The sequence below is a fragment of the Microbulbifer sp. JSM ZJ756 genome (genome assembly GCF_044383805.1).
Lineage (GTDB): Bacteria > Pseudomonadota > Gammaproteobacteria > Pseudomonadales > Cellvibrionaceae > Microbulbifer > Microbulbifer zhoushanensis.
This window is the reverse complement of the sequence record NZ_JBISER010000003.1, coordinates 342093-398372: the sequence shown is the minus strand read 5'-3', so window position 1 is coordinate 398372 and position 56280 is coordinate 342093. Positions and strand designations below refer to the sequence as shown.

General features: G+C 61.5%; 55 protein-coding genes and 1 pseudogene (2 of these 56 running past the window's edge). 29 read left to right on the top strand and 27 right to left on the bottom strand.

Going from position 1 to position 56280, the window contains the following annotated elements; genetic code table 11:
- The 8 genes from ACH6CX_RS08030 to rsd form a co-directional block, all read left to right on the top strand.
- Positions 1-685: the 3' portion of a malic enzyme-like NAD(P)-binding protein gene (locus tag ACH6CX_RS08030; protein ID WP_232940169.1), read on the top strand. Its footprint begins 578 nt before the window's first position; the window shows 685 of its 1263 coding nt (coding positions 579-1263); the start codon falls outside the window, past its left edge; its stop codon occupies positions 683-685.
- A 141-nt stretch (positions 686-826) separates the two neighbouring features.
- Positions 827-1237 (top strand): hypothetical protein, encoded by a 411-nt coding sequence (locus ACH6CX_RS08025; protein ID WP_232940170.1) that lies wholly within the window; start codon positions 827-829, stop codon positions 1235-1237.
- 138 nt (positions 1238-1375) lie between these two features.
- The gene (gene gshA / locus ACH6CX_RS08020) at positions 1376-2956 is read left to right on the top strand and encodes a glutamate--cysteine ligase (RefSeq protein WP_232940171.1); all 1581 of its coding nucleotides are present in this window, start codon (positions 1376-1378) and stop codon (positions 2954-2956) included.
- A 94-nt stretch (positions 2957-3050) separates the two neighbouring features.
- A complete protein-coding gene (locus ACH6CX_RS08015) occupies positions 3051-3653 on the top strand; it encodes an ACP phosphodiesterase (RefSeq protein WP_232940173.1) in 603 nt (200 codons plus the stop codon).
- On the top strand, positions 3650-4141 hold the full coding sequence (locus ACH6CX_RS08010) for a disulfide bond formation protein B (protein ID WP_232940175.1): 492 nt from the start codon (positions 3650-3652) through the stop codon (positions 4139-4141). Before ACH6CX_RS08015 ends, ACH6CX_RS08010 begins: the two co-directional genes overlap by 4 nt.
- Before the next feature lie 38 nt (positions 4142-4179).
- On the top strand, positions 4180-4569 hold the full coding sequence (locus ACH6CX_RS08005) for a CidA/LrgA family protein (protein ID WP_232940177.1): 390 nt from the start codon (positions 4180-4182) through the stop codon (positions 4567-4569).
- Entirely contained in the window at positions 4562-5260 is a 699-nt protein-coding gene (locus ACH6CX_RS08000; protein WP_232940179.1) for an LrgB family protein, read from the top strand. Before ACH6CX_RS08005 ends, ACH6CX_RS08000 begins: the two co-directional genes overlap by 8 nt.
- A 125-nt stretch (positions 5261-5385) precedes the next feature.
- Positions 5386-5853, top strand: a complete 468-nt coding sequence (gene rsd, locus ACH6CX_RS07995; RefSeq protein ID WP_232940181.1) for a sigma D regulator — start codon at positions 5386-5388, stop codon at positions 5851-5853.
- Between the two features lie 146 nt (positions 5854-5999).
- Here rsd and ACH6CX_RS07990 read toward each other — a convergent pair whose 3' ends face one another.
- On the bottom strand, positions 6000-6836 hold the full coding sequence (locus tag ACH6CX_RS07990) for an FKBP-type peptidyl-prolyl cis-trans isomerase (protein WP_232940183.1): 837 nt from the start codon (positions 6834-6836) through the stop codon (positions 6000-6002).
- Positions 6837-7320: 484 nt separating this feature from the next.
- On the opposite strand from ACH6CX_RS07990, the gene ACH6CX_RS07985 reads away from it, so the two are divergent.
- Positions 7321-8304 carry a histidine kinase gene (locus tag ACH6CX_RS07985; protein WP_396675266.1) on the top strand — a complete coding sequence of 328 codons (984 nt, stop codon included), beginning with the start codon at positions 7321-7323 and terminating at the stop codon, positions 8302-8304.
- Positions 8305-8307: 3 nt separating this feature from the next.
- On the opposite strand, the gene ACH6CX_RS07980 is transcribed toward ACH6CX_RS07985, so the two are convergent.
- On the bottom strand, positions 8308-8796 hold the full coding sequence (locus ACH6CX_RS07980; protein ID WP_237062121.1) for a TIGR02444 family protein: 489 nt from the start codon (positions 8794-8796) through the stop codon (positions 8308-8310).
- A 97-nt stretch (positions 8797-8893) separates the two neighbouring features.
- On the opposite strand from ACH6CX_RS07980, the gene ACH6CX_RS07975 reads away from it, so the two are divergent.
- On the top strand, positions 8894-10810 hold the full coding sequence (locus ACH6CX_RS07975; protein ID WP_232940188.1) for an ATP-binding cassette domain-containing protein: 1917 nt from the start codon (positions 8894-8896) through the stop codon (positions 10808-10810).
- Here the strand turns inward: ACH6CX_RS07975 and ACH6CX_RS07970 are convergent, their stop codons facing one another.
- The 7 genes from ACH6CX_RS07970 to ftsY all read right to left on the bottom strand — a co-directional run bounded on the left by ACH6CX_RS07970 (position 10811) and on the right by ftsY (position 17201).
- Positions 10811-11683 (bottom strand): porin family protein, encoded by an 873-nt coding sequence (locus ACH6CX_RS07970; protein ID WP_396675265.1) that lies wholly within the window; start codon positions 11681-11683, stop codon positions 10811-10813.
- A 98-nt stretch (positions 11684-11781) separates the two neighbouring features.
- The gene (gene trmB / locus ACH6CX_RS07965) at positions 11782-12498 is read right to left on the bottom strand and encodes a tRNA (guanosine(46)-N7)-methyltransferase TrmB (protein ID WP_237062127.1); all 717 of its coding nucleotides are present in this window, start codon (positions 12496-12498) and stop codon (positions 11782-11784) included.
- A gap of 75 nt (positions 12499-12573) precedes the next feature.
- Positions 12574-12951, bottom strand: coding sequence for a DUF423 domain-containing protein (locus tag ACH6CX_RS07960; protein WP_232940191.1), 378 nt, complete (start codon positions 12949-12951; stop codon positions 12574-12576).
- Positions 12952-13107: 156 nt separating this feature from the next.
- Positions 13108-13962 (bottom strand): RNA polymerase sigma factor RpoH, encoded by an 855-nt coding sequence (gene rpoH, locus ACH6CX_RS07955; protein ID WP_232940192.1) that lies wholly within the window; start codon positions 13960-13962, stop codon positions 13108-13110.
- 219 nt (positions 13963-14181) lie between these two features.
- Positions 14182-15207 carry a permease-like cell division protein FtsX gene (gene ftsX, locus ACH6CX_RS07950; protein WP_237062129.1) on the bottom strand — a complete coding sequence of 342 codons (1026 nt, stop codon included), beginning with the start codon at positions 15205-15207 and terminating at the stop codon, positions 14182-14184.
- Complete coding sequence (gene ftsE / locus ACH6CX_RS07945) at positions 15188-15874, bottom strand: cell division ATP-binding protein FtsE (RefSeq protein WP_237062131.1); 687 nt, start codon at positions 15872-15874, stop codon at positions 15188-15190. Before ftsE ends, ftsX begins: the two co-directional genes overlap by 20 nt.
- A gap of 112 nt (positions 15875-15986) precedes the next feature.
- Positions 15987-17201: a signal recognition particle-docking protein FtsY gene (ftsY, locus tag ACH6CX_RS07940; RefSeq protein WP_237062134.1), complete on the bottom strand. Its 1215-nt coding sequence runs from the start codon at positions 17199-17201 to the stop codon at positions 15987-15989.
- A gap of 81 nt (positions 17202-17282) precedes the next feature.
- Between ftsY and rsmD the strand changes: the two genes are divergently transcribed.
- The 5 genes from rsmD to sugE all read left to right on the top strand — a co-directional run bounded on the left by rsmD (position 17283) and on the right by sugE (position 21231).
- On the top strand, positions 17283-17861 hold the full coding sequence (rsmD, locus tag ACH6CX_RS07935; protein ID WP_237062136.1) for a 16S rRNA (guanine(966)-N(2))-methyltransferase RsmD: 579 nt from the start codon (positions 17283-17285) through the stop codon (positions 17859-17861).
- Positions 17862-18014: 153 nt separating this feature from the next.
- Positions 18015-18494: a pantetheine-phosphate adenylyltransferase gene (gene coaD, locus ACH6CX_RS07930; protein ID WP_255701105.1), complete on the top strand. Its 480-nt coding sequence runs from the start codon at positions 18015-18017 to the stop codon at positions 18492-18494.
- Between the two features lie 161 nt (positions 18495-18655).
- Positions 18656-20428, top strand: a complete 1773-nt coding sequence (gene ggt / locus ACH6CX_RS07925) for a gamma-glutamyltransferase (protein ID WP_237062138.1) — start codon at positions 18656-18658, stop codon at positions 20426-20428.
- 52 nt (positions 20429-20480) lie between these two features.
- Positions 20481-20882 carry a DoxX family membrane protein gene (locus tag ACH6CX_RS07920; protein WP_232940199.1) on the top strand — a complete coding sequence of 134 codons (402 nt, stop codon included), beginning with the start codon at positions 20481-20483 and terminating at the stop codon, positions 20880-20882.
- A gap of 22 nt (positions 20883-20904) precedes the next feature.
- Positions 20905-21231, top strand: coding sequence for a quaternary ammonium compound efflux SMR transporter SugE (sugE, locus tag ACH6CX_RS07915; RefSeq protein ID WP_232940201.1), 327 nt, complete (start codon positions 20905-20907; stop codon positions 21229-21231).
- Between the two features lie 21 nt (positions 21232-21252).
- On the opposite strand, the gene ACH6CX_RS07910 is transcribed toward sugE, so the two are convergent.
- From ACH6CX_RS07910 to radC, 7 genes are all read right to left on the bottom strand, one after another.
- Entirely contained in the window at positions 21253-23052 is a 1800-nt protein-coding gene (locus ACH6CX_RS07910) for an amidohydrolase (RefSeq protein ID WP_237062140.1), read from the bottom strand.
- Between the two features lie 120 nt (positions 23053-23172).
- Complete coding sequence (locus tag ACH6CX_RS07905; protein ID WP_232940204.1) at positions 23173-23733, bottom strand: disulfide bond formation protein B; 561 nt, start codon at positions 23731-23733, stop codon at positions 23173-23175.
- A gap of 7 nt (positions 23734-23740) precedes the next feature.
- The gene (locus ACH6CX_RS07900; RefSeq protein WP_232940205.1) at positions 23741-23899 is read right to left on the bottom strand and encodes a DUF5993 family protein; all 159 of its coding nucleotides are present in this window, start codon (positions 23897-23899) and stop codon (positions 23741-23743) included.
- A 70-nt stretch (positions 23900-23969) separates the two neighbouring features.
- Positions 23970-24785, bottom strand: coding sequence for a bifunctional DNA-formamidopyrimidine glycosylase/DNA-(apurinic or apyrimidinic site) lyase (mutM, locus tag ACH6CX_RS07895; protein ID WP_232940206.1), 816 nt, complete (start codon positions 24783-24785; stop codon positions 23970-23972).
- Between the two features lie 154 nt (positions 24786-24939).
- Positions 24940-25095, bottom strand: a complete 156-nt coding sequence (gene rpmG / locus ACH6CX_RS07890; protein ID WP_020413983.1) for a 50S ribosomal protein L33 — start codon at positions 25093-25095, stop codon at positions 24940-24942.
- Positions 25096-25129: 34 nt separating this feature from the next.
- On the bottom strand, positions 25130-25366 hold the full coding sequence (rpmB, locus tag ACH6CX_RS07885; protein ID WP_091513718.1) for a 50S ribosomal protein L28: 237 nt from the start codon (positions 25364-25366) through the stop codon (positions 25130-25132).
- 276 nt (positions 25367-25642) lie between these two features.
- Positions 25643-26317, bottom strand: a complete 675-nt coding sequence (gene radC / locus ACH6CX_RS07880) for a DNA repair protein RadC (RefSeq protein ID WP_232940207.1) — start codon at positions 26315-26317, stop codon at positions 25643-25645.
- A gap of 120 nt (positions 26318-26437) precedes the next feature.
- Between radC and coaBC the strand changes: the two genes are divergently transcribed.
- The 4 genes from coaBC to slmA all read left to right on the top strand — a co-directional run bounded on the left by coaBC (position 26438) and on the right by slmA (position 31695).
- Entirely contained in the window at positions 26438-27649 is a 1212-nt protein-coding gene (gene coaBC, locus ACH6CX_RS07875) for a bifunctional phosphopantothenoylcysteine decarboxylase/phosphopantothenate--cysteine ligase CoaBC (protein WP_237062142.1), read from the top strand.
- Between the two features lie 40 nt (positions 27650-27689).
- Positions 27690-29987 (top strand): phosphomannomutase/phosphoglucomutase, encoded by a 2298-nt coding sequence (locus ACH6CX_RS07870; RefSeq protein ID WP_237062144.1) that lies wholly within the window; start codon positions 27690-27692, stop codon positions 29985-29987.
- Between the two features lie 45 nt (positions 29988-30032).
- Positions 30033-30941: an acetylglutamate kinase gene (gene argB / locus ACH6CX_RS07865; protein WP_232940210.1), complete on the top strand. Its 909-nt coding sequence runs from the start codon at positions 30033-30035 to the stop codon at positions 30939-30941.
- A gap of 142 nt (positions 30942-31083) precedes the next feature.
- On the top strand, positions 31084-31695 hold the full coding sequence (slmA, locus tag ACH6CX_RS07860) for a nucleoid occlusion factor SlmA (RefSeq protein WP_396675264.1): 612 nt from the start codon (positions 31084-31086) through the stop codon (positions 31693-31695).
- Between the two features lie 114 nt (positions 31696-31809).
- On the opposite strand, the gene ACH6CX_RS07855 is transcribed toward slmA, so the two are convergent.
- Positions 31810-32400 carry a hypothetical protein gene (locus tag ACH6CX_RS07855; protein WP_232940213.1) on the bottom strand — a complete coding sequence of 197 codons (591 nt, stop codon included), beginning with the start codon at positions 32398-32400 and terminating at the stop codon, positions 31810-31812.
- A gap of 41 nt (positions 32401-32441) precedes the next feature.
- On the bottom strand, positions 32442-33092 hold the full coding sequence (gene pyrE / locus ACH6CX_RS07850) for an orotate phosphoribosyltransferase (protein ID WP_232940215.1): 651 nt from the start codon (positions 33090-33092) through the stop codon (positions 32442-32444).
- A 215-nt stretch (positions 33093-33307) separates the two neighbouring features.
- On the opposite strand from pyrE, the gene ACH6CX_RS07845 reads away from it, so the two are divergent.
- Positions 33308-34081 (top strand): exodeoxyribonuclease III, encoded by a 774-nt coding sequence (locus ACH6CX_RS07845; protein ID WP_232940217.1) that lies wholly within the window; start codon positions 33308-33310, stop codon positions 34079-34081.
- Between the two features lie 36 nt (positions 34082-34117).
- On the opposite strand, the gene rph is transcribed toward ACH6CX_RS07845, so the two are convergent.
- Positions 34118-34837 carry a ribonuclease PH gene (rph, locus tag ACH6CX_RS07840; RefSeq protein ID WP_232940219.1) on the bottom strand — a complete coding sequence of 240 codons (720 nt, stop codon included), beginning with the start codon at positions 34835-34837 and terminating at the stop codon, positions 34118-34120.
- Positions 34838-34964: 127 nt separating this feature from the next.
- Here rph and ACH6CX_RS07835 point away from each other — a divergent pair, with 127 nt between their 5' ends.
- The 5 genes from ACH6CX_RS07835 to ACH6CX_RS07815 all read left to right on the top strand — a co-directional run bounded on the left by ACH6CX_RS07835 (position 34965) and on the right by ACH6CX_RS07815 (position 40167).
- Positions 34965-35840, top strand: coding sequence for a YicC/YloC family endoribonuclease (locus ACH6CX_RS07835; protein ID WP_232940221.1), 876 nt, complete (start codon positions 34965-34967; stop codon positions 35838-35840).
- Between the two features lie 203 nt (positions 35841-36043).
- Positions 36044-37282: a tyrosine-type recombinase/integrase gene (locus ACH6CX_RS07830; RefSeq protein ID WP_396675263.1), complete on the top strand. Its 1239-nt coding sequence runs from the start codon at positions 36044-36046 to the stop codon at positions 37280-37282.
- The gene (locus ACH6CX_RS07825) at positions 37279-38148 is read left to right on the top strand and encodes a hypothetical protein (protein WP_396675262.1); all 870 of its coding nucleotides are present in this window, start codon (positions 37279-37281) and stop codon (positions 38146-38148) included. Before ACH6CX_RS07830 ends, ACH6CX_RS07825 begins: the two co-directional genes overlap by 4 nt.
- Before the next feature lie 583 nt (positions 38149-38731).
- Positions 38732-39448, top strand: coding sequence for a hypothetical protein (locus tag ACH6CX_RS07820; protein WP_396675261.1), 717 nt, complete (start codon positions 38732-38734; stop codon positions 39446-39448).
- Positions 39445-40167, top strand: a complete 723-nt coding sequence (locus ACH6CX_RS07815; RefSeq protein WP_396675260.1) for a hypothetical protein — start codon at positions 39445-39447, stop codon at positions 40165-40167. The genes ACH6CX_RS07820 and ACH6CX_RS07815 overlap by 4 nt, the downstream gene beginning before the upstream one ends.
- A 179-nt stretch (positions 40168-40346) precedes the next feature.
- Here ACH6CX_RS07815 and istB read toward each other — a convergent pair whose 3' ends face one another.
- The 6 genes and pseudogenes from istB to ACH6CX_RS07785 form a co-directional block, all read right to left on the bottom strand.
- Entirely contained in the window at positions 40347-41087 is a 741-nt protein-coding gene (gene istB, locus ACH6CX_RS07810; protein ID WP_396675259.1) for an IS21-like element helper ATPase IstB, read from the bottom strand.
- A pseudogene (gene istA, locus ACH6CX_RS07805) lies at positions 41074-42599 on the bottom strand (IS21 family transposase). The gene istB and the pseudogene istA overlap by 14 nt, the downstream one beginning before the upstream one ends.
- A 300-nt stretch (positions 42600-42899) precedes the next feature.
- A complete protein-coding gene (locus ACH6CX_RS07800) occupies positions 42900-44246 on the bottom strand; it encodes an outer membrane beta-barrel protein (protein ID WP_396675258.1) in 1347 nt (448 codons plus the stop codon).
- 82 nt (positions 44247-44328) lie between these two features.
- Entirely contained in the window at positions 44329-44811 is a 483-nt protein-coding gene (locus tag ACH6CX_RS07795) for a hypothetical protein (RefSeq protein WP_396675257.1), read from the bottom strand.
- A 49-nt stretch (positions 44812-44860) separates the two neighbouring features.
- Positions 44861-45481 carry an anti-sigma factor family protein gene (locus tag ACH6CX_RS07790; RefSeq protein WP_396675256.1) on the bottom strand — a complete coding sequence of 207 codons (621 nt, stop codon included), beginning with the start codon at positions 45479-45481 and terminating at the stop codon, positions 44861-44863.
- Positions 45471-46067 carry an RNA polymerase sigma factor gene (locus ACH6CX_RS07785; protein WP_396675255.1) on the bottom strand — a complete coding sequence of 199 codons (597 nt, stop codon included), beginning with the start codon at positions 46065-46067 and terminating at the stop codon, positions 45471-45473. Before ACH6CX_RS07785 ends, ACH6CX_RS07790 begins: the two co-directional genes overlap by 11 nt.
- 980 nt (positions 46068-47047) lie before the next feature.
- Between ACH6CX_RS07785 and ACH6CX_RS07780 the strand changes: the two genes are divergently transcribed.
- The 3 genes from ACH6CX_RS07780 to ACH6CX_RS07770 all read left to right on the top strand — a co-directional run bounded on the left by ACH6CX_RS07780 (position 47048) and on the right by ACH6CX_RS07770 (position 53865).
- Positions 47048-48547 carry a PKD domain-containing protein gene (locus tag ACH6CX_RS07780; protein ID WP_396675254.1) on the top strand — a complete coding sequence of 500 codons (1500 nt, stop codon included), beginning with the start codon at positions 47048-47050 and terminating at the stop codon, positions 48545-48547.
- A 455-nt stretch (positions 48548-49002) separates the two neighbouring features.
- On the top strand, positions 49003-51075 hold the full coding sequence (locus ACH6CX_RS07775) for a S8 family peptidase (RefSeq protein ID WP_396675253.1): 2073 nt from the start codon (positions 49003-49005) through the stop codon (positions 51073-51075).
- A 615-nt stretch (positions 51076-51690) separates the two neighbouring features.
- Positions 51691-53865 (top strand): S8 family peptidase, encoded by a 2175-nt coding sequence (locus tag ACH6CX_RS07770; protein WP_305080573.1) that lies wholly within the window; start codon positions 51691-51693, stop codon positions 53863-53865.
- A gap of 72 nt (positions 53866-53937) precedes the next feature.
- Here ACH6CX_RS07770 and ACH6CX_RS07765 read toward each other — a convergent pair whose 3' ends face one another.
- The gene (locus ACH6CX_RS07765; RefSeq protein ID WP_232940225.1) at positions 53938-54945 is read right to left on the bottom strand and encodes an NAD(P)-dependent alcohol dehydrogenase; all 1008 of its coding nucleotides are present in this window, start codon (positions 54943-54945) and stop codon (positions 53938-53940) included.
- Between the two features lie 120 nt (positions 54946-55065).
- On the bottom strand, positions 55066-55608 hold the full coding sequence (locus ACH6CX_RS07760) for a carboxymuconolactone decarboxylase family protein (RefSeq protein ID WP_232940227.1): 543 nt from the start codon (positions 55606-55608) through the stop codon (positions 55066-55068).
- A gap of 156 nt (positions 55609-55764) precedes the next feature.
- Here ACH6CX_RS07760 and ACH6CX_RS07755 point away from each other — a divergent pair, with 156 nt between their 5' ends.
- Positions 55765-56280, top strand: the 5' portion of a protein-coding gene (locus ACH6CX_RS07755; protein WP_232940228.1) for a TetR/AcrR family transcriptional regulator. Its footprint extends 75 nt past the window's final position; 516 of the gene's 591 nt are visible here — the first part of the coding sequence; it begins with the start codon at positions 55765-55767; the stop codon falls past the right edge of the window.

Genomic DNA, 56280 nt, shown 5'->3' with positions numbered 1-56280 from the left:
GGTGTGCCTGGGTGCCGGCGCAGCCGCCACCGCCTGCTGCAAGCTGATGCTGGCCGCCGGGGCCAAGAAAGAACAGATCACCATGCTCGACAGCCGCGGCGTGATCCACTCGGGGCGCACCGACATCAACGCCTACAAAGGCGAGTGGGCACGGGATACCGAGATGCGCACCCTGGACGATGCCATCGAGGGCGCCGACGTATTCCTGGGCGTATCCGGCCCGGACCTGCTGTCCGCCGAGCAGCTCAAGCGCATGGCCCCGCGCCCGGTGGTTTTTGCCTGCTCCAACCCCAACCCGGAGATCTCGCCGGAACTGGCCCACAGCGTGCGCGACGACCTGATCATGGCCACCGGTCGTTCGGACTACCCGAACCAGGTCAACAATGTGCTCTGCTTCCCGTTCATCTTCCGCGGCGCCCTCGATGTACGCGCCGTGCGTGTCAACGAGGAGATGAAGCTGGCGGCCATCGAGGCCATCCGCAAGATCGCCCACCTGCCGGTGCCGGACGCGGTGCGCGAGGGCTACGGCGGTATCGAGCTGGGCCTGGGCCCGGCCTATATCCTGCCCAAGCCCACCGATCCCCGCCTGCTGCCGGAAGTGGCGGCGGCGGTGGCACGCGCAGCGGTGGACAGCGGCGCGGCCCGGCTGCCGTACCCGGAGCACTACCCCCTGGAGGCGATCTGAACCATCGCCACCGTTGGCGCCCCGCATCCATTTCCGCGCCGGCCCAGCCCGGCCGGGACGGGTGCGGGCCGCCGGGTTCTTGACCCCGTTCCCTCCATCGCTACACTGCCCGTCTGTACATAAGCAAAGTTGTCCTTCCGCATGAGCCATGTGTACGTGCTGACGAACCAGCACCAGCGATTCCTGAGCAAGAGTAACGAGTGGATCGACGGCCGCGACGCCGGCAAGCTGTTCCGCAGCGAGCACAAGGACGTCGCCATCAACCAGATGTTTGAGGCCAACACCCGCGATGTCAGCCTGCGCATCGAACTGCTGCAGTGCGACCTGAACCCCAAGGGACAGCCCCAGGTGCCCGAGGAGGCGCTGGGCGACCCGGAAATCGAGCCGGGCTCACCGCCGGAAACCCCGCCGGAGCAGAACCCGGAAATCATTCCCGAGCCCACCCCGGAGATTGAACCGGGCGAGCCGCCGGAGATCACGCCGGAAGAGCCACCCGAGATCGAACCGGACCAGCCCGGCGAAGACGCGCAGCGATCCGGTTCGGCCGTCTGATTCCGCGGCCGCCAATCCTATCCTTGAGAAAACCGGCGCCGGTCCCCATATCGGCCGGAGTGCCGGCGGCCGCCGTACCGGTCGGCGGTTTCCCAACGGCAGTCCAGAGGCACAGCCAGCCTCAGTAAGGAGATACGAGTGCCCCATTACCTGGCCGCCCTGGCCCAGCCGCAAACGCTGCAACTGCTGAAGGGCATTCGCCGCGGTGTCGAGAAAGAGAGCCTGCGGGTCAATCCCGATGGCACCCTGGCCCGCACCCCGCACCCGGCAGCACTGGGCTCGGCGCTGACCCACGACCTGATCACCACGGATTTCTCCGAGGCCCTGCTGGAGTTCATCACCCCGCCGGTGGCGACACCGGAAGAGGTCCTGGAGACCCTCGACCAGATCCATCGCTACACCTACGGCGAGATCGGTGACGAGCGGCTGTGGGTCAACAGCATGCCGTGCGTGCTGGGCGAGGACGAGGATATCCCGGTGGCGCTCTATGGCAGCTCCCACAGCGGTTCCATGAAAACCGTCTATCGCCTGGGGCTGGGCCTGCGCTACGGCCGCGCCATGCAGACCATCGCCGGTATCCACTACAACTTCTCCCTGCCGGAGTCTTTCTGGCAATGGCTGCACGAGCGTGAGGGCAGCAGCGAGGAGCTGGGCGAATTCAAGACCCGCCGCTACTTCGACCTGATCCGCAATTTCCGCCGCCATTACTGGCTGTTGATCCACCTGTTCGGTGCCGCACCGGCTGTGTGCGCCTCTTTTGTCGAGGGGCGCGATCACTCCCTGGAGCCATTCGACGGCAACCCCAGGAGCCTGCACACACCCTACGCCACCTCCCTGCGCATGGGCGACCTGGGTTACAACAGCGACGCCCAGCAGTCACTGATCGTCTGCTACAACGACCTGCCCAGCTACCTATCCACCCTGTGTGCGGCAATCAGCAAACCCTATCCGCCGTACCACGAGCTGGGTGTGAAGGACGCCGGGGGCAATTACCAGCAGCTGTCCACCGGCCTGCTGCAGATCGAGAACGAATTTTACTCGCCGATCCGGCCGAAGAACCCGGCCCGCATGGGTGAGACCGCGCTGTCCGCACTGGACAACCGCGGAGTGGAATACATCGAGGTGCGCTGCCTGGACCTGAACCCGTTCGAGCCACTGGGCATGGACGCGCAGCAGATGCGCTTCCTCGACTGTTTCCTGCTGCACTGCCTGCTGGAAGACAGCCCCAAGACCGACGACGCGGATTACCGGGCCACGCAGGAAAACCAGAACCGCATTGTCTACCGCGGCCGCGACCCGCAACTGAAGCTGGTCCACAACGGCGGCGAGCGCCCGCTGGTGGACTGGGCGGAGGAGCTGCTGGGCCAGATGCAACCGCTGGCGGAACTGCTCGACCGCGCCTGGGAAGGTGACGACTTCGCCCGCGCGCTGGCAGCACAGCAGCAAAAAGTCCGTGGTGAGGTCGCCACTCCCGCGGCGAGAATGCTGGCGGAGATGCGTGAACGCGGCCAGAGCTTCTTCGAGTGGGCCCAGGACAAGGCCGAACAGCACCACCGGTACTTCCGCGAACGCCCCCTGGACGACAGCACCCGCGAGGAATTTGCCCGTGGCGCAAGGGAATCCCTGGAGCGCCAGCGCGAAGTGGAAGCCGCCGATACGGGCACTTTCGAGGATTTCCTCGGTCAGTACTATGCGCAGTATACGTTCTGCCAGCGATAGCGCTGGCCCAGCCCGAACCGGCTCCCGGCCCGCCTGAGCTCGCACCGGCGGGCCGGGGTTGTCCCCCACCAGTAATCGCCAGGCCCAAAGCCCCATGAACTATCTCGCCCACCTGCTGTTATCCGGCCCCGACCCGGACTGGCGCCTGGGCGGCCTGCTGGGGGATTTCGTCAAGGGCCCCCTGCGGGGAGAGTTCCCCCCCGCCATCGAGGCCGGCATCCGCCTGCACCGCCGCATCGACGCGCGCTCCGATGCCCACCCCGCCTATGTGGATGCCCTGCAACGGCTGGGCCCGGAGTGGCGACGCTACGGGGGTATCGTGCTGGATATCTGGTTCGACCACCTGCTCAGCCGCCAGTGGGACGACTGGCACCCGTATTCCCTCGACAATTTCTGTGACCAATGCTGGCGAGACTTCCACGCCCGCAGGCGGTATATTCCGCCCGGCGCCCGGCGCTTTATGCAGCGGGCCGAGCAATTTAGACTGCTGCAGAGCTATCCCGACCGCGATGTCATTGCCCGCACCCTGGAGCGCGTCGGCCAGCGCCTGCGACGCCCGGTGGCACTGCAGGCCGCACTGCCCGCAGTGACCGCCGCCGGGGAAGCCCTGGAGCGCGACTTCGATCTGTTGTTCAGTGACTTGATGCTCGATGCCCGGCGGTTTCGAGAGGATTTTTCAGGATTCGATAACAAATGAGCCTTCCCAACCCGCGTATTACGTTTTTGCTGGTTTTTCTCGCCGTCATTTTTCTGCTCGGCAGTGCCTTTTACCTCGAGTATGTCCGGGGACTGGAGCCCTGCCCGCTGTGCATTACCCAGCGCGTAATGCTGCTGGGCGTGGGGCTGGTGTCCCTGCTCGCATTTGTGCACAACCCGGGCGTTATCGGTCGACGTTTATACGGCATGCTGGTGTCACTGTGGGCGCTGGGCGGCCTGTACTTCTCTGCCCGCCAGCTGTGGCTGCAGAGCCTGCCCGAGGACCAGGTCCCGGCCTGCGGTCCCGGCATCTCCTACATGATCGATGCCTTTCCTTTCCTGGATGTGGTCAAGGTACTGCTCACCGGTGACGGCAACTGCGCCGAGGTGCAGTGGACCATGCTGGGCCTGAGTATTCCCGCCTGGGCCGCCGTGGGCTTTGTGGGCCTGGTGGTATTCGGCCTCTGGCAGGCCTTCCGGCGCCAGTAAACACCCCCTGCCTGATGCCCGGCCACCCGAAAAGCAGCGTGCGGATCAGCGGCCGCGCTGGCGGCTGGCTGGCCGGTGCGGCCCTGCTGGTAGCGGCTAACCTGGCCGGTAACTGGTTACAGGCCAGCCTGGCGCTGCCGGTACCCGGTTCGGTTCTCGGCATGCTGCTGTTGCTGCTGGGCCTGCTGGTTTACGGCAGCGTACCGCAGGGCCTGGCGGAAGTGAGCGGAGCGTTGCTGCGCCTGCTGGCGCTGCTGTTCCTGCCCGCCGCCACTGGCCTGTTCTTTCTCCGCGACCTCTCCCCCGCAGACTGGCTGGGCCTGTTGGCAGCCACGGTGCTGGGCACCCTGGCCAGTATCGCGCTCTGTGCCCTGCTGCTGAAAAAACTGCTGCGACGTTACGGCAGCGGGGCCGGCCCCCATGCCTGATTCACTGCCGGCACTGCTGGGCCACCCGCTGTTTATCCTGCCACTCAATGTCGCCGGTTTCCTGGGCGGCCTGTGGCTGTACCGGCGCAGCGGCACCACGCTGCTGCACCCGATCGTCGGCGCCAGCCTGCTGGTGGCGGGCAGTCTCTATGCGCTGGGAATCGAGTACCGGGACTACCAAAGCGCCAGCGGCGCCCTGTATGCGCTGCTGGGGCCGGCAGTGGTGGCGCTGGCAGTGCCGCTGAGACAGAACCTGGCGATCATCCGCCGCGCCGCCATGCCGCTGACAGTGACCCTGTGTGTGGGCGCGGTACTGGCACCGCTGATTGGCGTCGGTCTGGCACTCTTGCTGGGCGCCTCCGGCCCGGTGCTGGCCGCACTTTCCGGCAAGGCGGTAACCACACCGATTGCGCTGGCCATTGCCGGCAAGGTAGGTGCCGCCGAGAGCCTGACCGTGGGGATCGTCGTGTTCAGCGGCGTTGTGGGCGCCGTCCTGGGGCCGTCGCTGATGCGGCGACTGGGTGCCGGCGACCCGCGCATTGTCGGCTTTGTGCTGGGCATCAACGCCCATGCCATCGGTACCGCGCGGGCCCTGGAAATCAGCGCCCTGTGCGGGGCCTTCGCGGCGCTGGCGATGGGGCTGTGCGGCGCCCTGACCGCGGTATTCCTGCCACTGCTGGCAGGTGCCTGACAGCGCCGGCTTCTGGCGCCGATTGCCGCTTTCGCCTTGCCCGCGATACCCGAATCTCCTATCTTGCATAAAAGCCCGCTGAGCATGATTGTGGTGGGGCAGAGCGAGATAAAAGGAAGCCTGAAATGCTGGAAAACTGTAAGTCGGCGCGTGAACGTTGGGGCGGGGTCAGCGACATAATCGATCGCTGGCTGCATGCCCGCCAGGCGCTCCTGGTGCGCTTCTGCAGCCTGTCGGAAAACCGGGAAGTGCGCGACGGCGATGCCCGCACTGAAGAAGCAGTGCGCGAGCTCTGCCAGCTGCTGATGGACTATGTGTCGGCGGGCCACTTCGAGGTGTACGAGCAGCTGATACTGGAAGGCAAGGCATTCAATGACGAAGCCGGGCTGGAAAAATCCCGCGAGCTCTACACCAAAATTGATGCCACCACGGATATCGCCGTGGACTTCAACGACAAATACCTGGAAACCGACGATTTGGACAGCCTGCCGAAGGACCTGTCACTGCTGGGCGAGGCGCTGGAATCCCGCTTCCGTTCCGAGGACGAGATGATTTCGGTCCTGCACACGGCGCACAAGAACCAGCTTGCCTGACTCCCCGCCGCTGTTTCCCGTCGCCGGCCTGCAGGGCCACGAGCGGTTGCTGCAGGCAATGAGCGCCAGGGGGACAGGGACTTAAAAGGAGACAAAAAAAGGGCCGCTGGATAGCGGCCCTTTTTCTTGTCGGTGCAGGAAGTAGCTTACTCCTGCTCCTCCTGCGGCGCCTCTTCACTACCGCTCTCATCGGTCGCCTCGCCTTCACCGGCGGCAGGTTCTGCATCGCTACCCGCGCCTGCCTCTCCTTCAGCAACGTTCGCCTTGTGCAGTTCCACTTCGAAAATCAGGGTGGCATTGGGGCCGATCAGGCCGCCCGCACCGCCGGGACCGTAGGCCAGGTCGGAGGGGATATACAGTTCCCATTTAGCCCCTTCCTTCATCAGCTGCAGCGCCTCGGTCCAGCCCTTGATCACCCCGCCGACCGGGAACTGTACCGGCTCACCGCGGGCATAGGAGCTGTCGAACTCGGTACCATCAATCAGGGTACCCTTGTAATCCACCTCGACGGTGCTGTCGGCAGACGGGGTATCACCACTGCCTGCGCGAATCACTTTGTATTGCAGGCCGGAGTCAGTGGTAACCACGCCTTCCTTCTGGGCGTTTTCTTCCAGGAACGCCTTGCCTTCGGCCATGTTTGATTCTGCCTTGGCCTTGAATTCCTGCTCCTGCTTGGCCAGCATCTCCTGCTGCTTGGCCTGCATGTTTTCCTGGAATACGGCGATTACCTGCTGCTTGTCCTCATCGCTGAGGCGCGACTCACGGCCGGCAGCGACATCTTCGAGAGCCATGACAACAACCTTGGAATCCAGTGCGACACCCTGCGAGTCGAGCCGGCGGGCCATGTCCTCGGCAATGATGTAGCTTACTTTCTGCTCCTGGGTTTCCAGTGCGATTTCTTCGGCCTGGCCGGAATCTTGCTTGTTACAGCCTGCCAGCATGACGCCCAGGGCAACCGCCGCAGCCAGTGGATATTTGTTCATATGGGTTGTCTCTTAAGTCTCTGGATGTATTTATTCGTAGGGTTCCTTCAGACCCGGCCGGGCTGGCCGGGTCCGGGATGCGGCCCAGTAGCCGTGACAACTCCGCCATCGGGTTGGCGATCCAGTTCACGACCGCCGCATGACGGCGTGTCAGCCGATGCCCAGCAAGTCTAACGCAAGGTGACTACCGGTGCACACCGATGCCGTTCACATGTTCGAACACTGCCACATTCGCGCAGTTCCCTCCGCCTGTGGAATTTTACCGGCACTTTCGGGCGCTTTTCCGTGGTTGCGGCATACAATTTTGAAAAAAACAGCGCTATTATCGTGGGCACCTGCGGTTGCTTTGGATTGCTAAAAGGTTTTGCTCCCTGGGCAACGCGCCAGTGCAAGTAACTGTGAATGCGGCACCATCCGCAAAAGTGCCGGGCACCCACACTGCCCGGATGCGTTGAATCGATAATAAACCTCAGGATATTGACTCATGGCTGCCAAAAAGAAAGCTGTCAATCCAGTCGCAGAGCTGGAAGCGCAAATTGCCAAGCTCACCACCAAACTCGACAAGGCACGTACCAAGCAGGTAACCGATGCCAGCAAGGCGGTGCAGAAATCCAACAAGGCCCTGGCCGCTGCCAAGGACAAGCTGGCCAAGGCCAAGTCCAAGCTGGCAGATGCCCGTACTGCCGCCAGCAAGCGCAAGACCGCTGCCACCAAGAAGCGGGTGGACACGGCGAAGGCCAACGTGGAAAAGCTGACCGCCGCAATGGCCGATGCCCGCGAAGCTGCCGCCGAGGCAAAACAGGCCGAAGCCGCAGCCAAATCCGAACTGAAGCTGGCGGAACAGGTAAGTAAGGTTGTCGCCAAGGCAGAGAAGGAAGTTGCCAAGGCAAAGAAAAAGAAAGGGGCCGCCAAGGCCAAGACGGCGCGCAAGGCTGCCAGCGGCAAATCCACAGCCAGGAAAGCGGCCACAGCCAAGAAGCCGGCGGCCAAGAAGGCTACCTCCACCAAGAAGCCCGCCGCCAAGAAGTCTGCAGCCAAAAAGGCAACAGCCGGCAAAACTGCGGCGAAAAAAGCCGCACCCAAGAAGGCTGCAGCCAAGAAAGCCCCGACCAAGAAAGCGACAACCAAGAAAGCCCCCGCCAAGAAGGCAGCTACAACTGCAGCTGCAGGGGCTAAATCAGCGGCGAAGAAACCCGCAGTGAAGAAAGCGCCGGTCAAGAAGGCACCCGCCAAGAAGGCTGAGGCCAGTGAGCCGGCCCCGCAGAAATCACCCGCCCCCAGTGCGGTAAAACCGACTCCGGCGGAGACCGCCAGGCCGGCAGAACCCAAGCCGGCGGAAGCGAAACCGGCTGAAAGCACACCGGCCCCCGCCAGCAAGCCGGCCGAGGCCCCCAAGCCGACACCGAGCATCACTCCGGTGACGCCCTTTAACAGCCTGTTTTCCAGCGAGCGCTCGGACGACCAGTAACGTTCAGGTGCCACCGCTACAGTAGCTGTCGATCAGGCCCGCCCAGCGGGCCTGTTCTTTTTGCGGCAGGCCATATTGCTGGCCCGCCAGTGCCAGCGCGCAGCGATCCTCCGGCCAGGTCTCCTGCTGCAGTTTCCACAGTGCCGCCAGCTGTAGCTGTTCCAGTTTCAACTCATAGTTTTTGCAGCGCTTATACAGTGACTGGGTCCGCGGGCGCATACGCCCGAGCCAGCGTCGCAGGTTGCGCACGCTGGCGATCATACGCCGGCGCGGGGCAAGCCCGCGATCCGCCACCCGCCAGCTCTCCTCGCTCAGCTGCCGCCCGGAGGCCGACACATAGGACGCCCACAGCATCAGGCAGACATCCGCACCCCGGTCGTCCTGGCAGGCCAGCAGGAATGCCTGCACTTCTTCATGGCGATAGAAGTCGAGGCTGAACTCCCACAGGGGATTGTCCAGGGCGGAAGAGGATGGAGGGGAGCGTTTCGTCACGTTAGAATCCCGGCTTTCTTATCGGGTGTGCCGCGCGGCTGTAATGTCGTTAGCCTAGCACCATGGCGCGCCGGGGTAACTCCGGAAGAGGTTTTTCTTGATCAATCTGCAAGGCGTCTCGCTGCAACTGGGCGGGCGCGAACTGCTGCACAATGCTGACTGCCGCATTTTTCCCGGCCACAAGGTGGGGATTATCGGTGCCAATGGCTGCGGCAAATCCACCCTGTTCAAGCTGCTGCTGCGGAAGCTGGATACCGATAGCGGTAGTGTCGAGCTGCCTGCCGGCTGGCGCATCGCACACATGGCACAGGAGGTGGCAGCGGGCGACCAGACGGCCCTGGACTACGTGCTGGATGGCGACGCCGAGCTGCGCCGACTGCAGCGGGAACTGGAAACACTCGAGGCCGCGGCCTCACCGGACGGGCGGCGACTGGGGGAACTCCATGAGCGCATGGCGGCGATCGACGGCTACAGCGGCCCGGCCCGCGCTGCCCAGCTGCTCGACGGCCTGGGGTTTTCCCACGCCCACCAGCAGCGGCCGGTAAAGAGTTTTTCCGGCGGCTGGCGTATCCGCCTGAACCTGGCACGCACGCTCATGTGCCCCGCCGACCTGATGCTGCTGGACGAACCCACCAACCACCTGGACCTGGATGCCACCCTGTGGCTGGAACAGTGGCTGCAGAAGTTCCCCGGCACACTGCTGATCATCTCCCACGACCGGGATTTCCTCGACGCGGTGGTGGACAGTGTGGTCAGTTTCGAGCACCGCCAGCTGGTCCAGTACAGCGGCAACTACAGCGCCTTCGAACGCACCCGCGCCGAGCGCCTGGCCCAACAGCAGGCGCAATTTGAGAAGCAGCAGGCCCAGCGCGCGCATATGGAGGACTTTGTCCGCCGTTTTCGCGCCAAGGCCACCAAGGCCCGCCAGGCCCAGAGTCGCCTCAAGGCGCTCGACCGCATGGCGCAAATTGCGCCCGCGCACGTGGATTCCCCCTTTCGCTTTTCCCTGCCATCGGCGGACAAGGTCTCCAACCCGCTGATCGACCTGCGCGACGCGGAACTGGGCTATGGCGACAAGGCGGTGGTACACAAGGTGCAGCTGGGCATCCACCCGGGCCGGCGCATTGGCCTGCTGGGCCCCAATGGCGCGGGCAAGTCCACCCTGATCAAGACCCTGGCCGGCGAGCTGGCGCCTATCCATGGCGAGCGCCAGTGCGGTGAGCACCTGGCCATCGGCTACTTTGCCCAGCACCAGCTGGAGGCGCTCGACAGCGCCGCCTCGCCGATGCTGCACCTGCAGCGCCTGTCACCGGAAGCCAGCGAGCAGTCACTCAGGGATTTTCTCGGTGGTTACGGCTTCACCGGCGACCGTGTGTTCGAACAGGTGGGCGGTTTTTCCGGCGGCGAGAAGGCGCGCCTGGCACTGGCGATCCTGGCCTGGCAGAAACCCAACCTGCTGCTTCTGGACGAGCCCACCAACCACCTGGACCTGGAGATGCGCCACGCGCTGGCGCTGGCGCTGGCGGAGTTTCCCGGCGCCGTGGTGCTGGTTTCTCACGATCGCTACCTGCTGGCCAATACCGCCGATGAATTCCTGCTGGTGGCCGACGGCAGGGTGCGGGCGTTCGACGGCGACCTGGAGGATTACCGCCAGTGGCTGCTGGAGTTCCGCCGCAACGAGCGCGCCGGGGAGAAGGCCGCCGTGCGCCAGGACGACCAGCCCACGGAAGGTAAAGAAGACAGGAAATCCCAGCGCAGGGCTGCCGCGGCATTGCGCGAGCAACTGAAACCCCTGACCAACCGGCTCAAGCGCGTGGAGCGGGACATGGCGCAGGTCGAGGAGCAACTGGCCGGGCTCGACGCCCGGCTCGCCGACGAGAGTCTCTACAGCGGCGGCCAGCAGGAGGAGATAGCCAGGCTCAACCGCGCCCAGGCCGAGGAGCGGGAAAAGCTCGAGTCGCTGGAGATGGAGTGGCTGGAAATCAGCGAGCAGCTCGACGCGGCGCGAGGCTGATCACTTGACCGGGAATTCGCCCTGCGGCGGGGTCTCCGGGCAACCCTCTTCGTCCACGGCCGTCGCGTAGGGCGTGCCGGGGCACAGGTCGAGGTAATCCGGCACACCGTCGGAGTCCGTGTCGATCGGGCAGCCGGTGTTATCCACCGCCACTCCGGGCGGGGTCTGCGGGCACATATCCACGTCGTCAATAAAGCCGTCGCCATCGGTATCCCGCACCACCGGCGGAAACTCCATCCACTGGTAGCCGATGGTAAAGCTCAGTGCCGTATCCATACCCCCGCGCTCGACTCCGTAAAAGGCACGCGCATCGGCGCGGGCCTGCCAGCGCGGTCCCAGCCGGTATTTCACCCCGACCCCGAAATTGGCCATGGTCTGGCGATCGTGGTCCTCCCTGCTGCGATCGAAGAACACCGGGCCGTCGTAGTCCGCCGGGATTACCGGCAATGGCTCGAGCAGGCGGTCATACTCGATCCGGACCTCGCCGACACCGAAGGCCAGGTAGGGTTGCCAGCAGAAGTCGCCACAGAACTGCCCGGCAAATTGCCAGAACAGGTCCATGTGGTAGTTGTACACGTCGACTTTTTCGTCCAGCCCATCGATGTCCGCCGAGAAAGCGTCCACCACACCCTCGAGTGCCCAGCGGTCGGTGATATTGAAGCCAAGGCCGATACCGCCGCCAGTACTGTCATCCAGCTCGAACTCCTCGAACGGGGTGCCGTCCAGCCGCTCGCTGTTAAACCACTGGCGGGTTCCCTTGAGGTAGAGGTTGAGGGTGCCCTCTTCGTCGGCGAGGGCGGGCATGCAGGGCAGGGCGAGAAACAGCAGCGCAACGGCGACGGTGCGCGCGGGCCGAAGACTCTTATCAGTCATTGTGGGCTCCGGAGTGTCCTTTTACCGGCGGGTCGTCTGACTTATGAAGATAGCAGACCCGCCGGCAGCCCGTAGGTACGTCTTTTACCCCGCTGCAATCAGGTGCGGCGGTAGAGCAGGTCCCAGACTCCGTGGCCCAGTCGCTGGCCGCGCTGCTCGAACTTGGTCTGCGGACGGAACTCCGGGCGCGGGGCATACTGTCCGGCGCCGGCGGTGTTCTCCAGTGCCGGCTCCGCCTCCAGGACCTCGAGCATATGCTCGGCGTAATTCTCCCAGTCGGTGGCCATGTGCATCAGCCCGCCGGGCCTGAGCTTGGTGCACAGCAGCCGCACGAATTCCGGCTGCACGATGCGCCGCTTGTGATGTTTTTTCTTGTGCCACGGATCCGGGAAATACAGCTGGAACCGGTCCAGCGAGGCGTCGGCGATGCAGTCATTGAGCACATCCACCGCGTCGGCCATATACACCCGCAGGTTTTTCACCCCGGCCTTGCCGGCGTTGTTGATCAGGCGGCCGACACCGGGCGGGTGCACCTCGATGCCAATAAAATCCTTGTCCGGCTCGGCCTCCGCCATCGCCAGCAGCGAGTCGCCCATGCCAAAGCCGATCTCCAGTACCAGCGGCGCCTGGCGACCGAACTCCTGTGCCGGGTCCAGCGGGCCGGCGAACAGCGACAGGCCGTACTGCCCCCAGTAGTTATCGAAAGCCCGGCGCTGCCCCTCGGTCATGCGACCGGCGCGGATGACATAACTGCGGATGGACTTTTTCTTGTACTCGGTGCGGTAGGGAAAATCTTCCGCGGACTCTTCTTGCATGCTTTGCGACCTCGGATGCAAATTCGTAATCAAGTCATTGTAGGAGCGGCCGCTCCCAGGGGAAACGACGGGCGCTCAGCGCGGCAGGTTCAGCGCCGCCACAAACAGGGCTATCCAGCCGGCAATCATCAGGCTGCCGCCCAGGGGGGTGACGGGCCCCAGCCAGCGCGGCCCGCCAAGGGCCAGCCCATAGAGACTGCCGCTGAACAGCAGCACGCCGACTGCGAACAGGGCGCCGCAGGTCACCAGTGCGGTGCGCGAGCCCCACTGCTGGATCATCAGCGCCACCAGCAACAACACCAGGGCATGCACCAGCTGGTAGTGCACACCGGTCTTGAAGGCTTCCAGCAGGTTTTCGGCCACTCGGCCGCGCAGGCCGTGGGCACCGAAGGCGCCAAGCATGACGCCGGTGGCGCCGAGAAAAGCGGCGATCAGCAGGTAGAGTTTGGTCATGGTGATTCCGGTCCAGGCCCCCGGGGCCGTGTTTCCCTTCGTTGTCCGTTTATGTTGGCAGGCAAGGCCCCTGGCCGCGGTTCGCCGCAGGTTTGTCACAGTGCAAAAAAAAAAACCGCGCGGTTGCGCGGTTTTCTTCAGGGCCCGGTGGCGCGATCAGGCTTCCATCGCCACGCGTACCTTTTTCATCGCGTTCTTTTCCAGCTGGCGGATACGCTCGGCAGAGACGCCGTATTTATCAGCCAGCTCGTGCAGGGTCGCCTTGTTCTCGCTCAGCCAGCGTGCCCGGATGATATCGCGGCTGCGATCATCGAGCTGCTCCATGGCCGCGGCGAGACTGGTGAGGTTGGTCTCTTCCCAGTTATCGCGCTCCAGCTGGGCCGCCGGGTCGAAACTGCGGTCTTCCAGGTAGTGCGCCGGCGCCTGCCAGGCACTGTCGTCATCGTCATCCACGCCCGCATCGAATGCGGCGTCATGGGCAGAGAGGCGACCCTCCATCTCGTGCACGTGCGTCACGTCCACATTCAGGTCCTTCGCCACCGCCTTGGCCTCGTCATTGGTGAGCCAGGCGAGCTTCTTCTTCTGTCCGCGCAGGTTAAAGAACAGCTTGCGCTGCGCCTTGGTAGTGGCGATCTTCACGATGCGCCAGTTGCGCAGGATAAATTCGTGAATCTCGGCCTTGATCCAGTGCACCGCAAAGGAAACCAGGCGCACCCCCTTCTCGGGGTTGAAGCGCTTCACGGCTTTCATCAGGCCGACGTTGCCTTCCTGGATCAGGTCTCCCTGGTTCAGGCCATAGCCGGAGTAGGATTTGGCGATGTGCACCACAAAACGCAGGTGCGACATAACCAGCTGCCGTGCAGCATTCAGGTCCTCGCGATAATAGAGGTCCTCCGCCAGCCGCTTTTCTTCCTCAGCGGACAGCACATCGAAGCCGCTGACCGTCTGGATATAGGCCCCGAGGTTGGCTCCCGGGGACAGCGTTTGCACTGGCTGCAGGCTAGTTCCCATGCAGATCTCTCCTGTCAAAACTCTGGTGCCGGTTGAACTTGCGATCAAACGACCGCCGGGAGTTACCCGGCGAATTGGGCCAGTTTAGCACTAGCGCGGGCGAATAAGAAAGCCCGCCCACAGTGCCGGAGCCGTTGAAATCCGTGGCATTAGAGGGTTTATCCACAGGCGCGGTTCCCGTGTGCGCCACGGGTTCCGGAAATAATTGTGACCACCGGGTCAGGAGGGCTCTATGGCGCGGACATGTCGTGCCACAGCCACCCAGGCACCCGCCAGGCCCAGCAGGGCGGCGCCGCCAGCCAGAGCCAGCAGGTAGGCCAGCCCGGGCCCGTCGAGGCGGTAACCACTGCCGTAGGAAGAGGCCAGCCCCGCTACCGGGCCCGACAACAATGCCACCCCCAGGGTCACCAGCAGCCATGCCAGCAGGCCACCGAACAGGCCGTAGCATAGACCGCTGTACAGGAACGGGCGGCGCACAAAGGCATTGGTCCCCCCCACCAGCTTGACCACCAGGATCTCCTCCCGGCGACTCTCGATATGCAGGCGTATGGTGTTCACCACCACCAGAATCACACCCAGTGCCAGCAGCAGGCCCAGCCCCAGGGAGAGGCGCTGGCCCAGCTCGGTCAGCCGCGCCAGCCGTTCCACCCAGGCCATATCCAGTACCACCGCATCGCTGAGGGCACTTTCCCGCAGGGACTCGGCCAGAGCCTCCAGCTCCCCGTTGGCGCCGGCGGGACGCACCAGCAAGACCGCCGGCAGGGGATTGCTGCCCAGCCCGGCCAGCGCATCACCGAGGCCGGACGACTGCTGGAACTCCTCCAGCGCCTGCTCGGGTGAGATATACGTCACCTCGGCCACCCGCGGATCTTCCCGCAGGTCTTGCACGTAGGAGGTGATGGCGGAGTCGCGGGCACTCTTGTTCAGGAACACGGAAATCTGCGGCTGGCCGTCCCAGCCCGCCACCGCGCGCTGGAAGTTCACCATGCCCAGCTGCAGGGAGGCCGGCAGCGCCAGGGCAATAGCGATTACCAGGGCCGTCATGAAGCTGGCCATGGGCGCCGCGAAGAAACGCCGCAGGGCCTCGGCGGCCATCTCGCGGTGGTGCCCGACCCAGCCGCGCAGGCGATCGCCCAGGCGGGTTCGGGCCGTGACGGCGCCGGTGGCGCGGGTGCGCTCTGCCGCGGCCTGCTGGCGAGCGGCAGTACGAACCGGGTTGCCGGGGTTACGGGTAGGCTGCTTCACGGCTCGGGATTCCATCGTAGATCAGCTGGCCCGCCTGCAGGGTCAGTACCCGGCGTTTCTGGCGGGCGATCAATTCCAGGTCGTGGCTGGCAATCATCACCGTCACCCCCACCGCGTTGAAGTCGGCAAACAGCTGCATGATCTCCGCGGACAGCTGCGGGTCCAGGTTACCGGTGGGCTCATCCGCTACCAGGATCGCCGGCTTGTTGACCACTGCCCGGGCGATACCGACCCGCTGCTGCTCACCACCGGAAAGCATAATGGGGTTCTGGCGCTCCTTGTGCAGAAGGCCCACCTTGTCCAGTGCCGCGCGCACGCGCCGGCCCACCTCACGGCGGTTGCAGCCGGCCACGGACAGGGGCAGCGCCACATTGTCGAAGACACTGCGGTCGAACAGCAGCTGGTGATTCTGGAACACAATGCCCACATTGCGGCGGTAGTAGGGCACCTGGCTGTTGCGCAGGCGGTTGAGGTTCTGGCCCGCCACCAGGATGCTGCCGCGGGTGGGGCGCTCGATCGCGGTAAGGAGTTTGAGCAGGGTGCTTTTGCCGGCACCGCTGTGCCCGGTGAGGAATACCAGTTCGCCCCGCTGCAGCTCCAGGCTGACGCGCACCAGCGCATCCTGCCCGGATTCGTAGCGCTTGTTGACGTTGTCAAAGGTGATCATGCAGGCGGCGAATTCTTGTTATTAATGATAGGAGCGGCCCATGGCCGCGAATGACCTGCCCTGGCACCTCGGGACCCAATCGCGGCCATGGGCCGCTCCTACAAACGGGAAATCAGTTTTCGTCCCGGCGAAACAGCGCGGCGACAAAGTCTTTCGCGCGGAATGGCTGCAGGTCTTCAGCCTGCTCGCCGACACCGATGAAGCGTACCGGAATACCGAAGCGCTGCGCCAGTGCAAAGATCACACCGCCTTTGGCGGTACCGTCCAGTTTTGTCAGCACCATGCCGGTGACACCGGCGGAATTGCGAAACTGCTCGGCCTGGCTGAGGGCGTTCTGGCCGGTACCGGCATCCAGTACCAGCAGCACCTCGTGGGGCGCGGTCTGGTCCAGCTTGCCCATCACCCGGCGGACCTTGCTCAGCTCTTCCATCAGGTTGGACTTGGTATGCAGGCGCCCGGCGGTATCGGCAATCACCACGTCCACGCCGCGGGACTGGGCCGACTGCACGGCGTCATAGATGACCGAGGCACTGTCGGCGCCGGTGTGTTGGGCCACTACCGGCACGCCGTGGCGTTCACCCCAGACCTGGAGCTGTTCCACCGCGGCGGCACGGAAGGTATCGCCGGCAGCCAGCATCACCGATTTGCCCTCGCCCAGGTACCGATGCGCCAGCTTGCCGATGGTGGTGGTCTTGCCCACGCCATTGACGCCCACTACCAGGATCACGAATGGCTTTTTGGCGGTGTCGATGGCCAGTGGCGCCTCGACACTGTCCAGCAGCCCGGCCAGTTCCTCCTGCAGCGCCCGGTAGAGCGCCTCGCCGTCATTCAGCTCGCGCCGGGAGACCCGGGCAGTGAGGCGGTCGACAATTTCGGTGGTCGCATCCATCCCGACATCGGCCATCAGCAGCTGGGTTTCCAGCTCTTCGAGCAACTCGTCGTCGATCTCCTTGGCACCCAGGAACAGGTTGCCCATGCCCTCGGCAAACTGGTTGCTGGTGCGACTGAGTCCGCGACGGATGCGGGCAAAGAACCCCACTTTTTCCTCTTTTGCGCCGGACGGGGCCTGTGCCTTGTCGGGCGCGGGGGCCGGTTCAGGGGCGGGGGCTGGCTCGGGGGGGGCCGGCTCTGCCAGCTCCGGAGCCGGTGCGGCCTCGCCTGCCGGCTCCTCGTGGACCGGCTCAGCGGGGGAATCCGGTGCTGTGGGTGCAGCCTGCCCTTCGCGGGCCTCGTCTTCCCCGGAGGTTTCGCCCGGCTGCTCGGCGGGTTTCTCCTCCGCCTGTTCCTCGGGCTTCGGCTTTTTCTTGCGCAGGAAGTCAAAGATCATGCTCGTATCCGGCTGTACCACGGTGTTGGAAAGGCGCTAATCTTAGCACCGCTCGATGCCCCACACAGCCAGGAAACCACCTTGCCCAGAAATCGCCCGCGCAAAGCCTCCCCGCAACCCCTGTCGCAGCTCCGTATCATCGGAGGTGAGTGGCGCGGGCGCCGGCTGCAGTTCGCCCCGGTAGAGGGCCTGCGCCCCACCGGTGACCGGCTGCGCGAGACACTGTTCAACTGGCTGCAGTTCCGGCTGCCGGGCGCCCGCTGCCTGGACCTGTTTGCGGGCTCCGGGGCGCTGGGACTCGAGGCGCTCTCCCGCGGCGCGGCAAGTGTGGAATTTGTGGAACTGAACCGGAGGGCGGCCGACACCCTGCGCGCCCAGCTGCAGCTGCTCGGCACCGACCGGGGCCGGGTGCACCACCAGAGTGCGCTGGATTTCCTGGCCGGCGATGCCAGCGCCTACGATATCGTCTTCCTCGACCCGCCCTTCACCGCCGACCTGTGGCAGCCCGCCCTGGCCGCCCTGCACGACCGGTTGGCGCCGCGCGCCCTGGTTTATGTGGAGACACCCCGGGACACAGCGCTGCCGTTGCCTGGGCACTGGCAGGTGGAGAAGGAGAAACGTGCGGGCCAGGTTTGCATGCGCCTGCTCAGTGCCGCCTGAACCGTGTTTTTTGAGGGTCGCGCACAAATTGTTTAACATGCGCGTCCCCGCCGGGCCGCATTGCCCCTCCATCAGTCCTTTCCGGGACCGGGAGGGCGGGCATGCCAGCGGCCAAGACATCGGCGTCCAGCGATAACCTGCGAAACCCTGCTCATGAAAAAAGTCGTCTACCCCGGAACGTTCGACCCCATCACCAACGGTCATATGGACCTGGTGGAGCGCGCCTGCCGCCTGTTCGACCACGTGATCGTGGCCGTGGCTTCCAGCTCCCGCAAGAACCCACTATTCACCCTGGATGAGCGGGTAGAGCTGGCCCAGCAGGTCCTGCGCCACCTGCCCAACGTGGAAGTCATCGGCTTCGATATCCTGCTCGCCGACCTGGTGCGACAGGTAGATGCCTACGGCGTGCTGCGTGGCCTGCGCGCGGTTTCCGACTTCGAATACGAATTCCAGCTGGCCAATATGAACCGGCAACTGGCGCCGAACATGGAAAGCCTGTTCCTGACCCCGGCGGAGCACCTCTCCTACATTTCCTCTTCACTGGTGCGGGAAATCGCCTCCCTCGGCGGCGACGTCACCAAGTTCGTGCCGCCGGCGGTCGAGGAAGCGCTGCAGGAAAAATTCAACCGCTGAGTTCCCGCCCCGGAGCCGCCCGCTACCCGGTGGCGGCACCGGGGTTCCGGCGCCTTCACGGCGCCCCTGCCGCATATTCCCGACCGCACCTCGCCCCCCTTACTGTTGCGCACCCGGTTAGCTGTTAAACTCCGGCGAGTTTTCCCAGACCGGAGTCGAACGTGCGCAAACTGGTTCTCGCATCCCTGATCTCTGCCGGAGTCATCTCTGCCGGCCTGCTGCTTGCCGACCCTGAAAAGCCCGGCCCCGGCGCCGCCGAGCGCAGCGAGGAAATCCAGCCCGAGGTGGCCACCGGCCGCAGTGAGGTCAAGGCGGCCAGCGCATCGGAATTCATGGCGGTTACCGCCAACCCCCATGCCAGTGAGGCCGCCGCCGGCATCCTGGCCCGCGGCGGCACCGCGGTGGACGCGGCCATCGCCGCGCAGCTGGTGCTGGGCCTGGTAGAGCCCCAGTCCTCGGGTATCGGCGGCGGCGCCTTTATGCTGAGCTACCGCGCCGACGACAAATCCCTGCATTATTACGATGGCCGCGAAACCGCTCCGGCGGCGGTCGATGAACAGTATTTCATGCACGACGGCGAGCCGCGGGATTTTCTCAAGGCGGTCATCGGCGGCTACTCGGTGGGCGTACCCGGCGTGATGCGGATGCTGGAACTGGCTCACCAGCGCGACGGCAAACTGCCCTGGGCGGAACTGTTCGTCCCGGCCATCGAGCTGGCAGAGCAGGGCTTTGAGGTTTCACCGCGCCTGCACCAGCTGCTCGACCGCCTGCCGCAGGTGGATGCGCGCCCGGCCATCGCCAGCTATTTCTTTACCGATGACGGCAAGCCGCTGGCAGTGGGCACGCTACTAAAAAACCCCGACTATGCCCGCACCCTCCGGCAGCTGGCGGAGCAGGGCGCCGATGCGTTTTACCGGGGGGATATCGCTGCGGCCATCGTCGATGCGGTGCGCAACGACCCGGTCAACCCGGGCGTGATGACCCGCGAGGATATGGCCGGCTACCAGGCGAAAGTGCGCGAACCGGTATGCAGCGAATTCCTGCTCTACCGCGTCTGCGGTGCCAGCGCACCGTCCTCCGGTGGCACCACCGTGGGCGCCATCCTGGGCATGGTCGGCCAGTTCCCGCTGACCGAGTTCGAGCCCGGCAGCGCCGAACTGACCCACCTGTTTGCGGAGGCCTCGGAACTGGCATTTGCCGACCGCAATACCTATTCCGCCGATCCGGATTTTGTCGCCGTGCCCACGCGTGCGATGGTGGCCCCGGAGTACCTGGTGCGGCGGGCAAAACTGATCTCGGGCGAGGAGGCCACCACTGCCGTGCCGGGCAAGCCCAGGCCCTTCGATGCCAAGCGCCAGCCGGCAGATTCCCCGGAAAAACCCAATACCAGCCACCTGTCGATCGTGGACCGCTACGGCAATGGCGTAAGCATGACCACCAGTATCGAGACCGGCTTTGGCTCGCGCCTGCTGGTCCGCGGTTTCCTGCTCAACAACCAGCTGACCGACTTTTCCTTTACCCCCGAGCGCGCCGATGGCGAACTGGTGGCCAACCGCGTGCAGCCGGGCAAGCGACCGCGCTCCTCCATGTCACCGACCGTCGTATTCAACCGGGACGGCAGCCTGCGACTGCTGGTGGGCTCCCCGGGCGGCTCGCGCATTATTGACTACACTGCGCGGACCATTCTCTATCACCTGGGCCTGGGGATGCCCATTGCCGACGCCATAGCCGCGGGCAATATCGGCGCGATCGGGTACCGGGTGGAACTGGAGTCGGGCTTTTTCCCCGCGGAGACTGTAAGAAAACTGGAACAGCTGGGACACAAGGTGGTGGAGCGCAACCTGAACAGTGGTATCCACGGGATTGCACTGATCGACGGCAAGCTCCACGGTGGCGCCGACCCACGCCGCGAGGGTAGTGCGGTCGGCAAATAGCGCCGGCTGTCCAGTAGGGCGCCGGTCAACAACTTACCCAGGGGATCCTTCCATGCGCGCCTTTTCTTTACTACTCCTGCGAATCAGCCTCGGCCTGTTGCTGGTCATCTGGGGCGTCGACAAGCTGGTGAATGTGGAGCACGCGATCGCCGTGTCCGACCGTTTTTACCTGGGCGTGGTCAGCGCACCACTACTGTGGAAGATGTTCGGTGTGCTGCAACTACTGCTGGGCGCCGCGGTGATCACGGGCCTGTGGCAGCGCTATACCTATCCCGCCCAGGCCATCGTCAACGGCATCACCCTGTTGGGAGTCTGGCGCTCGGTGGTGGATCCGTGGGGCTGGTACCTGGAGGGCACCAATGTGCTCTTTTACCCATCGCTGATCGTGTTTGCCGGCTGCCTGGTGCTGTGGGCCTTCCGCGACGAGGACCGACTGGCGCCCGGACGGCGCTGAGGCCAGAGGAGACAGGCTGGGCATGAACAGTCCGTGGATGTTGCTGCTGGTCGCCGGCCTGCTGGAAGTGGGCTGGGCGATCGGCCTCAAGTACAGTGACGGGTTCACCCGGCCACTGCCCAGTGTGTTGACCGTGGTGACGATGGTGGCGAGCTTTTATTTCCTCGCCCAGGCACTGAAGGTGATCCCGGTGGGTACCGGCTACGCCGTATGGACCGGCATCGGTGCGGTGGGCACCGCGATCCTGGGGATTGTGCTGTTTGCGGAATCCACCGCGCTGCCGCGGTTATTCTGTATCGGGCTGATTGTGGCGGGGATTGCCGGCCTCAGGCTGACATCCCCGGCCTGAAAGCCTTCCCCGCCCCCGGCTTCATTCCCCATCCCCGGCCTCGTACACCAGCCGCCCGCGATAATAGGTCTCCAGTACCCGGGCCGACCCGATCTCCGCCGGGGGAATCTGGAACAGGTTCCGGTCCAGCACGATCAGATCCGCCCACTTGCCGGTTTCCAGGCTCCCGGTCTGCTCCTCCAGGCGGTTGGCGATGGCACCGTTGATGGTGAACGACAGCAGCATGCGTTCCAGTGACACGCCCTGGTCCTCCGGCACCGGAGCCGCGGCATCCAGGTCCTGTGCCGCGGCATCGCTGTCGCCACCCGGATCCGGTCCCCGCATCACGCCCGCCTGGATGGCGGCCAGCGGACCACCCCGGGGGGTTGCCGGGTAGTCGCTGCCTGAGGCGACCGTGACCCCGGCATCGAACAGCTTTTTCACCGGGTACTGCGCGGCAGCCCGCGACTCACCGAGCCGGGGCAGGTCCAGTGACCGGTAATGGCCGCTGCGGTCAAAGCGCATCGGCAGCATTACCGCGATAGTCCCGGTTTCGGCAAAGCGGGGGATATCCACCGGGTCGACCAGCATCAGGCCTACCATACCGTTGCGCATATCCGCGGGACCATTGATTGCACGGGAGTGACCGAAGGCAGTGAGGCCCATTTCCACCGCCGCATCACCCACCGCCCTGATCATTACCTGCAGGCCCGCCGCATTGGCAAGCTTGGCCAGCTGGTTTAGGTTCTGCTGCCCCAGCCTGCTCTCTACTTCATAGTCCGGACGGTGGGCATAGGGTTTTTTCAGCAGCGCCCTTTCCCCGGCGATGGAGCCATCGGCGAACAGCTTGACCGAGTGCACCTGGAATTCCTCGTCCCGGTATTTCTCCGACAGTGTTTTCAGGAAGCGAACCTCCTTCTGGCCGGCACCGGGGCCCACCACGAAGGAGCCGCGCACGCGCACAGTGAGTTTCTTCAGCGCCGCCATTTTCTGGTAGGCATCCAGCTTGGAGGCATCCTCTGTGGGCCGGATATAGGCATCGTGCAGGGTGGTGATACCCCGGCGGGCGGCGGCGTCCTGGACCTCGCGGATCTCGGCGCGATAGTCGGCCTCGGTTTTCACCGGGATGATTTTCTCCACCAGCGCCATGGCGCTGCGCCCGCGCAGTATTCCGGTCACCAGGCCGGTCTCGTCCCGCTCGATCACCCCGCCCGCCGGATCCGGCGTGTCGTTGCCGATACCCGCGGCGGCCACCGCCTCGGAGTTCGCCCAGATACTGTGCAGATCGCTGGAGTAGAGAACGATGGGAATCAGGTCGTTGACGTGGTCGAGCTGCGCCTTGTGCGGGGGCCCGTCGGCGAACACCAGCCGGTCCCAGCCGCGACCGACGATCACCTGCTGTTCCGGGTTGGCCTCGATATAGTCCGCCACCGCCTGCTGGTAGTCGGCCACACTGCTGCCGTCGTACAGGCCCACCTGGCCGCCGCCGCTGACATGCATGTGCGCATCGACAAAGCCCGGCAGCACCAGCTTGCCGTCGAGGTTTTCTACCTGGGTGTGGGGACCGATAAACGGCTGCGCGCCGTCGTCACTGCCCACGAATACGATGCGGCCTTCGCGCACCGCCAGTGCCTGGGCAATGCGGCGATTGCTGTCGACGGTGTAGATATAACCGTTGCGGAAAACCAGCTCGGCGGCCGGCAGCACTTTCTGGTCGGGGATATCCCCGCGGGATTTGCCGCTGTCACCGGCTGGCGGCGGCTGCTTTCCCGCTGGCGGCGCCTGGGGCCCGCACGCTGCCAGCGACAGTAGCATTGCGCCGACTATCCAGACCCATCTCATTCGCTGCGCTCCCTCGCCTGAACCGGTGGCCAGCCCGCCTGCAGCGACGCGTTACAGCGCGCCCGTCATCCGCGGGTTCCGGCTTGAGTATAGGAAATCACCTCCGGCCCGTGGCCGGCGCTAAAGCCACCGCAACCAGAGGTAATCGGTGGGATTGTCCGGGCAGGGCCCGAGTCCGCACTCCAGGGTGGTGGAAAGCGCATTCACCGCCAGGATCGCCAGGAAGGCCAGCACCGCCAGCCGCGCCAGGAATCCCAGGGGCCGGGGTTGTGGCCGGTCATCGACCCGGTCGGTGAGCAGCATCACGCCACAGTAGGCCAGCAAAGCAAAGAAGGTGATCAGCGCCCAGGTGTAGAAGTGCAGGCCCATAAAGGGCGAACCGAACCCCGGGTTTCCCGGGGCGATATGCAAGAGCACCTGGCGCCCCGATGCCACCAGCCCGGCCAGCGATGACAGGACCGCGATCCCGTAGTGCAGCGGCCGCACACCAAAGCGGAGATTCAGCAGCAGGCCGACACCGGCCATGGCAAAGGCGGCGCGCTGCAGCAGGCACAGGGGGCAGGGCAGTTCGTGCAGCAGCAGTTGCCAGGCAAAGGCAAACCAGAGCACCCCGGCCAGTGCCAGCAGCCCCAGCGCATCCAGACAGGTGGCACAGCGACCGAGGCGGGTGACCAATGGCATCACCGCCCTAGAGGCTGATATCGAGGTGGGAAGTCATATGGTAGAAGCACCAGGCGACAAAGATCGCCAGGGTCGCCAGCCACCAGCCGACTGCGCCCGCACGGCTTCCCCGCCAGGCAAACCAGGCCGACAACAGCACGGTGACAAACGGCAGCATCATGACCATAAGCGGACTCCCGCAGCGTATACGGGCGCAATTTTAGTCCCGCTTTATGCGGTTCCCCAGCGCCAGTGACTCAGCGCTGGCAGCGGCGACAGAAAAATGTGCTGCGCTGGCCCAGCACCATATCCCGGACCGGCCCGCCGCACTGGCGGCAGCGCTTGCCCGCACGGCCATAGACGTTGAGCTGCTGGGCAAAATAGCCGGGCTCGCCATCGCCGCCGATAAAGTCCCGCAGGGTGGTGCCGCCCTGCTGGATCGAGCGCGCCAGTACCCGCTTGATGGCATCCGCGAGCCGCTCATAGCGCGCGCGGGAAATGGTGCCGGCGGCGCGGTCCGGGCGGATACCGGCCATGAACAGGGACTCACTGGCGTAGATATTCCCCACACCCACCACCACGCGCCCGTCCATGATGAATGTCTTTACTGCCTGCCGGCGTCCGCGCGACATGCGGTAGAGATAATCACCACAGAACTCGTCCGCCAGCGGTTCCGGGCCCAGGTGGGAAAGCAGGTCGTGGGCGGCCGGGTCCGAATCTGTCCACAACAGGGCCCCGAAGCGGCGCGGGTCGTGAAAGCGCAGGCACAGGCCGGAGTCCAGCACCCAGTCCACGTGGTCGTGCTTGCGCACTTCGGCGCCCGGTTTTACCAGCCGCAGGCTGCCGGACATGCCCAGGTGCCAGATGGCACAGCCACGGTCGGTATGCACCAGCAGGTACTTGGCACGGCGCTCCAGGCGCAGGATCCGCGCGCCGGCAATGCGGCGCTCGAAATCCGGCTCCACCGGCCAGCGCAGGCTGCGCTGGCGCACGGTGGCCGAGCGCACGATATGTCCCTCGAGGTGGGGGGCAAGGCCGCGACGGGTGGTTTCGACTTCGGGAAGCTCGGGCACAGGTGTCGTCTTTCTGCTGGCAGGGGCTGGTTTGGAATTCTACACGCCTGGCGGCGCCGGGTGCTGCTGCGGGTTGCCACCCGGCGGGCTCCCGGGCTATCCGGCAGGCATAAAAAAACCCGGCAATGCCGGGTTTCTCGCAAGGCGGGACCAATTACTTGATCTTGCCTTCCTTATACATCACGTGCTTGCGGACAACGGGATCGTACTTTTTGATCTCCATTTTTTCCGGCATGTTGCGCTTGTTCTTGGTAGTGGTATAGAAGTGACCAGTACCGGCGCTGGAATTCAGGCGGATCTTCTCACGCATTGTTCTGTCTCCGATTTCTTGGCTGGGCCGTCAGTTACACTTTTTCGCCGCGGGCACGCAGCTCGCTCAGCACGGTATCGATACCTTTCTTGTCGATCACGCGCATGCCTTTGGAGGAGACACGCAGCTTCACGAAACGCTTCTCGGATTCAACCCAGAAACGGTGGCTGTGCAGGTTGGGCACAAAGCGACGCTTGGTGCGGTTTTTAGCGTGGGATACGTTGTTACCGGTGACCGGGCGCTTACCGGTTACCTGACATACCTTGGACATCTGTTGGCCTCTTCAAAACTCTCGTGCCCGCATGACAGGAGGTGCGGGGACTGTAATTCGGGATTCTAATCCGGTTCCTGGGCGGCGGCGGAAACTGTTCAGAATCTGGCCCGGCCGCAAAGAGCGGCGTTTTATACCAGAACAGCTGGGGGGAGACAAGTTTTAACCAGTTTTGACTGCGACCGGGCGGTTTTCTCCCGTCACTCTTTGCATCCCTTGCGCCAGGGCCGCCGCCCCCCTAATCCCGCGGGTCACTGCCCCGGGCTGCCGGCAGGGCTACAGCAGGCCACGCTCGGCGAAGGACAGTGCGTCGCCATCCCCCACGATCATATGGTCCAGCACCTTGATATCCACCAGCCCCAGCGCCTGCACCAGGCGCTCGGTGATCCAGATATCCGCCTGGCTGGGCTCAGTGATGCCCGAGGGGTGATTGTGTGCCAGGATCACCGCGGCGGCCCCGCGGTGCAGCGCCGCCTGCACCACCTCGCGCGGATAGACACTGGCCGCATTGAGGGTGCCGTGAAACAGCTCCTCGAAGCCGATCACCCGATGCTGGGTGTCCAGGAACAGGCAGCAGAAGACCTCCCGGCGGCGGTGGCGCAGCTGCGCCGCGAGGTACTGGCGCACGGCCCCGGGACTGTCCATGACGTCGCGGCGCTGGAGGTCCTCCGCCAGGTGGCGGCGGGCCATCTCCAGCACCGCCTGCAGCTGGGTGTACTTGGCATCGCCCAGGCCGCGGCCGCGGCAGAACTCGGACTGCGGCGCCTCCAGCAGCGGGCGCAGGCCGCCGAAATCCACCAGCAGCTGCCGCGCCAGGTCCACCGCGGAAACGCCGGCGGCACCGGTGCGCAGGAATATTGCCAGCAGCTCCGCATCCGAGAGCGCCGCAGCCCCGCGCTGCAGCAGTTTTTCCCGCGGGCGCTCCGCCGCGGGCCAGTCACTGATCGCCATGTTGTCCCTCCCTGAGACCCGTTCATTGTCCCCGGCCGCCGCCGGGGAGCCCGCCACGCTTATCCCGCGCGGCGCATAAATGCTAATCTTACCCGCTCCTGCAATTTCGGGAACCGAACTATGTCCTCCCTGGCCCACAAACGCATCCTCCTGGGTGTAGGCGGCGGTATCGCCGCCTACAAGAGCGCCGACCTGGTACGCCGCCTGCTAGAACGGGGGGCCGACGTGCGCGTCGTGATGACCGCCGGGGCCCGTGAATTCGTGCAGCCACTGACCTTCCAGGCCCTGTCGGGTAACCCGGTCCATACCGACCTGCTCGACCCCGCGGCCGAGGCGGCCATGGGACATATCGAGCTGGCCAAGTGGGCCCAGCTGGTGCTGGTTGCCCCGGCCAGCGCCAATATCATGGCGCGCCTGGCCGCCGGCATGGCGGATGACCTGCTCACCACCCTGTGCCTGGCTACCGAGGCACCACTGGCGCTGGCGCCGGCCATGAACCAGGCCATGTGGCGCCACCCGGCCACCGCCGCCAATGCGGCCACCCTGAGCCAGCGCGGCGCAACGCTGCTGGGACCGGATGCCGGCAGCCAGGCCTGTGGTGATGTAGGCCCGGGACGCATGCTGGAGCCCCTCGCCCTGGCGGAGGAAGTGGAAAAACTGTTTGCCCCGGCCCAGTCCCTCTCCGGCAAGCGCGTGGCGATTACCGCCGGGCCCACCCGCGAGGCACTCGACCCGGTGCGCTTCCTCAGCAACCACAGCTCCGGCAAGATGGGCTTTGCCCTGGCCGCCGCGGCACAGCGGGCGGGGGCCCAGGTTACGCTGATTGCCGGCCCGGTATCCCAGCCCACCCCGGCCGGGGTGAAACGCATCGATGTGGTGAGCGCAGAGGAGATGCACGAGGCCGCCGAGCGCGCCGCCGACCTGTGCGACCTCTTTATCGGCGCGGCCGCAGTGGCGGACTTCCGCCCGGCGGAAGTGGCCGGCCAGAAAATCAAGAAAAAGGACAACAGCGACACCGACAGCCTGGCCCTGGTGAAGAATCCCGATATCGTCGCCGCTATTGCCGCACGCACCAGCCAGCGCCCGTTCACCGTCGGGTTTGCGGCAGAGACCGAGAAAGTTGAAGAACACGCGCGGGGCAAGCTACAGCGCAAGAAACTCGACCTGATCATTGCCAATGATGTCAGTGCAGCCGACAGCGGCTTCAACAGCGACCGCAATGCGGTAACCGTCATCGACAGCGACGGTGCCACCCGGCTGCCGTCCGCCCTCAAGACACAGCTGGCCGACCAGTTGATCGGGATTATCGCGGCCCGCGCCTTCCCGGCCTGAACGACACAACAACAGTAACAAGACAGGACGTATAACTACCGTGTCCCCAGAAACAAGCTCCTCCCCGGTATCGCGCATCCCGCGCGAGCTGGTGCTGCCGGCTTTGCTGGCCCTGGTCGCCTGGGCCGGCGGTGCCTACCTGCTGCACCAGCACGTGGTGTCCCCCCACAACCAGCGGGCAGTAGAAAGCGCTGCCACGGCCCATGCGGGCGTACTCGCGGGCCGGGTGGCTGAAGAAGTGGCTGAACGCGACCGCTACCTGGAAAGCGTCGCCCGCGATCCCGCAACCCGCCAGCCCGGCAGGTCGGTACAGGTATTCCGCGACGGGGAGGTCCGCGTCGGCGCCGGCGAGAACCCGCGCCTCAACTTTGCCCTGGTGGACCTACTGGAGCGCGGCGCCCGCAACGAGGCACAGGCGCTTGAGTTCCTGCGCACCGGCAGCGACAACAACTGGCAGCTGCACGGCGCCGCCGCCACCAATGGTGGCGTGGCACTGGTCTCCGAGCCGCTCGCGGCACTGGAGAAGGTCTTCTCCGGATTCGACACTGCGGCCGGCCAGATCCGTGTCATCCAGCAGTTCCCCGGCGGCCCGCCACAGCCTCTCTGGCAGGCGGGGCAGGGCACCGGCCAGACCGTAGCAGCAGGCGTTCCGGGCAGCTTCCTGAAAGTCGAGCTCCGGCCCTCGGCGCACTTTGCCCGGGAAAACAGCATCGCGCCGCTGTGGCTGCTGGTCGTTGCGAGCATCGGGCTGCTGGTCACGCTGTGGCTGCTGTGGCGATTTATCCCCCGCGATACACCCGCACCGTGGCAGAACGCGCAGCCACCGAAACGCCGCAGCGCAGATTATCCGGGTGTGCCGCCAACCCCGACAGCCCCCCGGGCAACCGCCGGCAACGAGGGCTCAGAAAAATCCCGGCAACCGGCGGAGGACCGGGACCAGTCCCCGGGCTCGGCCATGGGCGCCGTCAGGGATTTTCCGGCCCACGTCTTCCGCGCCTACGATATCCGCGGGATTGCCGGCGAGGAGATCGACGAGCCGTTTGCCTACCAGCTGGGCCGCGCACTGGGCACACTCGCCCTGCATGCCGGCGAGGAACTGCTGATGGTGGGACGCGACGGCCGCAACTCCAGCGAGCTGCTCACCGGTTGCCTGATCGAGGGTATCCTCGACAGCGGCTGCGACTGCGTCGACCTGGGCCTGGTGCCGTCACCCATCCTCTACTTTGCCTGTGCCCGGGGCAGGAACGGCAGCAGCGGGGTGATGGTGACCGCCAGCCACAACCCGGCCGAATTCAACGGCTTCAAGATCCTCCTGCGCGGGCGCCCCCTGGCCGAGGAGAAACTGCAGCGACTGCGGCAGCTGATGATGCAGGGTCCCTTCCGCGAGGGCCGCGGCAGCAGCAGCCAGCAGGATGTACAGGACCTCTATGTCGACGAGATTTTCAACGACGTGGCCCTGGCGGGGGAACCGCGGCTGGTAGTGGATGCCGCCAACGGTGCCACCGCGCACCTGGCGCCGCGCCTGTTCGAGCACCTGGGCTGCAACGTAACCCGCCTGTTCTGCGAATTCGACGGCGACTTCCCCAATCATCCGCCGGACCCCTCGCGCCCGGAAAACCTGGCTGCCCTGGTGGAGAAGGTCACGGAGACCGGAGCCGACCTGGGCATTGCGCTCGACGGCGACGGCGACCGGGTGACGCTGGTTTCCCGCAGCGGCCGCATCGCCTGGGCCGACCAGCTGGTGATGTTGCTGGCCCGGGATATCCTGGCCCGCAACCCCGGCGCCAGCGTGGTGTTTGACGTCAAGAGCTCCCGCGCCCTGGGCGAGCTGGTCAGCCAGTACGGCGGGCTGCCCATTATGGGCAAGACCGGTCATGCACCGATGAAGGCCAAGATGCTGGAGAATGGTGCCATTCTCGGCGGGGAGCTGTCCGGGCACATTTTCATCAAGGACCGCTGGTTCGGTTTCGACGACGGCATCTATGCCGCAGCGCGTATCCTGGAAATCATGGCCCTGCGCGAACAGGGGCTGGACGAGCTGCTGGATTCATTGCCGCAGCTGGTCAGCACCCCGGAAATCCTGGTGCCGGTGGCGGAGCAGGATAAATTCGCCCTGGTGGAGCGCTTCCGTGCGCAGGTGGATTTCGGCGAGGCCACCCTGGACACCACCGACGGCCTGCGCATCGAGTATGCCGAGGGCTGGGGGCTGGTGCGCGCGTCGAATACCGGTGCGGCGCTGACCCTGCGCTTCGAGGCGGAGTCGGAAGAGGCCCTGGAGGCAATCCGCGCGCGCGTGACGGCCCAGTTGAAGCAAGTGGAACCCTCGCTGGCGCTCTGAGACCGGCGATGGCTTAATCGATAGACGACAAGGAATTACCGCTTTATGTCCCTGGACAGTAAATCTGCCCTGCGTGTGGCGCAGGTGCTCAACGAAGCACTGCCCTATATCCAGCGCTTTACCGGCAAGACCATTGTGGTCAAGTTCGGCGGCAATGCCATGGTGGACGAGGCCCTGCAAAACAGCTTCGCCCGTGACGTCATCCTGATGAAGCTGGTGGGCATGAACCCGGTGGTGGTCCATGGCGGCGGGCCGCAGATCGGTGAGCTACTGAAGAAACTCAATATCGAGTCGCGCTTCGTCGATGGCATGCGGGTCACCGACAGCGAAACCATGGATGTGGTGGAAATGGTGCTGGGCGGCACCGTGAACAAGCAGATCGTCAACCTGATCAACAAAAACGGCGGTCGCGCCGTGGGCGTCACCGGCAAGGACGGGCTGCTGATTCGCGCCAAGAAACTGCTGATGGAAAGCGAGACCGCCGGGCTGCACGCCTCGGAGATCATCGATATCGGCCACGTGGGGGAAGTGGAAAGCGTCGATACCGATGTTATCGATATGCTGATCGGCGGCGACTTTATCCCGGTGATCGCGCCCATCGGGGTGGGTGAGGACGGAGCCTCGTACAATATCAATGCCGACCTGGTTGCCGGTAAGATTGCCGAGTACCTGCACGCCGAGAAACTGATGCTGCTGACCAATGTGGCGGGGCTGCAGGACAAAAACGGCGAGGTCCTGACCGGACTGTCCACCCTGCAGGTGGACGGCCTGATTGCCGACGGCACCATCCACGGCGGCATGTTGCCGAAAATCGCCTGCGCCCTGGACGCGGTCAAGGCCGGCGTCACCTCGGCCCATATCATCGACGGCCGCGTACCACACGCGGTGCTACTGGAAATTTTCACCGATACCGGTGTGGGCACCCTGATCACCGACGGCGAGGCCGCGGACTGAAATCCCGACGGCACCCCGCCCGACGGAGCGCCGATTGAAGCGCGTCCGCTGAATCGTTAGGATTCCACCGCCCGCCGCTCCGGTGCGGTGGGCAATAACAAGAATGGATAACCCCGGGCCGTCCCCGGGTCAAAGGCACTGAATGAGCAGCGAAAAAATCAACCGGCGACAACAGATCCTGCAGGCACTGGCACATATGCTCGAGGCCAGCCCCGGCGCCCGCATTACCACCGCGGCCCTGGCCAAGGAAGTGGGCTTCTCGGAAGCAGCGCTCTACCGGCACTTCCCCAGCAAGTCCAAGATGTTCGAGGGCCTGATCGAGTTTATCGAGGAGACGATTTTCAGCCGCGTCTCCATGATCCTGCAGGAAGAACCATCGGCACCCCTGCGCTGCCAGAAGATCCTCCACCGGCTGCTGGCCTTCTGCGAGCGCAACCCGGGCATTACCCGCCTGCTCACCGGCGATGCGCTGACCGGGGAGACCGAGCGCCTGCACGGACGCATCCTGCAGTTTTTCGACCGACTCGAGACCCAGCTCAAGCAGGTTCTCCGCGACGCCGAGCTGCGCGAGCAGTTGCGCCCGGCGATCCCGCTGGGCGGTGCCGCCAACCTGTTGATGGCCAGCGCCGAAGGTCGCATCGTCCAGTATGTGCGCAGCGGTTTCCGCCGCCGGCCCACCGAGTACTGGGCCGAGCAGTGGCCCGTGCTCATTGCGGGATTCTTCCGCGAACCGGTACCTGTCGCGCACGCCTGAGCGCGGGCTCCTCATCCTGATAGACAACCAGAACCGGCTGAAAGTTCGGGCCCGGCCGGGCCCGATGGGAAAACAGGGGGGGACAGGCCACAGTGCGGACTGCGGCCGGGCCGGCTACTTGCCGGCAATCTCGGTATAGCGCCCCGCCGCGCGGTCAAACTCGGCGTTGATGCGCTTTTCCTCTTTGCGTCGCAGGGCCATCCGCTCCTCAAGCACCTCGATCTCGGTACGCAGGTCCTCAATGCGCTGCAGGCGCTCGGGACGCACTTCACCGCCATTGCGCTGGATCCGCGCCGCCTCGTCTTCCTCGCGCTCGATCTGCGAACCGAGACTGGCAATATTGGAGCGCATGATTGCCATATCCTGTTGCACGATTGCCAGCTTGCGATCGCGGGCGCTCTCGATATCCGCCACACTGCTGTAGCGCTTGAGCAATTCGCGATCGGTCTTTTCCCGCTCCAGGCGGCGCTTCTTCTCTGCCAGGGCGGCACCGGTCAGTTCCGGGGGCACCTCCTTCAGGACCCGGCCGGAGGGTGTAATTATCTCGTAGCCCCCCGCCACATAGCGCGGTGGCACCAGGTCGTCGATCACCTGTACCCCATTTTCATCGGTGTAGCGGTAAAGTACCTGGCCATCCTGCTTGGCGATGGCAAGTGCCGGCAGGGCCAACACCACCAGGAGTGGCCATACTGTGGAGATTTTCATCGAATCACTCTTTCCGTCCCGGCCTGCGGCGGCAACCGCAGTTATCCCGCCACGCCGTAGCGCTGCCGGTATTCGATTATTTTTTGTACGGTTTCGCTGTCCTGCGATTCCTCACTAAGGTAGCTGATTATATCGTCCAGTTGCACGATGCTGATCACAGGTACACTGTAATCACGCTCTACTTGCTGAATCGCCGACAGCTCCGTATCCTCCCCGGCCCGCTCCTGGCGGTTGAGGCCGATGACCACGCCGGCCGCCTCGGCGTTGTGCCCGTCGATGATATCCATCACTTCGCGCACGGCGGTGCCGGCGGTAATAACGTCATCGATAATGAGGACCTTGCCTTCCAGGGGCGCACCCACTAAGGTTCCGCCCTCGCCGTGGGCCTTGGCTTCCTTGCGGTTGTAACAGAAGGGCTTGTCCACGCCTTTCTGCGCCAGGGCGACAGCGGTTACCGCCCCCAGTGGTATACCCTTGTATGCCGGCCCGAAGATGACATCGAACTCCACTCCCGACGCCAGAATGGCCTCGGCATAGGCATGTCCCAGTGCGGCCAGGGCGGCACCGGAGTGGAATCGGCCGGCGTTGAAAAAGTAGGGACTGCGACGCCCGGACTTGAGGGTGAAGTCGCCAAAGCACAGCACCTGGTGGTCCAGGGCCAGTTGGATAAAGTCGCGCTGATACTGCTGCATGAAAAATTGCTAACTATTGGCTAAGGTGAAGGGAGATCTACCCGCAGCCCTGCGGGAGACATGTCAAATAATGCTAGTTAATACAGTGTACTGCCTCATACTGAAAGGCGCTATCCGGGCCGTGGCTGCCGCGCGCGGGGAGTGCTCGTATAATCATACGCCGCGATGCCTCTGTATGAATCCGAACACTAGTCCGCTGGTAAGGGGCTAAAACAATGCGAATAGTAAGTCTGTCGGTAGACGGCGTGCATCAGGCGGCACAGCGCGGCCTGTACGATTGGTTGGCGGACCAGGACGCAGACATCATCTGCCTGCAGGACCTCCGCTCCCTGGAACCGGAGTTGGATCACCCGATCTTCCATCCGGATGGCTATTACAGCTACTTCTTCGACTCCGGCACCCCGCATGAGAATGGCGTGGCGATTTACACCCGCAGCCAGCCCAAGGCGATCATCTTCGGCATGGGATTCGCCAATGGCGAGGATATGTACGGCCGCTACCTGCAGGCCGATTTCGAGCGACTCAGCGTCGGTTCACTGCTGGCGCCACAGGCGGCCGCCGGGGACGAGGCCTCGCTGGAAAAGAAGGTGCAGTTCTTCGACGACATGCAGGCCCACCTGACCAAGATCAGCCGCAAGCGCCGCGATTTCATCTTCTGCGGCAACTGGGGCATTGCCCACCGCCGCGCCGATGTACAGAACTGGCAGGACCACCAGGATACACCGGGGTTCATGCGCCACGAACAGCGCTGGCTGGACCAGCTGTTCAACGATATCGGCTATATCGACGCCTTCCGCAAGGTGGTGAAGGATGCCGACGAGTTCACCTGGTGGCCCAGCGGCACAGTGGGCGAGGGTGATGGCTGGCGCACCGATATGCAGGTGACTTCACATGGCCTGCGCAATCGCATCGAGTACGGTGCCATCAACAAGAACGTGGAATTTTCCAGTCACCTGCCGGTGATCATGGATTACGAGCTGGAAGTATGACGCAGCGGCGGCGGGCCGCGCCCGCCGCCATGATTGTCACTCGGCCAGGGCCTTCTTCTGCAGGCTCACCAGCTCGTCGATACCCGCCTTGCCCAGCGCCAGCATCTTCGCGAACTGTGCCTCGGTGAAGGGCGCACCCTCGGCAGTGCCCTGAACCTCGATCATGCCGCCGTCCTCGGCCATTACCAGGTTCATGTCGGTATCCGCCTGGCTGTCCTCCGGGTAGTCCAGGTCCAGCACCGGCTCACCCTCGTAGATGCCCACGGACACCGCCGCCACCATATTCTTCAGCGGGTCGACACTAATGATTTTCTCCCGCTGCATATAACGCAGCGCGTCCACCAGTGCCACGCAGGCACCGGTAATGGAGGCCGTGCGGGTGCCCCCATCGGCCTGGATTACGTCGCAGTCGACAGTGATCTGGTGTTCACCCAACAGGCCCAGGTCCACGGCTGCCCGCAGGGAGCGACCGATCAACCGCTGGATTTCCACGGTGCGGCCACTCTGCTTCCCGCGCGCGGCCTCGCGACCCATGCGGGAACCGGTGGAGCGGGGCAACATGCCGTATTCAGCAGTGATCCATCCACTGCCCTGGCCGCGCAGGAAGCGCGGCACATCGCTCTCCACGGAGGCATTGCACAGCACCTTGGTATCGCCGAACTCCACCATCACCGAGCCCTCGGCGTGGCGGGTGTAGTTGCGCGTTATCTTCACTGCGCGCATATGTTCCGGCTGGCGGCCGCTGGGACGTTGCATAAATTCACCTCGCGTTTGCATCCAAAGCTTTTCATTATACGCGCATTCAGCGGTGCCGCGGGGCCATCCGGTAGCGCCTGTCGCTATGCTATGATGCCGGACCATTTTTCTGTTTGCGGGAGAGACCATGGCCCAGAAACCAGTTCGCAGTATGACCGCCTTCGGACGCGCAGAGGCACCCTATGCCACCGGAACGGCCGTCTGGGAGCTGCGCTCGGTCAATCACCGCTATCTGGAGCCACACTTTCGCCTGCCCGAGGCCGGCAGGCCACTGGAACCCAAGCTGCGCGAGGCCCTGCGCAAGCAGCTGAGCCGCGGCAAGGTGGAGCTTTCCCTGACCCTCAAGCCCAGCGATCTCGCCAGCACCGGCCTGGAGATCAACCAGCCGTTGGTGGAAGCGCTGAAACAGGCTGCGCGCCAGGTGGCTCCCGGACTCGACACCATGCCCCTGGACCCCCTGCGCATCCTGCAGTGGCCCGGCGTGATTGCCGAGCAGGATATCGACCGGGAAGAGCAGGCAACGGCCGTGATGGCGGCATTCCGCGAGGCCATCGACCAGCTGATCGCCAATCGCGAGCGCGAGGGGACAGAACTGCGCAGTTTTATCGAAGCCCGGCTCGAGGGCATTGAACAGCAGGTGGAGTCGGTGCGCCAGCTGCTGCCACAGATTCTCGAATCCCAGCGGGAAAAACTGCGCACCCGCCTGGAAGAGCTGCTCAACGAACTGGACCAGGATCGCATCGAGCAGGAAATCGCGCTGCTGGCACAGAAAGCGGACGTGGATGAGGAGCTGGACCGGCTCGAGGCCCACGTCAAGGAAACCCGCCGGGTGCTCGCCGGCGGTGGCGCGATCGGCCGGCGACTGGACTTCCTGATGCAGGAGTTCAACCGCGAGGCCAACACACTCTCTTCAAAGTCTGTCGTCACCGATACTACCCAGGCTGCGGTGGAGCTCAAGGTGCTGATCGAACAGATGCGCGAGCAGGTGCAAAACATCGAGTGATGTCTTGGGGCATTCTGGCCAATCTAAGTGAAAGCGCCTGATGCCCCGTCTTTCATGACTTCCAGACCAATTTCCCTCTAGACTAAGCTAACGCCAACTGGCGATAATCCAGCCTCATCTAAGCATAAGGTTGTACCAAAGCTTGTACCAAGTATTCTATCTTTGGTTTTGGTACAACTATTGGGCACTAGGCAAGGATCGCCATGGGAGCACTCAACGACGTGGATCTTCGGCGCTGGAAAGCGCAAGGGACCTACACGGAAGGCAAATCAGACCAACAGAACGGTCTGTACTGGGTCTTCCGTAAAACCTTCAAGAATCCCAAGTGGCGGCTGCGCTATAACTTTCGAGGTGCAGCCCGCACCATGTGGCTGGGTGATTACCCCAGCATGACTCTCGCGGAGGCCCGTAAGGAAGCCAAACGCCTGCGCGCTCGCGTCACCCTTGGCCATGACGTTGCCCAGGAAAAGCAAGAACGCATCCAGGAAAGCCGCGCCAAGACTGAGGCCGATCGTCTGGCAATGACCTTCAGCCAGCTCGCCGACGACTGGTACGACCGCAATATCTGGCAGCGCCACCTCAAGGGCAACTACAAACATCCCCAACCCGTTCGCCGGCAAATCGACCAGCGGCTGCTGCCATTTATCGGTCACCTCAAGGTCGAAGACATAAAACCCCACCATATCGACACTATTCTCACCAATACAGCCAAGGATGCCCCGACTGTCGCCAACCGATTGTCCGGCATACTCAAGGCAATTTTCGACCACGCCATCAAGCGCCACATTGTCGATTCCAATCCCGCGCAACCGTTTGGTATCGAGGATGCTGGCGGCAAGCGCAGTGCTAGAAGTCGCTGGCTGACTAAAGCGGAGCTGACTCAATTTTTTCAGGCTATGCATCGGACGGACAGCCTGGGCAGACAAAACGAGCTAGCCATCAAGCTATTGATCCTACTGGGCGCTCGGAAAATGGAGCTCCTAACCGCACGCTGGGAGCATATCGACCTGGATGAAGGAATTTGGCTTTTACAAGCGGGCAACAAATCCAAGCGAAGTATTGCCATCCCCTTACCTGAGCTAGCGGTTGAGTGGCTTACGGAGTTGAAGCGCTACGCTGGCCGAAGTGGCTGGGTATTCCCCGCCCGCAAGATGCAGCAAAAAGGTACCCCCCACATTTCCTCAGACACCCTCAACCGGGCACTGGACCGGATTAAAGCCAACCTGCCGGATATGGAGCACTTCACCATCCACGACCTGCGAAGAACCACCCGCACTCATCTTGCTGAGCTCGGAATCAAGCGGGATGTAGCAGAGATGTGCCTTAACCACGTGATAAAAGGCGTCGAGGGTGTCTACAACCAGTACACCTATTTCAATGAACGAAAATTAGCCTTCGCAAAATGGGCTCAAGTACTAAATAAACTAGAACCATTCGTATGATTAATATCACCGAGATAGATGTGGTACCGCTCAAGGATATAGCCATGAATTTCCCTAGTGTTGATTTTAGATCTTTATTGAAATCGGCTATTTCGGGAGATGTATCGCTATATATGTTCATAGAGCCAGGGGAGATCTTAGACAGGCATCCACAATTCGGCGACTGGTTACATGCCACCCTGAACTTACCTGACATAAACGGATACGTATCGAATACAACATTGAGTGTATGGCCCCTAACCGATGACTTTCGGTATGGCCCCGCAATAATACAAATTGACCCCATTAACGCTCGCAGTATCGCGAAAGACCTGCACTATCATTTAACCATGCAAGGTTTTGAACAATGTTGCGCAACAACTATTGACACAAGCGTCATCCAACTCTTGGACTCTGACGGGCTGCCAGTGATTCGAGCATGTAGCCCTACTGATAATACTGGCCGACCATTTACCAAAAATGAAATTGAGTCTGCTATTCAATATTCAAACTTCGCCGAGCCCACCAGGCGCCAGGCAGTCGATCAATACGTAATCCGTAAAGAAGGCTCAATAATTGCTGGCAACCTAGCAGTATCTGAAAAATGCATTCTTTCGTTTATACAGGCGAGTAAAACAGCAACACCGGGATTCAAGTCAGGCATCCCAGAACACTGGGGAGAAGGCCTTCGCATGCTGGTAATGGCAGCTAATCAATTTTGGGATCCTGACGAAGTCGCCCCAGGTAGAGAAGAAACGTACCCCTACAATGTTGATGTAGTTAAATATTTCGAAGATCTCGGCTACAAAGATCGGATTGCTAAAGAGTTCGCTAAGTGCATTCGCCCTGACTGGGCCACAGCAAGGCGGAAGAAGAAAGCTGAATAAGAGTGACACCGGAATGAGCTAGGTCTTCCCTGGCTTTCGAGAAAAGTGACACATTTTATGGGTCACAGTGACCCCCAAAAATCTGTTCTTTCTTTCGATTCTGGCACATAGAGTACATATCAGCCCCAGCTAATTACCCACAGGAGTGCTGATACGTGCAACAAGATGAATACCTCTCCCAACCCATTAACCCAGATGCCATGTACCGAGCGCCGGCGTGTGCCCGATTGTTTTCTTGCGGCTTGTCGACCTGGTGGCACTGGGCAAAGACTGGGAAAGTGCAACGTGGACTGCGAATTGGTCCCAAAATGACCGTTTGGCCTGGTGAGTATCTTTTGGAACTACGGGCAAAACTTATCGAAGAAGCCGAATCTCTGGGGCACTGAACGTGTGCCCTCAAGATTCCGCAGACATTCATGTTACAGATCCTAGCCCTGTGACTCCGCTGCCCAAACCATCGCTGGTGGCACACTTGCTCCATCGCGGCGATCGAATGGAAGTGGCTTGCGGTCGCCTCATGATTACTCCGTCGTCAGGCCAGCCGGTCCCTGGAAACTGGCTTAATCGACACTTTGAGCAGCTGGTGTCAGAGATTGCCCATCAACTGGGAGAAACGCTTTACGTCTTTGAAAGCTACAGCACTGGCCGCTTCAATAAGGGACGTCTTCATGGTGTACAGCTACAGTTCACCTGTGCGCTCACGGGAGAAAGCCGCTTCGTCATCTTCAATGCGGAGATTGAGCGGCAGCGTGAAACCAAGCACGGACGCCCGGGATCAATACTTCCCAACAACCAATTCAAAGCAGGCAAGAAAAGTGCCTTTGCCAAGTTTTGGCGAAATGCACGACTCCCCGAGCCGCAGCGTAAGGGCTGGTATAGCAATCTAATGGGTAAGCTCAAAGGCTTGATCTTTACCGGCGCTGTGCTGAAGGGGGAGAAGCTAAACAAGCAGACTTTGCAGACGCTAAATTTAGCTCATGGTGATCTTCTGGAACGGTTTGGGCTCACCAAACCAAACAGATCTCAAGCAACCCCTGAACAGCACCCGAACAACCCCCAAACAGTTTTCTCAAACACCAGGTTGCCTGAAACCCACATACAGCGGTGTGTTCAGCTTGATGGAACTGCGGGTGCTCCGAACCGCGGTAATGGGGTAACCAGCGAGTGCGGTAATCATGGGGAGAATACCTCCCCTTATGAGCAGACTCTTAAGCAATGGTTGGCAGAATATAGCCATGGTGACCGGACAACAGCGAAGCTCAACACCAAGCTGTCAGAAAGCAAGGAGTCTACATTTTGATCAGATGGAATTTTTCGGCTGTAGCCCTTGCGTTGTGCACCATCTCAGCCGCATACACGGTCCTATTTTGCGTAACGTTTGCAGATACCCCGTTTTTGGTAGGTGTTAATGCGGCTACCGGACTTGCTCTCGAGCTAATGAAATTCTCACTGTTTCCGGCGGCACTGGTCCTTTGGGTGCGCAGGCGATACTTCATTGCCCTGGCATGCTACGTTCTAGGCTCAACGCTTGTTGCCATTTCCTTAGCCGCATCATGGGCCTATTTTTCGGAGGCTGAAGATACTAAGTCTTCTCTGCAGCTGAGCCAGAGCACGAGCTTCAAAATTTGGCAGGACCAAGTCTCAGCCGTCAGCAAGCAGATTTCCTTGTTACAGCAGTCCGCCTCAAAAGACCTCGAGAATGGCTATCGGGCCCGCGCCAATAGCACTTTGGCGAAACTACGGGACGAGGAACGGCTTCGTTCCAAGCTTATTGCTGAACAACCTGAAAGCACGGTATCCAGCGCGCCGCCAATCACATTAAACTTGACCCAAGCCACCCTAGCGGCACTCATAGAGCTTTGCGCCATTGCAGCATTGATGCTTTCTCGCCTTCTAAATGACCATCAATCAGCCGATATTAGACTCAGCGCCAATATCGCGTCTAAATCAGCAAAGAGGCAACCGATAGCTGACGCGGACAAAAAACTTTATAAAACTTTATCTGCAACGAGTAGTTAACCAGCCGCTCAATTGGTTCTTAGTATGCAGCTGCCTCCTGGCTCTAGACATAAAACCCACAATTATTGTGGGTTTCTCTCCTTTCTACGGTACAAAACAGCACATCTTTAATGACTGTTGTCAATGGCCATCTATTTTGACCCACCCTTGGCCAATAAAATTGACCCACCCGGTGCGGTTTAAGCGGTGGTTTTCTGCTTCAGTCGATAGCTTTCTCCTCCCAGCATGAAGATGTGTGAGTGGTGGATGATCCGGTCGATGATCGGTACCGCCACATTGTCGTCGTGGAAGAACTCACCCCAAGCGGTGAAGTCCTTGTTGGTGGTCAGGATAATCGAGCGGTACTCGTACAGGCTGTTGATCAGCTGGAACAAGTTGTAGCGAGCCTGACGGGTCATGGGCAGGTAGCCCAGTTCATCGATGATGATGACATCGCACTTCGCCAGTTGGCTGAGGCGCTTTTTTAGTTCGCCTTTCATCTCTGCTAACTCCAGCTCTTCGATCAGCGCCAGCGCGGTGCGGAACAGGATCTTGTAGCCGGCCTGGACCGCTTTCTGGCCGATGCCAATGGCCAGGTGGGTCTTGCCCACGCCGGGTGGGCCGATAAACACGAGGTTCTGGCGCTGGTCGATAAAGCCGAAGTCCAGCAGGGCGTTCACCTGGCGCTTGGTGATGGTAGTCTGGTGGCGATAGTCGAAGCTCTCCAGCGGCTTTTCCGCCGGGAACTGGGCCTGTTTCAGGTGGCGCTCGATGCGGGTGCAGGTGCGCACGCTGATTTCGTGGTCGACAAGACGCTGGGCGAAGTCCAGGTAGGACAGCTCCTGCTGCTCCGCTTCCGCAAGCAGGTCTGGCAGGCCGCTGGCGGCCGCGGTCAGGCGCAGGGACCGGTACTGCGCGGTGGTGCGCTCAAGCAGGCTCATGGGTCACCTCCTGTCCGCTGGGGCGGCCAAGTTGGGCGTAGGCGCTCAGGCCCGCCGGCGCCAGTTGGCTGCCGCTGCCGGGGTGGTAGTCCGGGGTTGTGTCCCGCCCGCGCACTCGCGCCTGCTGCCAGGCCTCCAGGTGCTGGCGCAGCTGGCGGGCGGTGAGCCGGGGTTTTGTAGCAGTTCGTTCAGGCGATCCGGGTCGATCGGCACATGGGCTTTCAGCAGGTCGCGGGCGCCTGCCAGCTGATCTTTGTAGATCCGCGGCGAGGTCTCTTTGAGTCGCCGGCATAGTACCGTGGCTTGATCTGCGGGCAGCAGGTCACCGATAGCGTTTTCCAGATCGGCGATGCGCTGGGCCGGGTCTCGGTAGTGGTTGTTGTTCTTGATGATGCGGCCTTTTTCCCTGCAGAGGGTGTGGCGGGCGATCTCGTCGCCGGTTTCCAGGTCGTGGATGTGCAGTGCATCCGCCTGCTCATGGACGCCCACCTGGGCCTGTTGCCAGGGCATGGGTACGGAGTATTTGTTGGCTTTCCAGGAGATCAGCCCGGTTTTGTCGGCCCGCCGTGTGTCGGTGGCCGGACGCTGGTACAGCAGCCTCTCCGGCACCAGGTAGGGGCGCAGTTGGGCCTGCTCGACGATGTCGAAGTGTTCCCGGGGTATGCGGCCGGTGGTGCCGTGTACGCGGGCGTTGGCGACGCTCTCGAGCCAGTCGTGCAGGTGTGCGCGCACGGCGGTTTCATCGGCGAAGCGCTCGCCGTAGAGGGCGTCCTGCTTGACGTATTTGACCCCGGCTTCCACCTTGCCCTTGCTCTCGGGGTCGTAGCCAACGCAGGCATGGATGCGGTAACCGGCGCTGGTGGCGTATTGGTGGAAGCGCTGGTTCAGGTTCAGCTCGCGGTACTGCTCGTCGATCACCACCAGCTTGGTCTGATCGTAGACGCACTCCTCGGTGACGCCGCCGAAGTAGCGGAAGGCATCGTCGTGCAGCTGAGTGAAGGTCTCGGTGTCCAGCGGCTGGAACGACACGCCCACGTACATCAGGCGCGAGCAGGACAGTACAAACACCACGAAGTGCAGTGTGCGCTCCTGATCGCCGACCCAGACGCCGCGCAGCTCCCCGGGGTCTACCTGGCACTGCACGCCGGGTACCGCGTCGAGCACCGGCTCATAGTAGCGCCACTGCCCGGCGGCCACCTCCTGCTTCAGCCCCTGTACGTAGCGGCGGAGGCTGCGCTCGGATGCGGGCAGTTCGCCCACCTTGTCGCGCAGGCGCCGCGCCAGTTTGACCGAGCTGAGCTTGGTGTAGGCCTTGAGCTGGTGGATGAGGAAATCACGGTGCTCGTCCAGCCGTTTGGTGCGGGACGGATCGGCTTGGGCCGCATCGACGGCGGCCTCATCCATGGCCAGGTACTTGCGTACGGTATTGCGGGAGATGCCCAGTTCCCGGGCGATGGCTCGGATTGAGAGGCCCTGGCCGTTGTCGTACAGGCCTTTGATTTTGTGTATCACAACCCACTCCTTCAATGATCTGTCCCCTGCCTGTTTTTTAGGCGGGGAGGGTTACAGAGTTTGGTGGCCGGGGCCACCTGAGGTGGGTCAAAATTATTGGCCAGAGGTGGGTCAGTTTAGATGGCCATTAACAACTGTGGTCTGGGCGGTGGGATATTCAGCGGCATGCACAGGAGAGAGTGGGCTGTGTCGAAGGTCGGACCATTGTGCGCGGCAACGCCTATACTCGCTGCCCACAGTACCGGAATGCAAACCACACTCTCTCCGGCCGGGCGGAGAGAGCATGTGAGAATGAGAGTATTAGAGCCGTGGCAGGCCGAAGCTCAGATCCAAAAGAAACTGGTTTCGGGTGTAGCTCTCCTCAGCAAGGTTGGAATCGTTGTCGGTATATTGGTACCTGAAGCCTAAATCCCAGTTGGCCGTCAGTCGATAGCTCGCACCAATAGTTGTACGTAACCGCTCATCCTCACGCGGCACTGTCACAATGGAACCATAATCGCTGCTGCGCCAGTCTAGGTCCAGGTAACCCTGTAGGACACTCCAGCTGTTTTTGTACCGCAATGCAAGGCCGTGGCGATCCGGCGAATAGCTACGCAGCGGACTATCGTTGCGGTCATTAGTCTCGTATTGATAGCGCCCGCGCAATTCTCCGAAGTCGGTCGGCACTTTGTATTCGAAGCGCAGCCGGTGACGGGCACCCGCGGTAGCTTCGAACAAAGGATCTGAAGTATCAAACTCGGTGAAGCGATAGCTGGTGGTAAAAGCATTTTTGCCAAAATAGCGGCGCGCCTTAAACTTTAGATCGTGGCCCTCCTGATAGTCGCTACCCATAAGGCTGGACTGGAAAATATTCACCGAGGGAAGAAGGTACCAGTCGGCAACGCGCAGCGGGTAGTCCATCCCGACTTTGCCGATGCCAAAGTCCTGAGAATCTATATCTGCATAATTAATATCGAACAGAGAAGCGTAAACTCTAGCAGAGTCAGCGAAACCAAAACGAGCGCTAAAGTAGCTCTGGGTGTAACTGTCAGCCTGCTGACTGGGAGCATCTGCGGCCACCAAAGTGACGTTATCATCATAGCCGCCGGCGACATTTGCGTAGACATCCCACTCTAGGTTGCGACTCCAACGATCGCTTGAGCCACGCTCATTACTAGCGCGCTTCTTGCCTAGCCTCTGGCCGGCCAGATAAGCGACTTTGCGATTTTCACTCCCGCGAGCGGCACGAAATGCCTTCTCAGCCTTACGCTGGTCTCCGAGAGCATCCCAGCAAAGGCCGATGTTTAGCTTGGCGGGTGCCTCTAGATCGGTGCCCTGCACCTTCTTGAAATTGGCGATAGCCTGGCGGTACATCTTGAGCTTGTAATGAGTCACGCCCAGGTTGTAAAAGAGCTGTGGCTCACGGTTACCGAGCTCCTGAGCCGTCTCTAGATGCATTAGCGCTGTTTCAAAGTTACCCCGCTTGAACTGCTCAATACCTGATTCCAGTTGTCTTGTACCGGGTTCAGTCGCTGACACAGTTCCCGTCAATAGCAGTCCGGCTAGCGCGCTAAGCAATCGATGCTTGCCCAAAGTCCCGTGCCCTGTAGATATGTCTTTCGCATGTTTTGATTTTCCGGCTGGACGAGCAGTTTGATAAATTTTCATTAGCATTGTTACCCCGCTAAATCGACAAAACCGCCCCGGACACTAGCCAGGGGCGGCAGTCGAAATTTGCCGACTCGATTAATTAGTCGTCACTTTCTTCCTGATCGTCTAGAGCATCTTCTTCGGCGTCTTCGAGATCCTCCAGGGCGTCTTCCTGGGCGTCCTCAAGTTCCTCCTGAGTATCCTCAAGCTGGTCCTCAATATCCTCGAGGTGGTCTTCCATGTCGTCATGGTCATCCAGCTCATCTAGGTCATCATGATCCTCGTCTTCGTACTCGTCTTCTTCCTCGTGCTCATCTTCGTATTCTTCCTCGTCGTCTTCGTCTTCATCTTCGCCTTGGTCGTCGTCCTCGAACTCCTCTTCGTACTCGAATTCGACTTCGATGCTATTGAGGAGCTCATCCGCGTCCGCCGACTCGACTACATCCATCGTTACCTGAGCCAGCTCAATGAGCTCTTCTGCGTCAGGAATGTCATCGGCGTGCCCCATGGCAGATACCAGCAAGAAGCTTGCACAACAAGTGGCAACTTTCAGAGAGGCAAACGAAGGAGTTTTCTTGGTCATAGTGTTGTTCCTTTTTATGGTTGATTTCAGTTTTTTGGAGCTTACCTACTTAGGTCGATGAGCTTGTACTCAGGCGGAGTTCAAAAACTTGCTCCCATTTAGCGGTTCGAATACGCGCTGTCATTAGGTCATCGACTTCACCGTCCGCAACGACTGGCAGGCGCAACAAATTCTTGCCCTGCTTCAGATTCGCATTCCAGCTCACCTGCTGACGCTCAGGATGACCAGCAAACTTAACCTGGGCCGGAAGCTCAATGAAGAATGTCGCCCCATCCACTTCTTCTTCACTGGTGAATACCAGCTGAAGATTCTTTTCTTCAAGCAATACCAGTTCCACTGTGGGTACCTTACTGCTTGGATCCGGCACCACGGCTACCAGCAGTATCGCCAGCATGAATCCAGCGGCCAGTCCCGGGGCTATCCAGCGCCTTCTGCCAGCGGGTTTGGCCTTCCGCTCACGCACTGGCTGCCACACTCGCTCATAAAGGCCCCGGTCTACGGACGGAGCATTCAGGTTAGCGAGCTGCGACTGCAGTGTCCGGGCCTGGTCTCTCAACTTTCTGCAGCGTCCGCAATCAGCGATGTGCGCGTCGATCACCATCGTTAGCTCGGCATCCATTAGGCCGTCGAGATAGTGATCAAGAAAATCATCAAATAATTTACAGTTCATGGTTCGCCAACCTCCGACTGGTTACACGATCTTTGGGAACAGAGAGTTCCATCTCAAGTAGCTGTTCCCGCAGGTTTTGCCGCGCCCGATGTAGGCGCGACTTCAGCGTACCCAAGGCAATATCCAACTGGCGTGCAATCTCTGGCAGCGAGTGGCCCTCGATATCGTGCATAACTACTATGCTGCGATGCTCGACATTGAGCTTCATTAATGCACTGCGCAGGCGGCGACAGTCTTGCGCGCTGCTAGCTTGCGCTAACGGGTCTGGCTGGTCACAGGGAGGAAGCCGCTCGCCGGTTTCGGTCAGTTGCTCGATCGAGTGAAGCTCTGGCTGTCTGACTTCACGCCTCCAGCCATCCACATACAGGTTGTACAGGGCGCGCATGGCCCAGGACTTCACATCGCGGATTTCCGCTAGGCGCGGGCTATCTTCGTAAAGTTTCAGCAACAGATCCTGCAAAAGCTCTTCGGCATCACTGCGCGATTGGGTCAAGTGGTAAGCGCGTCGAAAGAGACTGTCGGTATGAGGCCCAAGCAATGACTCGAATTGCTCAGGTTGCTTGGCCGGAAAACTAAATAGGGTCATTTCATTTGTCTAATTTTTAATCACGCTTACTGGCTGCAGAAAATATTTCCCACTTAGGCAGTTACACGCAAAAGCACCGCGAGGGGTTCCATTTTTTAAGGGATGATTTACGGCGATCAACTCTTGGCCTCTCTGATCAACTATTGAGCATATCGTAGATGGAAGAGTCTGCCGTGAATGAGAGGGAAGGGCTTCGACTACTGAGCGAAAACGAAGTTCATGCTCCTAATGAGGGCCTTACCCGGGAAAATGGCTCGCGGTTCCCAACCATTGGGGAGTTCCCGAGAGCCTTCTTCCTGAAGCTTTCTTGACAGCCTGCAAGCCCCAGGCGCTCAATTTCTAAGCAGCCCGACTCTCAATTCATGAATTACACAACTATTGGTGGGAAATCGCAGTAAAACCAGGGGCATGCACTGAGGTATGTGACTGAAAAGGTCGGGTTGGCGGATCTTCGCAGCTTCACTCGCGTATTTAAACATTGGAACGCACTGACTCCGGTTGCATTCCGAAGGGAAGGGAAGGGAAGGCTTAACATACTATCCGGAAGTAGTTGACACTACCAAGATTCTCGGTCACTTCTTGGACTCAACACTAGGCGGGACCCTCTGACTCCTCACAGAACTCTGTACCAAGACTTGTACCACAAAGTTACATGCATTCTAGTCAGGCACCGTATTATATTATGTAAGTCATCTAAGTCTACGTTTAGGTGCAGAATATCGAATAACCCGCAGTTTTCGCCTGCCGGCCCTCACTGCGCCAGGCCAAGCGTGTCTTGGCTGTTATCCCCCTGAGGCGGCAGGACGCCGCCACAGACCTTCCGATTTAAACGATATTTTTTTGGTAGCGAGAACAAAACGGAAAAATATTGCGCACTGTTTCCCAAAAAGAAAAATTAACCTGCTTATAACTGTATCCAGCAAAAAAACCTGTCAGCATTGCTCCTCCCATTAAAGGAATAAATTGATTAAGGAGGATCGATGTTTCGATTAATGTTGCTGTCTGTCATGGCGCTGGTCACCGTCTCCAGCCGGGCTGACATGCCCGATTATCCCGATGACGGCGCCGGCGGCAGTAGCCCCACCTATCTCGGCTGCGGAGTATACGGCAGCAGTTCTTCCGGATTTCCCAAAATGATTTACGCCCAGCGTGTACGCTACTGTCGCTACGATGGGCCATTGTTTTGTAACGGCAAGACCCAGGGGGAGTTTGCCGAGTGGGAACACAATGGCGTCTCCACCGGCAAGCAAAAGCGCACCATCATCGCCACTTACAATGCGCCGCAGAAGTCATCGGTGGATACACTGATGTATTTTATTGGGGGACAGTATTTTGATGCTGAAACCCCGAAGGCGAGCGGCATTGGGCTCTGCGAGGACTGGGACAACCTGTTCGACCACAGCGACTTCAACCTGGCCAACAAGAACATCCCCATGCTGCCGGATTCGGTTCCCTACGAAATTGCCACCGATGGTTTTTTCGATATGGGACGTACGTTTATGGCAGTTGCCATGGACGCCCGCTTTAACTATGACTTTACCAGAGACAACCAGCACGAAATCCTGAACGCGCACTATCAGTGGCTGCGCAAGAAATTCTATCGTTCTGAAATGAAGTTCATCTACCTGGTCGGACACAGCCGCGGTGGCACCCTGGCGACCATGCTCGCCAGCAAGTTCAAGGACGAGATGCCCGAGGTACCTGTATTTGTACAGCTGTATGATCCGGTCGCGAATCCGGATTCTGCGCACCATGAACTCGGCACTGACAAATACAGTAAGATCACCAATCCAATTCCACGACAGATATCTTTACTGGGGCAGACGTACACAGTCCACGATTTCACTTATCGAACCGACCTTTTCAACGGTGTATTCAATACACCCCTGAAGCGTGATCGGTTGCTGATTCACAACCATGTCGCCGGACGACAGTTTATAAATGGGACGCTGGAGGACCTCAGCCACGAAGTGCGCGCGTTTGCCGAGCTGGACACGGGGACTGACAGCTCAGGCACGATCGGCAACTGGTATTACCAGAAATGGTATACGACCTCCCACAGCTGGATGGCCAACCTGCCCGACTACTATGGCAGCCGCTACCTGCAAGCGGCCAAGGATGCCTACGCAACGATGGTACCGGAAAGGGTGGCCTCAATGGCGCCCGAGGCGCGCTGTAATATGTCACCGCGCTGGGCCGAGGGAACACAGGTCACTGTTTCCTTTGACGGCAACGGATCAGAGAGCCGTAGCGGCACTGCACTGGATTACCGCTGGCAGCTCCCGAATGGCACCACCCGCTCCGGCATCGGGCCCCACTCGGCAACCTTCTACTCTGGTGGTGAGCAGCTCTCGTCCCATTCGGTTCGCCTTACCGTGACCGACGCTAACGGCAATACGGATACTGCCTCCTGTTCTGTCACACTCGAGGACCGTGACCAGAGCTGTGGCGACCCTTTCTGCAAACCCGCGATACAATAAACCGGCTGGACGGGAGCCCCAGGCTCCCGTCACCAGCGTGGACACTTTCAAAAATATTCGAACAGCGAATATCCATAATACTCCCACCCAATTCTTTTCCGATTTATTGATCAGGCTCGCAAGCCATCCAGGGTGAACCACGACCAATTCTCAACTCTGGAATAAGAATCATCATTCCAGTTTTCTTTCTCTTTTTCTGGCGCCCCTATCCTCGACTTCCCAGCATTTTTATTGAGGGAAATATTACTGCAACGTCACTGCTTGGTGCTGGCATTAGAAAGGCCGGTGAACCCGGCAAGCCGTGACCGGTTAAGGTCTCCTGAGAGAAGGTTCAGCACAGATTTAAGCAAATTTATTCAGTCAAGGAAGTCTCTAGAAGCGGCTTTGCCGCTGAAATTGTGACCTGCCCCCCACAAGGGGAAAGGTCGATAATAATTATGGAGAACCGAGAAACAATGAAGCATCCGATAAAAAAACTGATCGGGACTGTGGCAGCCAGCAGTGTTATTGCGCTGGGTGCCTCCTTCTCCCTGCAGGCACTCGCGGTGGAAACGAACCAGCCCTCCGCCGCCCTGGCCAGTACCCCCATGGTCAGCGACCGCATCATCATCAAGTACAAGGACAATGCGCAGATAGGGGCCGCCAATGTCATGTCACAAACCGCCATTGAGCGTGCGTCCCAGGTGGCCGGTGCAAAAATGTCGCATATGCGGCGTCTTGCTACCGGCGCCCAGCTGATGCGACTGGAGAACCGCCGTGGCGGTGCTGACATGGCGGCCATCATCAGCCGCCTGCAGCAGGACCCGACCGTGGAATACGCCGAACCGGACCTGCTGTTGCAACCCATGGCCACCCCCAATGATCCCAGCTACAACCAGCAGTGGCACTATTTCGAAGCCACCGGCGGCCTGAACCTGCCCACTGCCTGGGACACCACCCAGGGTGAGGGCGTCAATGTCGCGGTACTGGATACCGGCTACCGTCCCCACGCCGACCTGGTGGATAACCTGCTGCCGGGTTACGACATGATTTCCGACGCTACCGTAGGGCAGGACGGAAATGGCCGGGACAGCGATGCCAGCGACCCGGGCGACTGGGCCCCGGCAGGTGCCTGCTACTCCGGTTCTCCGGCCAGCAACAGTAGCTGGCATGGCACCCATGTGGCCGGCACCATTGCCGCAGCCACCAACAATGGCACCGGTGTTGCCGGTGTTGCCTACAAAGCTAAAGTGGTACCGGTCCGGGTTCTGGGTCGCTGCGGTGGCTACACCTCGGATATTGCCGACGGCATGATCTGGGCCGCCGGCGGCAATGTCAGTGGCGTCCCCGCCAATGCCAACCCGGCCCAGGTACTGAACCTGTCCCTGGGTGGCAGCGGCTCCTGTGGCAGCACCACCCAGAATGCCATCAACACTGCCCGCAGCCTGGGTGCAACAGTGGTGGTTGCTGCCGGTAACTCCAATACCAATGCCAGCAATGCCACGCCGGCTAACTGCTCGGGCGTGGTGACGGTAGCCTCCGTCGACCGCTCAGGTGGCCGCGCCTGGTATTCCAACTACGGCAGCGTCGTGGACGTGGCCGCACCTGGTGGTGATACCTCGGTGTCCAGCAACGGCGTCCTGTCCACACTGAACAGTGGCAGCCAGGGCCCGGGCAGTGACAACTATGCCTTTTACCAGGGCACCAGCATGGCCACCCCGCACGTGGCGGGTGCCGCGGCACTGCTGTACGCGCTCGACGGTTCACTGACACCCACCGAGGTGGAATCCATCCTCAGCGATACCGCCCGCAGCTTCCCCTCCTCCTGTAGCCAGTGCGGTTCCGGGATTGTAGATGCGGCCGCTGCGGTGGCGGCAGTTTCCGGTGGTGGCGGTCCCGATCCTGATCCCGGTACCGGCGTGCTGGAAAATGGCGTGGCAGAGACCGGTTTGTCCGGCAACAGCGGCGACGAGCTCTTCTTCACCCTGGAAGTGCCGGCGGGAGCCTCGAACCTGCAGTTCGAGATTTCCGGTGGCAGCGGCGATGCTGACCTTTACGTCCGCTTTGGCTCGGCACCAACCACCTCGACCTATGATTGCCGTCCCTACCTGAACGGCAATAACGAGACCTGCTCCATCTCCAATGCCCAGGCCGGTACCTATCACGTGATGCTACGGGGCTATACCAGCTTCTCCGGTGTGGACCTGGTGGGTAGTTTTGACGAGAGCGGCGGCGGCAGTGGTGGACCGACCGGGTGGACCGAGAGCAATCTCTCCGGCGCCAGTGGTTCGTGGCAGCACTTCACCCTGCAGGTGAATGCCGGCATGACCTCACTGGATGTGAATATGTCTGGTGGCAGCGGTGACGCCGACCTGTATGTTCGGTTTGGTTCGCAGCCCACCACGAGCAGCTACGACTGCCGGCCCTATCGCTGGGGCAACAGTGAGACCTGCTCCATCAGCAACCCACAGGCCGGTACCTGGTATATCAGCCTGCGGGCCTATGACGCCTACTCTGGCGTCACTGTAGAGGCCCAGGCGAGCGAGTAATCCACACAGGTCATACTGACTGTAAAAGCCGGCATCCCTGATGCCGGCTTTTTTTCAGGTGGCGAGCACGAGTCCGAAGCCTGTCCGGGTGAAAACCTGAAGGGCTTTTCCAGTTGCCCATTCATTACCGGTAGACGTTACCTGTCAGTGGTATTTCCGGCCTCTTTTGCCTCAACGCAGCACATTACCAGCCAATGAAAAGTGAGCACCAATATTAAAAATACCTTTTCTATTATCTAGTAAATAGAAGAAAACGTTTTAATTCTCGCTGCTCGAATAGCTCTTATATCTGGCAAAACCCATCTGTGAGGAAAGTTTTCATATGTTAATTTTTACCACTAAAAATCGAGCAATTTGAATTAGAAAGATTCTGGCGCGCAAAGCAACGTCAGCCTTCCAAACATGATGAGGAAGTAACGGCCTTTTCCGTTTACAGCCTTTATCTTCACCATTATCAGGACACACAGAGATCCCCGGCCGCTGATTGCGGCTTTTTTATTGCGTGGGCCGCAGTATCGGATAGCAAATTTAAAAAATTTCACTACTCAATTCAGCAACAGAGGAGGGCCTGCAAGAAAAGATTCAATCGTCGCGATTTGCCAAAAGCAATTTGCAATGGAACGTATCATTCTGGAGAACCTGGAAGTAATGAGAACCAAAACAAAACAACGAAAACAGATAACAACCCTATCGAGAAATACCCGTGGTAATTTACCCGGCACCCTGTCGCGGGCCCTGGCCGGCTTGCTGACCATGGTGGCCGCCGGTAACAGCCTCGCTGTAGAAACCCGCTCACCGTCAGAGGTGCCGGCAACCAGTATGGCAACTGCGACAGCGGACACAGCCGCTGTTACCGACCGGCTGATTGTGAAATACAAGAATGTCCCCGGGGCTTCCGCATCGGCGATGGCTGCACAGCGCATGTCGGATACCGCAGTCAGCCGCCTGTCCCGCAACGCCGGGGCAAAACTCAAGCACATGCGTCGCCTGGCCACTGGTGCGCAGCTGCTTCGTCTGGAGAAGGGCGCAAACGCCCGTGACCTCGGCGCTATCATGCAGCGCCTGCGCCAGGACCCGGAGATCGAGTATGTGGAGCCGGACCTGCTGCTCAAGCCACAGGCCGTGCCAACCGATCCCCGCTACAACGAGCAGTGGCACTATTTTGAGCCCACCGCAGGCCTCAACCTGCCAGATGCCTGGGACACCACCCAGGGCGAGGGCGTCGTGGTTGCGGTTATCGATACCGGCTATCGCCCGCACCCGGACCTGCTGGATAACCTGCTGCCGGGCTATGACATGATTTCCGACAGCACCATTGCCCAGGATGGCGACGGGCGCGACGGCGACGCACTGGATCCCGGCGACTGGGCTCCTGCCGGGGCCTGTGGTGAAGGCGAGCCCGAGAGCGGCAGCAGCTGGCACGGCACCCACGTCGCCGGCACCGTGGCGGCGGCGACCAACAATGGCGCCGGTATTGCCGGTGTAGCCTACAAGGCGAAAGTGGTGCCGATCCGCGTGCTGGGTCGCTGTGGCGGTTACACATCTGACATTGCCGACGCAATGATCTGGGGCGCCGGCGGTGCAGTGGCAGGCGTACCGGCCAATGCCAACCCGGCCCAGGTACTCAACCTCAGCCTTGGCGGTGGCGGCAGTTGCGGCAACACCACCCAGAACGCCATTAATACGGCGCGCAGCCTGGGGGCAACCGTGGTAGTGGCCGCAGGCAACTCCAACACCAATGCCAGTAATGCCAACCCGGCCAACTGTGACGGTGTGGTAACGGTTGCATCGGTAGACCGCTCCGGCGGACGCGCCTGGTACTCCAACTATGGCGATGTTGTCGACGTCGCGGCGCCGGGTGGTGATACCTCGGTTTCCTCGAACGGCGTGCTGTCGACCCTGAACAGCGGCAGCCAGGGACCGGAAAGCGACAACTACGCGTTTTACCAGGGGACCAGCATGGCAACCCCACATGTAGCCGGTGCCGCGGCTCTGCTTTACTCGCTGGACCCGGCGATTACGCCAGACGAGGTGGAATCGGTACTGGCCAGCACCGCGCGCAGCTTCCCGGCCACCTGTAACCAGTGTGGAACCGGCATTGTCGACGCCTCTGCGGCAGTGGCCGCCGTAAACGGGGGGGGAACTGACCCATTACCCGGCGATGACGCGCTCTATAACGGGGTAGCGGTGGACAATCTGCAGGCAGTCCAGGGCACCGAATTGCAGTTCACCATGGAAGTGCCCGCCGGCGCCTCCGACCTGCAGTTTGAAACCTATGGCGGCAGCGGCGATGCGGACCTGTATGTAAGATTTGGTTCGGCGCCCACCACCCAAGCTTACGACTGTCGTCCCTACCGCACCGGCAACAGTGAAACCTGTACTTTTGCCACGCCCCAGGCAGGCACCTACCACGTCATGCTGCGGGCCTATAACAGCTTTTCCGGTGTAAGCCTGGTGGGCAGCTTCCAGGAGAACAGCGGCAGCGGTGCCAGCAGCGTTGTGGAAAGCGACCTTTCCGGCGCGGCCGGTTCCTGGCAGCACTTTCCGCTGGAAGTAGCGGCTGGCAGCAGCACCCTGGACGTGCAGATGTCCGGTGGCAGCGGCGATGCGGACCTGTACGTCAATTTCGGCTCCCAGCCCACGACCCAGGACTACGTCTGCCGTCCATACCGCAACGGTAACAGCGAGACTTGCAGCATCGACAACCCGCAGGCGGGCACCTGGTATATCAGCGTGCAGGGATACTCGGATTATTCCGGTGTCTCACTTGACGCCCAGGCGACTCCCTGAGTAAAACCCGGGCACAAAAAAAGGCCGGCACCATGCCGGCCTTTCCCGTTTCAGGGACAGCTCCCGGCGATCCTATTTCCCCGCCTCGAGCACGATACGATAGCGGGCATCACCACTCTTGAGCCGCTCCAGCGCCTCGTTCACCTTGCTCATCGGAAACATTTCCACTTTGGGTTCGATCTTGTGGCGTGCGGCAAATTCCAGCATCTGCGCGATGGTTTCGGGACTACCCACCGGTGAACCGGATACCTGCCGCTGGCTGAGGATCAGCTGGAATACGTTGAGGTCCAGCGGGTCGGTGGTTGCGCCGACAAAGTGCAGGCGACCGCGGGCTTTCAGCGTGGACAGGTAGAGGTTCCAGTCGAGCTTGGCGTTGACCGTCGACAGGACGGCATCAAAGCGACCGGCAGCGCCCTCAACCGCACCCTCATCGCGCGAATCCAGCGTATGGTGCGCACCCAGCTCCAGGGCTTCGTCGCGCTTGGATGCGCTGGAAGTAAATGCCGTCACCTCACAGCCCCAGGCATTGAGGAACTGCAGGGCCAGGTGACCGAGGCCGCCAATGCCGATCACCCCGACGCGACTGTTGGGCTTGATATCGAACTGCACCAGCGGGTTGAAGACAGTAATGCCCGCACAGAAGAGGGGACCCGCCTTGGCCGGGTCGATATTGTCCGGGATGGGGACCACGCTGTTGGCATCGGCCCGCACCCTGTCGGCAAAGCCACCGTGGTGGCCGATGATGGTGTGCTGGGCCTCGGCACACAGGTTCTGGTCGCCAGAGTTGCAGGAGTGGCAGTGATTGCAATATCCGGAATGCCAGCCGAGCCCCACAAGCTGGCCCTGCTGCAGGTGTGTAACCTGTCCTCCCAGCTGGCCAACGCGGCCAACCACTTCATGGCCCGGCACCACCGGGTACTGGGACATTCCCCACTCGTCGTCGATGATGCTCAGGTCGCTGTGGCACAGGCCACAGTACATCACTTCGATCTCCACCTGCCCGGGCTGCAACTCACCCGGATCGTACTGGAACGGGGACAGCTCGCCACCGGCTTCGCGCGCCGCATAAGCGTTGATCATACGTTACTCCATTGTGTTATCTGGCAGGGTAGGGTTTGTGCGCAATCAAAACCCTGAAGCGTAGAACATGGCAAGGACCGCCCGCGCCGGGATCACCGGCACGGGCAGGTGTGCGCCTGTTCAGCGCACAAATGCCTGGAACTGCTTGTCTACGGGCGTATCGGCAAAGTGGTTGATGTAGTTGCTCATCACTTTCTGCGCCACGCCCACGATGATTTCCAGCAGATTCTGCTGAGTGTAGCCGGCGTCGTAGAAACGCTGCAGCACCTCGTCGGCGACTACGCCACGATCGCGCACCACCGCCAGGGTGGTATCCCGCAGGACTTCCAGTTTCTCGTCGGGCAACGGAGTCCTGTTGCGCAGGGCCTCGTTGATTTCATCGTCCACTTTCATGGATTTGGCAATGGCGCTGTGGGCCGGTACGCAGTAATGGCAGCCGTGCTCCACATTGATGGTCTGCCAGACTACCGTCTTTTCCTCGGCGGAAAACGAGGTGTTGAGGAACTGCTCGTGCAGCACCTGGTAAGACTCAAGCGCCGTGGGCGCGGCGGCCATCACACCATGCAGGTTGGGGATCGAGCCGAAGGCCTGGATGGATTTATCCAGCAGGGGCTTGCTGGCTTGCGGGGCGGTGTCCTTGTCATGGATCTGGAATGCTGTCATCGCTGTACCTCCAGCTTGCAACGGATTTCTACTTGAGCGATCGCTCAAGATGGAAGAAGCGTAACCCATATTTGAGCGACCGCTCAACCCCTTTGGATGTTTGCCGACCCACGCAGCCCCCGGTAGACTTTGAGCAGGTGTTCAAGCGGAGGGGTTATGGCCAATACCGCAAAATTCAACCGTCGTCAGGTGCTGGAGAAGGCCACCCGGCTGTTCTGGCAGAAGGGCTTCCATGCCACTTCGACACGGGATATCCAGCAGGCGATCGACATGCGTCCGGGCAGCATTTATGCAGCTTTTGGCAGCAAGTCGGGACTTTTCCGCGAAGTTTTACAGTTTTACGCCGCCAATATGACGGAGCAACTGGCCCGGAGCCTGGCGGCGGCGGACACCGTCGTAGGCGGCCTGCAGGTGTTTTTCCGGCGGGTCCTGCTGGAAGGGGGTGACGATGCCCCCAGCGAGCTCTGCCTGCTGGCAAAGTCCCTGTCGGAACTGGATGAAGAGGAAGGCGAACTGCTGCGGGAAACCCGCCAGCTACTGGCGGCGACGGAAGCGGAATTCCGCTCCCAGGTGGAACGCGCCGTGTCCCGTGGCGAACTGCCCACCCACACAGATGCCGCACTCCTGGCGCGCCAACTACAGGTCCAGCTGATCGGCCTGCGCAGCTACCTG

What these genes read in the sequence shown, in the direction of transcription:
- ACH6CX_RS08025 (WP_232940170.1), top strand. Translation starts at nt 827, where the DNA reads ATGAGCCATGTGTACGTGCTGACGAACCAGCACCAGCGATTCCTGAGC.
- ACH6CX_RS08015 (WP_232940173.1), top strand. Translation starts at nt 3,051, where the DNA reads ATGAACTATCTCGCCCACCTGCTGTTATCCGGCCCCGACCCGGACTGG.
- ACH6CX_RS08010 (WP_232940175.1), top strand. Translation starts at nt 3,650, where the DNA reads ATGAGCCTTCCCAACCCGCGTATTACGTTTTTGCTGGTTTTTCTCGCC.
- ACH6CX_RS08000 (WP_232940179.1), top strand. Translation starts at nt 4,562, where the DNA reads ATGCCTGATTCACTGCCGGCACTGCTGGGCCACCCGCTGTTTATCCTG.
- rsd (WP_232940181.1), top strand. Translation starts at nt 5,386, where the DNA reads ATGCTGGAAAACTGTAAGTCGGCGCGTGAACGTTGGGGCGGGGTCAGC.
- ACH6CX_RS07990 (WP_232940183.1), bottom strand. Translation starts at nt 6,836, where the DNA reads ATGAACAAATATCCACTGGCTGCGGCGGTTGCCCTGGGCGTCATGCTG.
- ACH6CX_RS07985 (WP_396675266.1), top strand. Translation starts at nt 7,321, where the DNA reads ATGGCTGCCAAAAAGAAAGCTGTCAATCCAGTCGCAGAGCTGGAAGCG.
- ACH6CX_RS07970 (WP_396675265.1), bottom strand. Translation starts at nt 11,683, where the DNA reads ATGACTGATAAGAGTCTTCGGCCCGCGCGCACCGTCGCCGTTGCGCTG.
- trmB (WP_237062127.1), bottom strand. Translation starts at nt 12,498, where the DNA reads ATGCAAGAAGAGTCCGCGGAAGATTTTCCCTACCGCACCGAGTACAAG.
- ACH6CX_RS07960 (WP_232940191.1), bottom strand. Translation starts at nt 12,951, where the DNA reads ATGACCAAACTCTACCTGCTGATCGCCGCTTTTCTCGGCGCCACCGGC.
- rpoH (WP_232940192.1), bottom strand. Translation starts at nt 13,962, where the DNA reads ATGGGAACTAGCCTGCAGCCAGTGCAAACGCTGTCCCCGGGAGCCAAC.
- ftsE (WP_237062131.1), bottom strand. Translation starts at nt 15,874, where the DNA reads ATGATCACCTTTGACAACGTCAACAAGCGCTACGAATCCGGGCAGGAT.
- ftsY (WP_237062134.1), bottom strand. Translation starts at nt 17,201, where the DNA reads ATGATCTTTGACTTCCTGCGCAAGAAAAAGCCGAAGCCCGAGGAACAG.
- coaD (WP_255701105.1), top strand. Translation starts at nt 18,015, where the DNA reads ATGAAAAAAGTCGTCTACCCCGGAACGTTCGACCCCATCACCAACGGT.
- ACH6CX_RS07920 (WP_232940199.1), top strand. Translation starts at nt 20,481, where the DNA reads ATGCGCGCCTTTTCTTTACTACTCCTGCGAATCAGCCTCGGCCTGTTG.
- sugE (WP_232940201.1), top strand. Translation starts at nt 20,905, where the DNA reads ATGAACAGTCCGTGGATGTTGCTGCTGGTCGCCGGCCTGCTGGAAGTG.
- ACH6CX_RS07910 (WP_237062140.1), bottom strand. Translation starts at nt 23,052, where the DNA reads ATGAGATGGGTCTGGATAGTCGGCGCAATGCTACTGTCGCTGGCAGCG.
- ACH6CX_RS07905 (WP_232940204.1), bottom strand. Translation starts at nt 23,733, where the DNA reads ATGCCATTGGTCACCCGCCTCGGTCGCTGTGCCACCTGTCTGGATGCG.
- ACH6CX_RS07900 (WP_232940205.1), bottom strand. Translation starts at nt 23,899, where the DNA reads ATGGTCATGATGCTGCCGTTTGTCACCGTGCTGTTGTCGGCCTGGTTT.
- rpmG (WP_020413983.1), bottom strand. Translation starts at nt 25,095, where the DNA reads ATGCGTGAGAAGATCCGCCTGAATTCCAGCGCCGGTACTGGTCACTTC.
- rpmB (WP_091513718.1), bottom strand. Translation starts at nt 25,366, where the DNA reads ATGTCCAAGGTATGTCAGGTAACCGGTAAGCGCCCGGTCACCGGTAAC.
- radC (WP_232940207.1), bottom strand. Translation starts at nt 26,317, where the DNA reads ATGGCGATCAGTGACTGGCCCGCGGCGGAGCGCCCGCGGGAAAAACTG.
- coaBC (WP_237062142.1), top strand. Translation starts at nt 26,438, where the DNA reads ATGTCCTCCCTGGCCCACAAACGCATCCTCCTGGGTGTAGGCGGCGGT.
- argB (WP_232940210.1), top strand. Translation starts at nt 30,033, where the DNA reads ATGTCCCTGGACAGTAAATCTGCCCTGCGTGTGGCGCAGGTGCTCAAC.
- slmA (WP_396675264.1), top strand. Translation starts at nt 31,084, where the DNA reads ATGAGCAGCGAAAAAATCAACCGGCGACAACAGATCCTGCAGGCACTG.
- ACH6CX_RS07855 (WP_232940213.1), bottom strand. Translation starts at nt 32,400, where the DNA reads ATGAAAATCTCCACAGTATGGCCACTCCTGGTGGTGTTGGCCCTGCCG.
- pyrE (WP_232940215.1), bottom strand. Translation starts at nt 33,092, where the DNA reads ATGCAGCAGTATCAGCGCGACTTTATCCAACTGGCCCTGGACCACCAG.
- ACH6CX_RS07845 (WP_232940217.1), top strand. Translation starts at nt 33,308, where the DNA reads ATGCGAATAGTAAGTCTGTCGGTAGACGGCGTGCATCAGGCGGCACAG.
- rph (WP_232940219.1), bottom strand. Translation starts at nt 34,837, where the DNA reads ATGCAACGTCCCAGCGGCCGCCAGCCGGAACATATGCGCGCAGTGAAG.
- ACH6CX_RS07835 (WP_232940221.1), top strand. Translation starts at nt 34,965, where the DNA reads ATGGCCCAGAAACCAGTTCGCAGTATGACCGCCTTCGGACGCGCAGAG.
- ACH6CX_RS07830 (WP_396675263.1), top strand. Translation starts at nt 36,044, where the DNA reads ATGGGAGCACTCAACGACGTGGATCTTCGGCGCTGGAAAGCGCAAGGG.
- ACH6CX_RS07825 (WP_396675262.1), top strand. Translation starts at nt 37,279, where the DNA reads ATGATTAATATCACCGAGATAGATGTGGTACCGCTCAAGGATATAGCC.
- istB (WP_396675259.1), bottom strand. Translation starts at nt 41,087, where the DNA reads ATGAGCCTGCTTGAGCGCACCACCGCGCAGTACCGGTCCCTGCGCCTG.
- ACH6CX_RS07800 (WP_396675258.1), bottom strand. Translation starts at nt 44,246, where the DNA reads ATGAAAATTTATCAAACTGCTCGTCCAGCCGGAAAATCAAAACATGCG.
- ACH6CX_RS07795 (WP_396675257.1), bottom strand. Translation starts at nt 44,811, where the DNA reads ATGACCAAGAAAACTCCTTCGTTTGCCTCTCTGAAAGTTGCCACTTGT.
- ACH6CX_RS07790 (WP_396675256.1), bottom strand. Translation starts at nt 45,481, where the DNA reads ATGAACTGTAAATTATTTGATGATTTTCTTGATCACTATCTCGACGGC.
- ACH6CX_RS07785 (WP_396675255.1), bottom strand. Translation starts at nt 46,067, where the DNA reads ATGACCCTATTTAGTTTTCCGGCCAAGCAACCTGAGCAATTCGAGTCA.
- ACH6CX_RS07780 (WP_396675254.1), top strand. Translation starts at nt 47,048, where the DNA reads ATGTTTCGATTAATGTTGCTGTCTGTCATGGCGCTGGTCACCGTCTCC.
- ACH6CX_RS07775 (WP_396675253.1), top strand. Translation starts at nt 49,003, where the DNA reads ATGAAGCATCCGATAAAAAAACTGATCGGGACTGTGGCAGCCAGCAGT.
- ACH6CX_RS07770 (WP_305080573.1), top strand. Translation starts at nt 51,691, where the DNA reads ATGGAACGTATCATTCTGGAGAACCTGGAAGTAATGAGAACCAAAACA.
- ACH6CX_RS07765 (WP_232940225.1), bottom strand. Translation starts at nt 54,945, where the DNA reads ATGATCAACGCTTATGCGGCGCGCGAAGCCGGTGGCGAGCTGTCCCCG.
- ACH6CX_RS07760 (WP_232940227.1), bottom strand. Translation starts at nt 55,608, where the DNA reads ATGACAGCATTCCAGATCCATGACAAGGACACCGCCCCGCAAGCCAGC.